This window comes from Ureibacillus thermosphaericus, assembly GCF_012396605.1.
Lineage (GTDB): Bacteria > Bacillota > Bacilli > Bacillales_A > Planococcaceae > Ureibacillus > Ureibacillus thermosphaericus.
In genome coordinates this window covers 57672-115342 of sequence record NZ_JAAXPW010000003.1, presented here as the reverse complement: position 1 = coordinate 115342, position 57671 = coordinate 57672, and the positions used below count along the sequence as shown (strand labels likewise).

Here is a 57671-nt window from a genome sequence, read left to right as displayed (position 1 = left end):
TCAAAAAGATTTCTGTAAAACGTGCGGAACAATTAAAGTCATTAGGCATAGACAAGGGAAGCCGTGTTGCGGTTCTTGGAGAAAACGATTCAAGTTTGATTTTTATTATGTACGGATGTATGCATTTACAATGTGAAATGGTGTTATTAAACCGTAAGCTAACTACTAATGAATTGGCTTATCAAATCAATGATGCACAAGTCTCAATGGTATTAGTCAATGACAATGATCTGTCATTACTGCCTGAAGATGTGAACTACTTGCGATTCTCTGAAATCGAAAATAGCGATTGTAAGCCAATTGAAATAAGCCGTGAATGGCCGCTGCAACAGACGATTTCCATTATGTATACGAGCGGCACGACAGGTTTTCCAAAAGGCGTGCGTCAAACGGTAGAAAACCATCAATCAAGTGCCGTTGCTTCAGTTTTGAATATCGGTTTATCCGAAAAAGATGTTTGGCTTTGTGCTGTACCTCTTTTTCATATTAGTGGATTTTCGATATTAGTTCGTTCTCTATTATACGGCAACGAAGTAAAGCTCTATCGAAAATTTGATCATGTACAAATTGCAGAGGATATTGTTTTCGGTAGGGTGACAAATGTTTCAGTGGTAGCTGTGATGCTTGAGCGAATTTTACATATCCTTGAGGAACGAAATCAGAAGGCATCTCCATCATTTAAGTTGATATTGGCAGGAGGTGGCCCTATTCCGAAAGATTATTTAATTCGTGCAGAACAGCGGGGATTGAAAGTATTGCAAACTTATGGGATGACGGAAACTTCCTCTCAAACAGCGACATTACCTGCGGAAGATGCTTTGCGGAAAATCGGTTCGGCTGGTAAACCATTATTTTTCAATCAGATTAAAATATTAGGAGCAGACGGTCCTTATCAAGAAGGGGAAATTTGTATCCGCGGCCCACATGTGACGCCAGGATATATTGGACGTTACGAAGTGAAACCATCGACGGAAGACGGATGGTTACATACTGGTGATATAGGTTATGTAGATAACGAAGGATATTTATATGTCGTTGATCGCCGTTCAGACCTAATCATTTCCGGTGGAGAGAACATTTATCCAGCAGAAGTGGAAAACGTGTTAATGGGGCATCCTGCAATCAAAGAAGCGGGTGTTTGTGGAGTGGAGGATGCAACATGGGGACAAGTTCCAGTTGCTTTCATTGTATTGAAAAAAGATGTTTCACCTGATGAAATTAAAGAATATTGTTTACAACATTTAGCGAAGTATAAAGTACCAAAAGAAGTCTATGTGGTTGATGCATTACCAAGAAATGCTTCCAATAAATTGTTGCGTCGAAAATTAAAAGAATTGTTATCTTAATCTCCATGAGTAGTACAAGCTGGTTTGTACTACTTTTTTAATAGTGATGATTTGATAAGTTATCTATTCCATGCATTATGTACCTAATTTAAGGAAAAATAAGAGCGAATCGAAAGCTGCAGCCTTCTGAATCGCTCCCTTAGGATTAATAATTTAAAGCTTTTTCCAGCGTTTTTAAATTTTTCTTCATTAAAGTAAAGTAATCTTCATTGTTTTGAATATCTTCTTCTGTTAATACACTGAGGTTATGTAATATTAGTGATTCAGCACCAATTTCTTGTTGAATGACAGATGCTAGTTTTGATGATACATTTTGTTCGAATAATATATATTTTATTTGATGTTTTTTAGCAAGAGCAACAATTTCCGCAAGTTCCTTCTGGGATGGTTCGCTTTGTGAATTTAATCCAGCAACGGGGATTTGTGTTAACCCGTAATTTCCTGCGATATATCCAAAGGCTGCATGGGACACAAAAAATGTTTTGGATGAAGCATGACTTGCTAAGTCTTTATATTGTTGATCTAATTCATCGAGACGTTTTACTAATTGCTCATAGTTTGTATTGAACGTATTTTCTTGTTCTGGAAGAAGGTTGACAAGTTCATTTTTAATCGTCAATGCTATATCTTTAGAGATCGTAGGAGAGAGCCAAACATGTGGATCGACCTCTCCATGGTGGTGGTCGTGTTCATGTTCATGTTCATGTTCCTCGTGGGAATGTCCAACAGAAGTTTGTAGTTTTTGTTCATCAATTTTTTCTGCGACTGGAACAAATTTTACGTGTTCATTTGCCAATGATTTTTTCGCATTTTCCACAAAACTTTCTAAACCTAATCCAATATAGAAAAATACGTCTGCATCTGCTAAAGCGATCATATCCTTTTGTGTTGGTTCAAAAGTGTGCTCATTTGCTCCAGGAGGATAGATAGAAGAAACATTCACATAATCTCCACCGATTTGTTTTGCAAAATATTGTAGTGGGTATACAGTAGTATATATATTAATTTCGTTATTCTTTTCTTGATTCGATTCATTATTGGTGCAGGCAGTTAAAAGCAGCGTCATCGCTAGTAATGAGAGGAAAATCAAATTTCTCATTATATTTCTCCTTTTCATCAAATAGTAATGATTACGATTTATGTAATTTTCACGAAATCAATAATACCATGAACAAGTGAATAAATACAATAAGAAAAACCTTCGAAATTAATTTTTTTTCGAAGGCCACTTTTCAGGTACGGGATCAAAACCCCCAGGATGAAAAGGATGACATTTTAAAATGCGGATTGTAGTAAGAATAAAGCCTTTAATAGCACCGTGCTTTTCAAATGCTTCAAGTCCATATTGAGAACAAGTCGGATAAAATCGGCAGGTTGGTGGTGTGAGTGGAGAAATAAATTTTCTATAAAATTGAATAAGCCAAATAAAAGGATATTTCATTGTTCGAATTTCTCATTCCTTACTTTACTTATTTAAAATCGACCTTTTCTTTTCATATGTATAAAGAAACCGATAGCACCAATCATTATGATGAAATACATAACGCCTACTAATATTAAGATACCAGACATATTCAATATCATCACCTCTACCTATATACTAACATAATTATTCTTCTGATTGTTGAATACAAGGTGAACATAATATTTGGATAAATTCAATAAAAAATATCATACTATATATGAACTGTTTTCTGAGATTTCATGCAATTGTAAAATTATAAAAACAATGTTTTTAGTATAATTAAAAAAGAAAGAAAAATCTGTAAAATGAGGTGAAATGATGTCAAACGATAAATTAATTGCCCAATTAAATGAATTAGTTTCAACATACTCAGTATTATATACTAAACTTCATAATTACCATTGGTATGTAACAGGTCCAAGCTTCTTTACATTACATGAAAAATTTGAAGAATTATACAATGAAATTACGGCAAACTTAGATGAAGTAGCAGAGCGTATTCTAACAAAAGGCGGAAAGCCAGTTGCAACATTAAAAGAGCATTTAGAATTATCAAGAGTACAAGAAGCTTCAGGTTCAGAAAAATCAGAGGAAATGGTTCAAACAATAATTGATGACTTCCAATCCACTATGAAGCTGATTAAAGAAGCAATGGAAGAGGCGGCAAATCAAGGCGATGATCGTACAGAAGATATGTTGAACGCAACTTTCCAAAGTCTAGAAAAACATACATGGATGTTATCAGCGTTTTTAGGTAAATAACGGAATGTCTATCCTCAAGAGTTCAATGATAGAACTTTTGAGGATTTTTTATCCTTTTGAATAGCCCTAATTATATTTCACCATAATGAATATAAGGAGGGTGATTACTATCGAAAAGACAACGCTGTATGTGAACGTCTTAAACCAATCTTATAATTACATTCCTACTGGCGAACCTTGTGAGTTTAAGATTGAATTGGATCCGGATAAAGTGTTTATATTTAAAAAGCTATTTAATCAGTTAAACTCTTTAGAATTTGATAATGCAGTAAGAGCTCATTTACCATATCTTCCATACCATCTTGATGAAGAGAATGATGAAATTGATAATCGATTGAAAAAAATTTATGCTTTAATTCATGAGTTTGGCGATGAAAAAATAAAAGAATTTGTGGAACAATTGCCCTATTTCAATAATTGAATAGAACACATCCCTTCGCTACACTAAATGTATAGGAGTTGAAGGGATGTTTACTTTTTATGATTTAAACAATAATAAAGTCGAACTAAGTTTTGAAGGTCCTCCGTTTCCACTTGAGCCGAAGCATGTCCTGGTGCTTGTACAAAAAGATGGAAAATGGCTTTGTACAATCAATCAAAAACGGGGTGTGGAATTTCCTGGAGGTAAAGTGGAATTGGGAGAAACAATAGAACAAGCAGCTAAGCGGGAAGTTTATGAAGAAACGCTCGTACATATTACGGATTTGAAATTATTTGCCCATTATACTGTTTATGAAAAAATCCCATTTTGTAAAGCCGTATTTGTTGCAAAGGTGGCTCGAATCGAACCTTTTGTTCAACAATACGAAACGGTCGGGCGACTTTTTTTAACAACGGAGGAAGTATTACAACATCCATATGCAAGTTTTTATATGAAGGATGAAGGGATGAAAAAAATTTTGCAGGAAGTGAAACAACTTGAAAAAGAATGGTAGCATTGAATTAATTAGAAAATATCCTTCTCCTAATCCAAATGTAGAGCTTGAGGAAATCGTTTATTGGTCGGAAGGGCTTCGAGTGAAAGGATTGCTTGCTAGACCTATTGGAGATGGTTCATATGAAGCATTATTATATTTGCGTGGTGGATTGCAGTCGGTAGGAATGGTAAGGCCAGCTAGAATTGCGCAATTTGCCTCAAATGGGTTTATTGTATTTGCACCGTATTATCGTGGAAATCGAGGTGGAGAAGGTCGCGATGAATTTGGGGGCGATGACCGACTTGATGCACTGCATAGCATCCAATTATTAAAAGAAATTGCCAATAATGATTCGGTACACCTTTTTGGTTTTTCAAGGGGAGGATTAATGGCTTTATGGATGGGGATTTTGAGTAAAGATATTCGGTCAATCGTCACTTGGTCGGGTGTAGCTGATTTGGCGGATTTGTACGAAGAACGGGTTGATTTAAGACGTACGCTAAAGAGACTTATCGGTGGATCTCCAACAAAATATCCGGAAATTTATGAAGAACGCTCACCAATTTATGAAGTGGACCGCATTCATGCACCGGTACTTATTATCCACGGTACTGAAGATTCCAATGTTAGGATCGAACAGTCCTATAAGCTTGAAAAGGCGCTTAAGGAATCAGGAAAAGAATTTGAAACGTGGTATATGGCCAATTTGGCACACCATTTTCCACCCCATATCAATAGAGAAACGGTCCGTTCTATTTGCAATTGGATGAAAGAAAAAGGAAAGAAGCGATGATTTCAATTCACTCTTTTCCCTTTAATTATTGAAACACTTAGAACCGTTTTTCATTAAAGATTTATAAAAAAGCCCATCAAAATTAAATGGCCTGATCAAAAAGTGTAATATTTTTTGATCAGGCTCAAATTCTTTATGATGATTATATTTTCCCTGCGTTGGTCACATCTGACGCGACTCCTTGTCGAAATTAATCTGCGAAGAATGCATGAGCATCAGTCGTAAAGAGAGGCGCCTCAATGACTTATTAGGCGCCTCTTTAATCTTAATATGAGTTTAGAATGGATGGAACGTTGATATTAAACCAATGGTCCACCTTTTTTCAAAATATCTTCTGATACGTTGTTAAATTTCTTGAAGTTTTCTTTGAATAAATCAGCTAAATAACGAGCTTTTTGATCGTAAGCTTCTTTATCTTTCCAAGCTTCACGAGGATCTAGCACTTCGCTTGGAACCCCTTCAATTGCAGTTGGGATGTGTAATCCGAAAATACCATCTTGTTTTGTTTCAACATCGTTTAATTTACCGCTGATAGCAGCACGTACCATTGCGCGAGTATATGAAAGCTTCATGCGGCTACCTACACCGTATTCGCCACCAGTCCAACCAGTGTTCACTAAGAATACTTGAACGTTGTGTTCATCGATTTTCTCACCTAACATTTCAGCATATTTTGTTGCTGGAAGTGGTAAGAAAGGAGAACCGAAGCATGTAGAGAATACTGGTTCAGGTGAAGTAACGCCGCGTTCAGTACCAGCCAATTTAGAAGTGAATCCGCTTAAGAAGTGGTACATTGCTTGTTCCTTCGTTAATTTACTGATTGGAGGAAGCACTCCAAAAGCATCAGCAGTTAAGAAAATAATTGTTTTCGGATGACCAGCAATAGAAGGCATTACAATATTATCAATGTAATGAATTGGATACGCTGCACGTGTATTTTCTGTTAGGCTATTATCATCGTAATCAGGAATACGTGATTCTGAATCGATTACAACGTTTTCTAACACTGTACCAAAACGAATGGCATTATAAATTTCTGGCTCTTTCTCAGCTGATAAATTAATTGTTTTAGCGTAGCAGCCGCCTTCAATGTTGAACACACCGTTGTCAGACCAACCATGTTCATCATCACCGATTAATTTACGATCACTGTCAGCAGAAAGAGTTGTTTTTCCAGTACCAGATAAACCAAAGAATAACGCTACGTCACCATCTTCTCCAACGTTAGCAGAGCAATGCATTGAAAGAATTCCTTTTTCAGGTAACAAGTAGTTCATGATACTGAAAATAGATTTTTTCATTTCACCAGCATATTCCGTACCACCGATTAAAATAATTTTCTTTTCGAATGATACGATAATAAATGCTTCAGAGTTTGTTCCGTCAACAGCTGGATTCGCTTTGAAACCAGGTGCAGAAATAATTGTGAAATCAGCTGTATGAGAAGCTAATTCTTCTTTTGTTGGACGGATGAATAATTGATGACAGAAAAGATTGTGCCAAGCATATTCATTTACTACTTGAATAGATAATTGAGATTCTTTATCTGCTCCAGCAAAGCCTTTAAATACAAATAACTCGTCTTTTTCTTTTAAGTAATTTAATACTTTTATATACAAGTTATCAAACACTTCAGCAGAGATTGGCTGATTTACACTACCCCAATCAATTTTATCTTTAATGCTTTCTTCTTCGACAATAAATTTATCTTTTGGAGAACGGCCTGTATATTTACCTGTCTCAGCAACAATTGCACCATCAATTGTTAATTTGGCTTCTCCACGAGTTACCGCCTTTTCAACTAATTGAGGCACTGACAATTGAGTGTTTATATTTCCACCTTTTAATAATTCCTTCAGCTCATTTGCAATTTCTACTGAATTCATCGATTAAATACCATCCTTTTTTTATTTTTAGGAAAATTAATTGTTGGTTATATAATACAGAAATTAGTATAACACATTAGATGAAATAATCTATACTAATTCTTAAAATTATTTATGAAAATTTTTTGCTTGTAACAAGAGTACCTACTTATAAGTAAATTATAGAATACCGGGTTATGTCAAATTTGAGAAAAAGGAAAAAATATTTGACATTGTATAGTATATTACGTAACATGTTGGTTGAACGGATACTCTTATCCAGAGCTGGTGGAGGGTTAAGGCCCTATGAAACCCGGCAACCTGCATTACTATAATAATGCGTGGTGCTAACCTGATGCAAGGGGTTCCCTTGAACGATAAGAGTGAAAGGTAGAATGTTTAGTTCCTTTCCTCATGCATGTGGATAGGAACTTTTTTTATTCAAGCACAAATGTCGTACTCATTCAACCTATAAAACCTATAAAAAGATAAAAATTTCTTAAAGCCTTTCATCATCTTCGCACTGTTCCTTACGGGCGAATGTTGCTAAGGCAAAATGGATAATGAGTACCGTATCATAGCAGAGATTCGTCTCGTAAATTTAGGAGGAAATTTAATGTCAAATCGTCGACTGTTTACATCAGAAAGCGTAACAGAAGGTCATCCAGATAAAATTTGTGACCAAATATCCGATGCAATATTGGATGCGATACTAGAAGAAGATCCAAATGCAAGGGTTGCTTGTGAAACAATTGTTACAACTGGATTAGTGCTTGTAACCGGAGAAATTACTACGACAACTTATGTCGATATTCAAAGTATTGTTCGGGACACTGTCGCAGAAATTGGATATACGCGTGGGAAATTTGGATTTGATGCAGAAAACTTGGCGGTGCTCACTGCAATCGGTGAACAATCACCAGATATTGCAGAAGGTGTAGACCAAGCCTTAGAAGCACGAGAAGGATATATGACTGATGAGGATATCGAAGCGATTGGTGCTGGAGACCAAGGATTAATGTTTGGATTTGCTTGCAATGAAACTCCAGAACTGATGCCTCTACCGATTAGTTTAGCTCATCGACTTGCAAGAAGATTATCAGAAGTTCGGAAATCAAAAGAGATTCCGTATTTACGACCAGATGGTAAAACACAAGTTACTGTAGAATATGATGAAAATAATGTACCTCGTCGCATTGATACAATCGTCATTTCTACTCAGCATGATGAAGGAGTTACTCTTGATCAAATTAAAGTAGATATGATGGAAAAAGTTATTAAGGAAATTGTTCCAATAGAGTTGATTGATGATGATACTAAATACTTCATTAACCCAACTGGCCGCTTCGTAATTGGTGGACCAAAAGGAGATGCGGGTCTAACTGGCCGCAAAATTATTGTGGATACTTATGGTGGATATGCTCGTCATGGTGGAGGAGCATTTTCTGGAAAAGACCCTACAAAAGTGGACCGTTCTGCTGCCTATGCTGCGCGTTATGTAGCAAAAAACATCGTAGCATCTGGTCTTGCTGATCGAGTAGAAGTTCAATTAGCTTATGCAATTGGTGTTGCACGTCCTGTATCCATTTCAATTGATACTTTTGGAACAGGTAAAGTAAGTGAGGGCAAATTAGTTGAGTGGGTCAAAGAACTATTTGATTTACGACCTGCGGGTATCATTAAAATGCTAGATTTGCGTCGTCCAATTTATAAACAAACTGCTGCATATGGTCATTTTGGTCGCACGGATATCGATTTGCCTTGGGAAAGAACAGATGTGGCCCAATTATTAAGAGAGAAGGCAGGATTATAATTATTTTATAAAAATGCAGGCAAATATGAACGCCTGCATTTTTATTTTTCAATGTAAATTTAATATTGTATAAATAATAATAACTTGAATTTTATTTCTTTAATGACTGATAATATTTTCCTTTTTCAACATATTCTTGAATAATGCGATCCATATCTTTACGATCTTCTTCTGTTACTTGACGGACGACTTTAGCAGGATTGCCCATAGCGACAGAATTTGGAGGGATTTTTTTACCAGGAGGTACTAAACTTCCAGCTGCAACGAGTGCTCCTTCTCCGATTTCAGCACCATCTAATATGATGGATCCCATGCCAATTAAAGCGCGTTTACGTACAATACAACTGTGTAAGGTAGCCTGATGACCAACGATGACTTCATCCTCTATGATTAGAGGGTTATTGGGACTTTGATGTAAACAACTTAAATCTTGGATGCTACAACGTTTTCCAATAATCGTTGGTGCAACATCTCCGCGAATCACAGTTCCAAACCAAATTGACGTATCTTCGCCAATTGTAACATCTCCAGTAATCGTTACATGGTCTGCTATAAATACAGAAGGATCGATATTAGGTTCTTTATCTTTATAAGGATAAATCATCGCAAAGCTCCTCATTTCTAAAGTATTATTATGTATATTATCCTAGCAAATAAGAAAATATTTGAAAATAGAACAAAACTAACTTGTAATGACAGAAGTATTAGTGGATTTAGGAGGAACGCTATGTGGAAGTGGGAAACTAAAGAGCAACCGAAAGCTGTTATAGTAATAATACATAGCGCTTTTGAAAACCACCGTTGGTATGCATGGTTAATAGAAAAATTGATGACGGAAGGTTATCATGTCGTGATGGGCGATTTACCAGGGCATGAAGAAGGGTCAAAATTTACGAGGGTTCATGATGAATTAATTGACGAATACTTACTTTTCATTAAACAGCTCATGAAAAGCGCTCTTCAATATCATTTACCAGTATTTATCATTGGACATGGCTTGGGCGGAACCCTTGCAATTCAATTTTTAAGGTCAACGAAGATGGAATGCGCTGGACTAGTATTAACTGCTCCGTGGTTACAGTTGCATAAACATTCCAATTTACTTACAAGTGCACTAGCAAGCATGAACATAGCACCAAGCAAAAAAGTGTCGATGGAGTTTGATAGACGATTATTTACTCGAAATTCTGATGGTTTTCTAGAGATGGAGGATGACGTACCATATCATTCCAATGTTACCGTTCGATGGTATCGAGACATTCAACAATTAATGAAAAATTTGATGACTCAGGATAAGACATTGTCATTGCCCATTTTGCTCATTACCCCTAATCAAGATAAAGTGGCGGATTCAGAAACGGCGAGAAAGTGGTTATTATTGCAAAAAACAAGTGAATTTCAATATAAAGACTGGCCCCATAGTTATCACAATATTTTTCATGATTATGAAAGGGAAGAAGTATTTCTATACATGAGAGATTTTATGAATAATGTTCTACGATCTATAGGATATATAGTTTAATTGAATTATATTGAAATTGGAGGAATGTTCGATATGGACATTCCTTTTTTAATATAAAATTAATAATTTTTTTAAAAAAATGATATCAAAAATATTGATTGTTTTCATAAGTTTTTGTAATATAAAAAATATTCATGATACATAAATTTAAAGGGGTGTGTGTATGTTAGAAAATTTCTTAAACTGGATTAGCGGCATCCTTTGGGGGCCAATCATGATTTATGGGATTTTAATCGTAGGACTAGTGTTCTCGATTATGACCCGATTTGCTCAAATTAGAAAAATTAAAGAAATGTTTGTTTTAATGTTTACTGGAGAGAAATCAGAAGCTGGTGTTTCTTCTTTCCAAGCATTAACGATAGCGCTTTCAGGACGCGTCGGTACCGGAAATATTATTGGTACGGCCAGCGCTATTGCATTCGGTGGTCCAGGTGCGGTATTCTGGATGTGGATTACAGCATTTATTGGAGCATCAACTGCATATGTAGAATCAACATTAGCGCAAATCTATAAAACTAAAAAACAAGGGGTTTATCGTGGTGGACCAGCTTATTACATGGAAAAGGGGACTGGTAAACGCTGGTTCGGAGTAATGTTTGCGATTGCAGCCATTTTAGCGATGGCGATCTTGATGCCTGGAGTTCAATCTAATGCCATTTCCAGTGCAATGAACAATGCATTTAACATTTCACCTTGGATGACAGGATTAGCTATCATTGCTTTATTAGGATTTGTTATTATTGGTGGGGTAAAACGTATTGCAAACGCAGCACAAATTATCGTGCCATTTATGGCGGTTGCATACCTTTTAGTAGCAATTGTCGTAATTATCATGAACATTTCAGAAGTGCCTGCAGTGTTCGGATTAATTATTCGAAGCGCATTTAGTGTAGATGCAACATTCGGTGGTATGATTGGTGCAGCCATTGCATGGGGGGTAAAACGTGCTATTTACTCCAATGAAGCAGGACAAGGTTCAGGTCCACATGCTGCAGCAGCTGCGGAAGTATCCCATCCAGCGAAGCAAGGTCTAGTGCAAGCAGCATCTATTTATATTGATACGTTACTTGTATGTTCCGCAACAGCGTTAATGATTTTATTCATGGGCACTTACAATACGAATGTAAATAATGCTGAAGGAGAATTAATTGTTGAACATGTACCAGGGCATAACTATACAGAATTTACTCAGCTTGCTGTTACTGGAGCATTCCCTGGATTAGATAATTTCGGTGCTGCATTTGTAGCCTTTGCTTTATTCTTCTTTGCATTCACAACATTAATGGCTTACTACTATATTGCAGAAACGAATGTTGCTTATTTATTCTCCGGACGCACAGAAGGAACTGTTACTTGGATTCTAAAAATTGTAATGCTTGCTTCCGTATTTTACGGTTCAGTAAGAACTTCAGATTTAGCTTGGCTACTAGGGGATATCGGACTTGGTTTAATGGTATGGACAAATGTTATAGGGATTATTGTATTAGCGAAGCCTTCCTTCATAGCTTTAAAAGATTATGAGGAACAAAGAAAAGCTGGAAAAGATCCTGTATTTGATCCTATTAAATTAGGAATTAAAAATGCAGATTTCTGGGTAGAGCGTAATAAATCTCAAAATCAACAAGAAAATAAAGAAAAATAGAAATATAAAAACTGCCGACTTATTTTAAGTCTGGCAGTTTTTTCATTTTCTCCAAAGCAATGATAAACGGAGGGTCGTTTTTTTGATTAATGAATTCATAGCGAAGAACGTGAACATATTTTTGAGGAAGAGATTTTACAAATTCAATCACCGCATCTCTTTCCTCTTTCCCACCTTCGTGACCATGGTAAATCACTAAAACTATTATGCCACCAATCTTTAAAAGTGATAGTAATTGTTCAATTGCAGAAATAGTTGTTTCTCCTTTGGTGATAATGTCATGATTTCCACCAGGTAAGTAGCCTAAATTAAAGATAGCCCCCGCTACTTCTTCTTGGACATATTTAGACAGTTGTTCGTGTCCATCTAAAATGACACGGGCTCTATGTTCTAATCCGTTTTCTTTTAATCGTTGAATTGTTACATCTACTGCTTGTTGTTGAATATCAAAGGCATAGACAAAACCTGTCTCTCCTACAAGATTAGCTAGAAATAATGTATCGTGGCCGTTTCCAGCGGTTGCATCAACGGCGATATCACCTTCATTAATTACAGATGATAATAAAGTTTTTGCGTAAGGTAAAACCCGTACTAGCATTATTTGTTCACTTCCGCCTTATAATATTTTCCTTGCCAGGAGTTTCTACGTTCTAATTCAGCATCAATGCCGTTTAACACTTCCCATTTGTTCACGCTCCACATTGGTCCAATCATTAACTCTATCGGTCCATCACCGGTAATGCGATGGATGATCATGTTTGGCGGAAGAATTTCTAATTGGTCTGCTACAAGTTTGATATACTCTTCTCTTTCAAGGAATTGCAACATGCCTTTTTCATATTGTTTTACCATCGGTGTTCCTTTTAATAAATGCAAGAGATGAATTTTGATGCCTTGAACATCTAACTTAGCCACTTCACGTGCCGTTTCCATCATCATATCGTAATCTTCTAATGGTAAACCGTTAATGATGTGGGTACAAACACGTATATTATGTTTGCGAAGTTTCTCGACTCCTTCAACATATGTAGCATAATCATGAGCTCGATTGATTAAATTTGCTGTTCTTTCATGTATCGTTTGCAGTCCCATTTCAACCCATAAAAATGTTCTTTCATTTAATTCTGCCAAATATTCTACGACGTCATCTGGTAGACAATCGGGGCGAGTAGCGATGCTTAAACCCATTACCCCTTCACAATTTAGTGCAGCTTCAAATTTCTCTTTTAAAACAGGTAGAGGTGCGTGAGTATTTGTATATGCTTGGAAATAGGCCATTGTTTTACCGTCTTTCCATTTATTCTGCATTTTTGCTTTAATTTTTTCGAATTGGACCGGAATTGGGTCAACTCGATTACCGGCAAAATCCCCACTGCCGGCAGCGCTGCAGAAAGTGCAACCTCCATATGCCACTGTTCCGTCTCGATTCGGACAATCAAAGCCTGCATCTAATGCTACTTTATATACTTTATGGCCAAACTTATCACGCAAATATCGATTCCATGTATAATAACGTTTCCCATCGGAAGGGAATGGAAATTGTTGCTCTGTCAATTGTTTCACTCCTTACTGGTATTCACGAAAACAGTTGCATTTTGTTGGGTTAGATGTTGATTGATGAGCGGAATACCATTACACATTATAACATTGAAGAGGAAGCGTTGTAATCTTATTAATATTGCTTATATTGTTTATATTAAAATTTACAATATTGGTTATAATAGGTAATATTATATCGATTAGAAAAAAAGGGGAGTTTAGGGTTGATATTTCAAATAATGGGGATAGGAAATGCTATTGGATTCATCATGTTCTTTTTTATTTATCTTCTAAGCATGATACTGGGTTTTTTCAAGCATTCCGCATTTTTTGCTCTAGCCATTATCGGATTTGGGGGAGCGGTTTATTACGTTGTTCGAATTGTTTCAAATATACTGAAGGAAATAAAGAAAAGAAATACAGAATAACTGGTGAAAAACTAGCCATATGAGGAAATTTAGTCTAAAATAATATACATTAAGATTTGTATTCATAGGGCTTGTATAATTTCTATATTTCCATTAAAATGAATTCATTGAAAATATGTACGACTAGGAGAAGGAATAGTAGATTTTGACGCTTTAACAGAGAGCTAGCGGTTGGTGGGAGCTAGTAAGCAGACAAATCGAACTCGCCTTTGAGTCTGTTTTAGTGAAAAGTAGTAGCTAAAACCGTTCACCGCGTTAAGGGTATGAGCTGAGTGCATGTGTCACTAATTTGGGTGGTACCGCGGGAGTAACATGCTCTCGTCCCTTCTCTTTGGGTTGGGGCGAGTTTTTTTATTTTTTTAAAAATTCCGTTAATTCTACCACTTTTAGGATAATATACGGATAGGCAATTTATTGTTTCACGTATGTAGTAAAAAAGGTTGCAATAAATTAGGTCAAGGAGGAAGTACCCGTGAGTTACAATCATCGAGAAATTGAGAAGAAATGGCAGACGTATTGGGCGCAAAATAAAACCTTTAAAACATTAAACGATAATTCGAAACCTAAATTTTACGCATTGGACATGTTCCCTTATCCATCTGGATCAGGTTTGCATGTAGGTCACCCAGAAGGCTATACAGCGACAGATATATTATCTCGTTATAAACGCATGCAAGGTTATGATGTCCTTCATCCAATGGGATGGGATGCGTTTGGACTCCCTGCTGAGCAATATGCATTAGATACAGGTAACGATCCTGCCGAGTTCACTCAACAAAATATCGAGAACTTCAAACGTCAAATTCAAGAATTAGGATTTTCATATGACTGGGATCGGGAAATCAATACAACAGATCCAGAATATTATAAATGGACACAATGGATTTTTATTCAATTATATAAACATGGATTAGCATACATTGATGAGGTACCTGTAAACTGGTGTCCAGCTCTTGGTACTGTGCTTGCCAATGAAGAAGTTATTGATGGTAAATCAGAACGCGGAGGGCATCCGGTAATACGTAAACCAATGAAACAGTGGATGCTAAAAATTACAGCATACGCTGACCGCTTATTGGAAGATTTAGATGAGTTGGATTGGCCTGAAAGCATTAAAGAAATGCAACGAAATTGGATTGGCCGTTCAGAAGGTGCTGAAGTTACATTTACTGTACAAGGTACTGACAAACAATTCCGTGTGTTCACAACACGTCCTGACACATTGTTCGGAGCGACATATTGTGTTCTTGCACCGGAACATGATTTAGTAAAAGAAATTACGACTCCTGAACAAAAAGAACAAGTGGATGCTTATATTGAACAAGTACAATCTAAATCTGATTTAGAACGTACAGATTTAGCAAAAGAAAAAACAGGTGTATTTACTGGTGCATATGCCATTAACCCTGTTAACGGAAAAGCTATTCCAATTTGGATTGCGGACTATGTGCTTTCTTCATATGGAACAGGTGCTATTATGGCAGTACCTGCACACGACGAGAGAGACTATGAATTTGCGAAAAAGTTCAATTTACCAATCATTCCTGTTTTAGAAGGCGGAAATATAGAAGAAGAAGCGTTTACTGGAGATGGACCACATATCAACTCCGATTTCCTAAATGGTTTAGGAAAAGAAGATGCAATTAAGAAAGCCATCGAGTGGTTGGAAGAAAAAGGCGTAGGAGAAAGAAAAGTATCTTATCGTCTGCGTGATTGGTTATTTAGCCGTCAACGTTATTGGGGCGAGCCAATTCCGATTATCCATTGGGAAGATGGCACAATGACAACAGTACCTGAGGAAGAGTTACCTCTCCGCTTGCCTAAAACAAACGATATTCGCCCAAGTGGTACAGGAGAATCTCCACTAGCAAATATTGAAGATTGGGTAAATGTAGTAGATCCGAAAACAGGTAAGAAAGGTCGTCGTGAAACTAATACAATGCCTCAATGGGCAGGATCCAGCTGGTATTTCTTGCGCTATATCGACCCAAATAACAAAGAAAAACTTGCAGATGAAGAGCTTTTAAAACGCTGGTTGCCAGTAGATATTTACATTGGTGGTGCGGAACATGCTGTTCTTCACTTGCTATACGCTCGCTTCTGGCATAAATTCTTATACGATATTGGCGTTGTTCCAACGAAAGAACCTTTCCAAAAATTATTCAACCAAGGAATGATTTTAGGAGAAAATAATGAAAAAATGTCTAAATCAAGAGGTAACGTTGTAAACCCTGACGACATTGTGCGAAGCCATGGTGCAGACACGTTGAGACTTTATGAAATGTTCATGGGTCCTCTAGATGCTTCTGTTGCATGGTCTACGAAGGGGCTAGATGGAGCAAGACGTTTCTTAGATCGAATTTGGAGACTATTTGTAAACGAAGATGGGACACTTTCTAATAAAATTCAAGAGTCCGATGATAAAACGTTGGAAAAAGTTTATCATCAAACAGTAAAGAAAGTGTCTGAAGACTACGATCACTTACATTTCAATACAGCAATTTCTCAACTAATGGTGTTCATCAATGAATGTTATAAAGTAGAAGTAGTACCAAAAGAGTATGCAGAAGGCTTTGTAAAAATGCTTTCTCCAATTGCACCACATATTGGTGAAGAACTTTGGTCAATTTTAGGCCATGAGGATACAATTACATATGAACCTTGGCCAACTTATGATGAATCAAAACTCGTTGATGATGAAGTAGAAATTGTAGTTCAAGTTAACGGGAAAGTCCGCTCAAAAGTGAAAGTAGCGAAAGATGCATCAAAAGAACAATTAGAAGAAATTGCAAAAGAAGACGAAAAAGTGAAAGAACTTGTTGAAGGAAAAGAAATTGTTAAAGTGATTACCATTCCAGGAAAACTTGTCAATATTGTTGTGAAATAAAAAGCATTTGTTGAAAACAATGGCTCAAAAGTAAGAAACCTTTTGAGTCATTGTTATTTTTTATGTAAATAATTCTTACTAAATTTATAGAATTATAAAAAATTCTATTGACTTATTAAGTTTGTGACCTTATTATTTATACCAAATTACTATGGATTAAAGTGCTGACTAGAAAACTAGAGGCCGTAATATTCTCCGGATGAACATAAAGACACGAGTACTTGTGTTCAAGGGGATATTATGGTCTTTTTGTTAATGCATGTTTTTATATTGGTTCTAATTGGTTTGGCTGTTTTGAAAAAACTGATTCATTATGCTTAATTTAGAAAAAAGTATTGAAATGGTATAGGGTATTTCGTAATATATAAAAAACATAAAACTTAGTTGTTTTATAAGAATTCAAGGTTTTTAGTATTCATGATTATCATTGTATATTTCAGGAAAAACGTGAGGGAACAAAATGGGAAAAGTATATATTGTAGGGGCTGGTCCTGGCAGTGTCGATTTAATAACGGTAAAAGGTTTGAGATGTATTCAACAAGCAGATGTTATTTTGTACGACCGTCTTGTATCAAAAGAGTTGCTTACTTATGCGAAACCAAACGCTGAACTAATCTTTGTCGGAAAGTTACCAAAATTACATAATGTCATACAAGAAAGAATAAACCAATTGCTTGTACACCATGCAAAAAGAGGGAAAATTGTTACAAGGTTGAAAGGTGGAGACCCTTTCGTATTTGGGCGTGGGGCAGAAGAAGCAGAGGTCTTGAGGGAAGCGGGCATTCCGTTTGAAATTGTGCCAGGCATTACCTCTGGTATTGCTGCACCTGCATATGCTGGAATTCCTGTAACTCATAGAGATTTTGGTTCGACCTTTGCAATTATTACTGGTCATATGAGAGAGGGAAAAGACGAAGGAATTGATTGGAAAGGTTTATCAGAATCAGTCGATACGTTAGCAATTTATATGGGTATTGGTAATTTGCCATACATTACAGAGCAATTGTTGAAATATAAGCGAAATCCAACTATTCCTGTAGCTTTAATTGAATGGGGAACTACGAGCCATCAAAGAGTTGTTACGGGTACGTTAGAAACGATTGTAAGCATCGCTAGTGAAGAGAAAATAAAAAATCCTTCAATGATTATAGTAGGAGAAGTTGTGAAAATGCGTGAAAAGATTGCGTGGTTTGAAGAATGTCAGTCGACTTTACGTGAAACTGTGTAAACAGGAGGGATGAAATTGCAAGCATTGTTGTATGTTGCTCATGGTAGCCGAGTAAAAGAGGGTGTAAAAGAAGCGATTCAGTTTATTGAAACAGTAAAATCCTATATCGATGTTGGCATTCAAGAATATTGTTTTTTAGAACTGGCAGAACCATCGATTTTAAAAGGAATAGAGCAATGTGTTTCGAAAGGAGCAACATGCATTACAGTAATCCCACTATTATTGCTTTCTGCAAATCATGCAAAAATCGATATTCCATCTGAAATCGAACAAGCAAAAAGACGATATCCTTTTGTTGCCTTTACGATTGGAAAGCCTCTCGGCGTTCATGAAAAGCTTATTCATAGTTTACACAGCCGAGTAATGGAACAAAGTCCAGTAGACCCAAAGGAAACGGAGATTTTGTTGATTGGGAGGGGAAGCAGTGATCCAAGTGTACAGAAGGAACTAGGAGAAATTGCAAAACTCCTTCAACAAACATACGAATATGCAAAAGTTGATATTTGCTTTTTGTATGGTAACGGACCATCCTTCGACGAAAAATTAATGAAATTAAATGAAAGCAAAAATCGGGTATTCATAATTCCTTATTTATTATTTACAGGGTTATTAAAATTAGGCATTGAGAAAAGGGTAGCGAAACAAGGATTTTTGAAAGAACAAGTGGTGTTGTGTGAATGTTTAGGTTATGACGACAATGTGCGTCAAGTTTTCATTGAGAGAATTGAAGAATCACTATATTCATTTGTAGGGAGTGATTGAAATGGATAAAAAACAACAAAATTTTGAGAAGGCAATGGAAAGTATTAAAAAAATGATTAGCACAATGAATTACGGTTCAATCACTTTAATTGTTCAAGATAATTTTATTATTCAAATCGAAAAAAACGAAAAGATTCGATTGAAGTAAGAAAAGAATTTATTTTATCGAGGTGTGCAGAGTGTTAGAAGTCATCAATAGTCCATTTAATGAAAAACAAGTAAAGCAGTTAAATGAAGTGTTAGCAACGTTAACTCCCCAACAAAAAATTTGGTTAACTGGATATTTAACTGCAAGTGCGAACATTGGCGTTATAGAAGCTCCTAGAGAAATGACTCAACAAGCCGTTGCATCTTCCCCAATTCAAAAACATGTGACAATCCTTTATGCCAGTCAGACTGGAAACGCACAAAAACTTGCAGAAAAGTTTGGCGACCAGCTTCAACAGATAGGTTTAGAAGTTTCGGTTTCATCAATGAGTGATTATAAAACGAATGCATTGAAAAAAGCTCAATATTTACTGATTGTAGCAAGTACCCACGGCGAAGGAGAGCCACCAGATAACGCGATTGCTTTCCACAGCTTTTTACATGGAAAACGAGCGCCAAAATTAGATCATGTACAATACGCTGTACTTGCATTAGGCGACTCTAGCTATGAATATTTCTGTCAAACTGGTAAAGATTTTGATATTCAGCTAGAAAAACTAGGGGCAAAACGCCTAGTGGATCGGGTTGATTGTGATGTTGATTATGCAGAACAAGCAGAAAAGTGGTTTGGAGAAGTAAAGGAGAAATTGCATAGTGAATTTACACAATTCACTCCTTCTGAACAAGAAGCAGCAGCGACTGTATTACAAGAAGAGACGGAATATTCTCGCAAAAATCCTTTTGTTGCAGAAATCATTGAAAAGATTAATTTAAACGGGCAAGGTTCCAATAAAGAAACAATCCATCTGGAACTTTCTCTTGAAAATTCAGGAATTGCTTTTGAACCAGGGGATTGTTTAGCTATCATCCCGATTAACAATCAAACACTTGTGAACTCTTTAATTTCTGCATTAGGATTTGAGGCAAGCACAAAAGTCGATGTGGATGGAACATCTGTTACACTTGAAGAAGCGTTATTAAAGACATTTGAAATAACACTTTTAACAAAGCCGTTGATGAATAAAATCGCAGAGTATACGGAAAATAAAGATTTCCATGCATTAATCGAAAATCAGGAAACTTTAAAACAATTTATGAATGGTCGAGATTTATTAGATGTTGTGGAACAATTTGGACCATTTAATTGGGATGCCCAAGGTTTCATCAACTGTTTGCGTAAAATTCCTGCCCGACAATATTCCATTTCAAGCAGCTTATTAGCATATCCTGAAGAAGCCCATGTCACAATCGGTGTTGTTCGTTATGAAGTAGATGGTAGAGAAAGACTAGGTGTTTGCTCGACATATGTTGCCGATCAATTAGAAGTGGGAGATCAAGTACAAGTATATGTTCAGAAAAATCCAAACTTTAAACTTGTAGATGATGATACACCTATCATTATGATTGGTCCAGGAACAGGTGTAGCTCCTTTTCGCGCATTTGTTCAAGAGCGAGAAGAGCGCGGTGCTAGTGGAGAAAACTGGTTGTTCTTTGGAGATCAACATTTCGTAACAGATTTCCTATATCAAAGGGAATGGTTAAACTGGCTTAAATCTGGAGTGTTGACGAAACTTGATGTTGCTTTTTCTCGAGATCAAGAGGAAAAAGTATATGTACAACATAAAATGCTTAAGCATGCAAAAGAATTGTATGCATGGTTAGAAAAAGGGGCAGCTGTTTACGTCTGCGGTGATAAAAACATGGCAAAAGATGTGCAAGAGACGTTGCTCCGAATTATTCAACAGGAAGGCAACAAGTCGGAAGAAGATGCAATGGAATATTTAGAAGAATTGCGTAAGCAAAAACGTTATCAGCGGGATGTTTACTAAGGAGGAAGCAAACGTGACAAAAAAAATTGTGTTACCACCCCAAGAGGGAAAACCTAGTGATGTAGAGGAGATTAAGCAAGCAAGTAACTATTTGCGTGGAACATTGGCTGAATCTTTTCAAGATGAAGTTACATCCGGTATTCCTGATTGGGATAATCGATTATTAAAATTCCATGGAAGTTATTTGCAAGATGACAGGGATCAAAGGGTAGAAAGGGAACGTAAAAAATTAGAGCCGGCATACCAATTTATGGTGCGTTTGCGTATGCCAGCTGGAGTTGCAAAAACAAATCAATGGATAAAATTAGATGAACTGGCTGATAAATATGGAAACGGTTCAATCAAAATTACAACACGACAAACAATCCAATTCCATGGAATTTTAAAATGGAATATGAAAAAACATTTACAAGAGTTAAATAGTATTTTGCTTGATACAATTGCTGCATGTGGAGACGTAAATCGCAACGTCATGTGTAATGCAAATCCTTATCAATCTAAACTGCATCAAGAAGTATCTGATTACGCAGCAAAAATCAGCCAACATTTATTGCCTCGAACAAACGCTTATTATGAAATCTGGTTAGATCATGAAAAAGTTGTAGATACGCATGAGGAACAAGAACCTATTTACGGTGCTCTTTATTTACCACGTAAATTTAAAATTGGTATCGCTGTTCCACCTGCTAATGATGTAGATGTCTTTTCTCAAGATATCGGCTTAATTGCCATTGTTGAAAATGATGAATTGGTTGGTTTCAATGTGGCAATCGGTGGAGGAATGGGAATGACTCATGGGGATACAAACACTTATCCTCAGTTAGCGAGAATTATAGGATATGTTTCGAAAGATAAAATCGTTGATGTTTGTGAAAAAATTATGACTGTACAGCGAGACTACGGTAATCGTTCAGTACGTAAATATGCTCGCTTCAAATACACCATCGATCGACTTGGTTTAGAAAATGTGAAGAAAGAAATCGAAAAACGATTAGGATATGAATTTGAAGAAGCTCGTGACTTCCGTTTTGAACACACGGGCGATCGTTATGGTTGGGTTAAAGGGGAAGATGGTAAATATCATTTCACATTATTTATTCAAAATGGCCGTGTCCGCGATTTTGAAAATTATCCATTAAAAACCGCATTACGAGAAATTGCTGAAATTCATAAAGGTGAGTTTCGCTTTACAGGAAATCAAAATTTAGTCATTGCCAATGTAAGCCCAAGATCGAAAAAAAACATTGATAAAATCATTGAAAAATATCAATTAACGGAAAGTGACAATTACTCAGCTCTACGCAGAAATTCGATCGCTTGTGTTGCATTGCCAACTTGCGGATTGGCGATGGCTGAGTCTGAGCGGTATTTACCTACCCTTATTCAAAAAATTGAACCAATTTTAAAAGAATACGGCTTATTTGATCAAGATATTGTGATTCGGATGTCTGGCTGTCCGAATGGTTGTTCTAGAGCAGCTATGGCTGAAATTGGATTCATCGGAAAAGGTCCTGGAAAATACAATTTACATTTAGGAGGAAGTTTCCAAGGTACTCGACTTGCTAAATTGTATAAAGAAAATATAGGAGAAGAAGAAATATTAGCTACTTTAAGGCCGATTTTTGAACATTATGCAAATGAGCGGCTTGAAGGAGAGTATTTCGGAGATTTCGTCATCCGTGCTGGATATGTAGATGCAGTTACGGATGGAAGAGAATTCCATAAAGAGAAAACAAACGCATAAACATATTTTTCATTTCATTCTTCTGCCATGTCGAAAAGGGAATTAAGTAAAAAATTCTCTCCTGTTCGATAAGACATGGCAGAAGCAATGAAATTTATTTTCCTGCATTCATTCCTGCAATACGTCCTGTTACAAGAGCACTTGTAATATTATAGCCTCCCGTATAACCATGAATATCTAAAATTTCACCACAAAAATATAATCCCTTCTTTTTCTTCGAGGCCATCGTTTTAGGATCAATTTCCTTAATGGACACACCACCACCAGTAACAAATGCTTTTTCTAAAGGCAGCGTACCATGGACATCCATTGTAAACGATACAAGCTCATGAGCTAATTTTCGTATATGTTCTTGTGAAATTTCTGCGCAAGATTTTGAAGCATCGATATTTGCTCTTTCAAGTAAAAATAATAGCCATCTCTCAGGAGCTAACGGTTTTAATAAATTTTTTATCGATTTTTTCGGTTCCTTTTTTAGAAGTTGATTTAAGTATTGGAAACAAGTTTCTTCATTATAGTTGGTTAAGATTTGTATACGAATTTGAACAGGTGCACCACTATTTTTCTTTAATTCTTTCACAACAAATTGGCTACACCGCAATATGGCTGGTCCACTTATCCCAAAGTGAGTAAAGAGCATGTCCATTTGATGAGTAATAATGGGTTTTCCTTTTTTATTTAATACGGAAACCGCTACATCTCTTAATGATAAACCTTGCAAGTCCCGAGATTGAATAAAAGGCTCCTTCGATATAATCGGCACCTCTGTCGGGAATAATTCTGTAACTGTATGACCTGCTCGTTCTGCCCAAGGATATCCATCTCCAGTCGAACCAGTTTGAGGAACCGCTTTGCCGCCAACTGCCACGATTACTGTTTTTGAACGAATTTCAGAACCATCTTGTAGACGAACCCCTAAAACTTTTTCATCATCCATTAATATTTTGCTGACAGAAGTTTGTAATCGTATTTCTACGTTCAAGCGTTTTAATTCACGCGTCAAGGCATCAACCACATCTTGTGCTCGGTTGGAGACAGGAAACATGCGCCCGTGATCTTCTTCCTTAAGCGGTACACCTAATCTTTCAAAAAATTGTATGATATCTTCGTTGTTAAAAATGGAAAAGGCGCTATAAAGAAAACGACCATTTCCCGGTATATGTTTAATGATTTCCTCAACAGGTAATTGGTTGGTAACATTGCAGCGACCGCCGCCTGAAATCGCAAGTTTTTTTCCAAGTTTATTTCCTTTTTCAATTAGCAATACTTTTTTCTTTTGTTCACCAGCCGCTATAGCAGCCATTAAACCGGATGGACCGCCTCCGATTACAATACAGTCGTACATAAGAAAATCTCTCTTTCATTTAGATTTTTTCATTTCATATTATACACGCTGGATGGATGAAAATATAAATCTTTTGGAATTGTAAAAAGGAATAGCATTTGGAAAAAATATAAGTAGCAAGTCCATATAGAAAAATTATCTAGAAATTGTCTAGCTTTGTCGAGTTTAGTACAATTGAGAAGATTCATTGAATCTTAAGTAGAATCGTTTTATAATCATAATTCGGTATGATTACGGAGCAATTTCTGATAAAATAATTTTGTTATGCAGAAAGTTGAGGCGAAAAGTAATGTGTGGATTTATTGGATATATACATGGAACGGAGAAAATAGACCATCACCAAACAATTGAAAAAATGATGGATACAATTATACATCGTGGACCAGACAGCGGAGGCATACATATTGATGAAAAAGTTTCCCTAGGATTTCGTCGTCTAAGCATCATCGATTTAACTGATGCAGCAAATCAGCCTCTCTATAGTGAGGATGGAAGCATCGTTTTGGTTTTTAACGGGGAAATTTATAATTTCCAACAATTGCGGGAAGAGCTAATTAATAAAGGCTATCAATTTAAAACAAAGTCAGACAGCGAAGTACTGATTTATAGTTACATGGAATATGGTGAAGAGTTTGTAAAACAACTGCGCGGTATGTTTGCCTTTTGTATTTGGGATAAAAACCGCAATCAAATGATGATAGCCCGCGATGGTTTTGGAATTAAGCCGTTATATTATACAAAAAATACAAAAGATAATACGTTCATTTTCGGATCTGAAATTAAATCATTTTTGCCCCATCCTTCATTTATTAAAGAATTAAATAAAGATGCTTTACGTCCGTACTTAACATTCCAATATTCATCTATGGACGAAACGTTCTTTAAAGGAGTTTATAAATTACGACCTGCCCACTACATGATTATTAAAGAGGGCAAAATCGTAAAAATGGAAAAATATTGGGATAAAAAATACCATGCGAAAGATGGCACGTTGGAACATTATGTTGAAGAAATCCAAAAAACAGTGAAAGAATCAGTTGAGGCTCACAAAATAAGTGATGTGAAAGTTGGTTCCTTTTTATCTGGAGGGATTGATTCCAGTTACGTAACTTCATTATTGCGCCCAAATACATCTTTCTCTGTTGGATTTAAAAATTACGAAAAAATGTTCAACGAAACGGATCATGCAAAAGAATTATCCGATATTCTCAATATCGAAAATAAACGCACATATGTATCTGCTGATGATGTATTTGAAAAACTGCCTACCATTCAATGGCATATGGATGAACCACAATCCAACCCTTCATCTGTACCGCTTTATTTCCTTTGTGAATTAGCGAGTAAAGATGTAACGGTTGTTTTATCTGGGGAAGGAGCAGACGAGATTTTTGGAGGTTATGAATGGTACCAACCTTCGAAGCGAATGGAAACCTATGAAAAAATTCCGTTCGGCTTAAGAAAAATCATTGGAGCTATTGCAAAGAAACTTCCGAAAAATAAATATACGAACTTCTTAATAAAAGGTGGACAAACAATCGAAGAACGCTTCATTGGGGAAGCAGTTGTGTGGGATGAAGAAGATGCCTTAAACGTATTAAAACCAGCTTATCGTACTGGCCCTAGTGTTCATTCAATAACAAAACCGATTTACGATGAAGTACCATATGAAGATGACGTAACGAAAATGCAATATTTAGATTTAAATCTTTGGTTGCCGGGAGATATTTTACTGAAAGCAGATAAGATGAGTATGGCTCATTCTTTGGAACTGCGTGTACCGTTTTTAGATAAAAAAGTGATGGAATTAGCAAAAAACATTCCTACAAATTATCGTGTGAATGAAAAAGATACAAAATTTGCATTAAGACTTGCTGCTTTAAAAGAGCTTCCTGAAGAATGGGCAAAGCGTCCAAAGCTCGGTTTCCCTGTTCCAATTCGCCATTGGCTTCGAGAAGAGAAGTATTATAATATGGTCAAAGAAGCTTTTCAATCTGATTATGCGAAGGAATTTTTTGATACGAATCAATTAATGAAATATTTAGATGAGCATTACCATAATAAAGCAAATCGCGCAAGATACATTTGGACAGTATATGTTTTCCTTGTGTGGTATAAGCGTTTCTTTATTGATGAGAAATAAAAATGAATCGTTCATGAGTTTGTTTCGTACCGGTTTTCTCTGTATCTGGGGAACCGGTGCGATTCTTTCAATGTTATAGATTTTATAGTTTCTGATAAAGGACTATCTCAAAAGAATATGAGGTAGTGCTTATTTTTTGATGTAAAATTATATACTATGATTATTTACTTGAATTAAAAAGAACTAATAAACTGCATAAACGTTAAAAATACATAATAATGAATGTGATGATTATAAAAAATCCTTTATAGAATGGATGAATTTGATGTCCTCTTTAATGAAAGGTACAGCTATATTAACAATTGGCATGTTTTTATCGAAAGTACTTGGATTAATCTATGTATTCCCTTTTTATGCAATTGTCGGAGAAGAAAACGTTATCCTCTACCAATATGCTTATATTCCATATACCATCATGCTGTCTGTGGCTATTTCAGGCGCACCAGTTGCAGTATCAAAGTTTGTAGCTAAGTATAATACGATAGGTGATTATGAAGCGGGACGGAAGTTGTTAAAATCTGGACTGCTCACAATGATGGTCACAGGATTTTTGACATTTTTATTATTAAACTTACTTGCATCACCGATTGCAGAAATTGTCATACGAAGTGAAGAGCAAGTTTTCACAGTGGAACAAGTGGCTTCAGTGATTCGATGGGTTAGTTTTGCTTTAATTGTCGTTCCATTTATGAGCTTGTGGCGTGGCTTTTTCCAAGGATATGGAATTATGGAGCCGACAGCATACTCACAACTAGTGGAACAAATTGTGCGTATTCTATTCTTACTTTGTGCTTCATTCATTGTGATGATCCTTTTAAAAGGGAAAGCTGAAACAGCTATTGCATTATCAGTATTTGCTGCCTTTATCGGTGCAATAGGAGGACTTTTCGTATTAATTTATTATTGGAAAAAATATCGACCTCAAATGAATGAGCTTAGAAGTCAAAGCAGCAGAAACTCTGACATTAAATTAACTGAAATTTATATGGAAGTGATACGCTATTCCATACCAATGATTTTCGTCGGAATCGCCAACCCTCTTTTTCAATTAGTCGATATGTTGACATTTAATAATGCAATGAAAAACATTGGGATGTCAGAAGTATCTGATCTATATTTAAGTATGATTAACTTTACAACTCACAAAGTAGTTATTATTCCCGTAATGCTAGCAACTAGCTTATCTTTAGCACTGGTACCAACGATTGCAAAATATTTCAACAGTGGTGAATTTCAATTATTGAAAGGGGCAATGGATAAGTCTTATCAAATATTATTTTTCATCACATTGCCTGCAGTAATTGGAATTGCATTATTATCTCATGAAATTTACTTCCTTTTGTATGCTCAAAGTGAAATGGGAGCGAAAGTGCTTGCTCACTATGCTCCAGTAGCGATTTTATTTGCTTTATTCCAAGTAACAGCCGCACTTTTACAAGGCATTGACTTTCAAAAGTGGATTGTTTTCAGCTTGTTAACAGGTATTCTTATAAAGTTAGTGCTGAATACGCCGCTTATTGAAGCAATGCAAGCGGATGGAGCAATTCTTTCGACAGCAATTGGTTATTCAGTTTCGATTGCCATAAACTTCATCGTATTAAAGAAAGTATTAAATTATCAATCGAAAATCGTATTAAGACGCACTTTGCTCATCGTTATCTTAACAGCTGTGATGGCTGCTTGTGTGTTGTTGGCGCATAAAGGATTAGTATGGTTATTTGGACCAGTTGATAGTAAATTGTCCAGTTTAATTGTGGCATCCATTTGTGTCGCGATTGGCGTATATGTTTATGCATTTATAAGCTTTAAAACAGGGTTAGCTCAAAAATTATTAGGAGAGCGAATTTCTCGTATAGCAGGGAAATTCGGGTTAAAGTAGGTGTAGAAAATTATGCGTTTAGATAAAATACTTGCCAATTCTGGATTTGGCTCTCGAAAAGAAGTAAAGCAGTTGTTGAAAAAAGAGCATGTGACAGTTGATGGGAAAGTTGTGAAAGATCCTGCCATGCACGTAAACCCAATGAGTCAAGAAATCTTTGTGCTCGGAGAAAAATTAGATTATAAAGAATTCATTTATTTAATGTTGAATAAGCCAAAAGGTGTTATTTCGGCAACGGAAGATCTTCGAGAAAAGACCGTGATTGACTTATTAAGCCCAATCGATCGACACTATCAACCTTTTCCTGTTGGTAGATTAGATAAAGACACTGTAGGATTATTGTTGTTAACGAATGATGGAAATTTAGCCCATCAGCTGTTATCACCGAAAAAACATGTGCCGAAAACCTACTATGCAAAAATTGATGGCATCGTAACGGAAGAAGATATTTTGGCCTTCAAAGAAGGAGTCGTGTTGGATGATGGCACGGTCACAACACCGGGAGAATTGACTATTTTAAAGTCCGGAGATACTTCTGAAATCGAATTAACGATCTACGAAGGTAAATTTCATCAAGTAAAGAGGATGTTTGAAGCTGTCAATAAAAAAGTGATATTTTTAAAACGTTTATCAATGGGGAACTTAACATTGGATTCTAATTTAAAATACGGGGAATATCGTGAGCTAACAGAAGAAGAAATAAAATCAATAAGAGAGTATGTGAATAAAAAAGAGTGACCCCGACGTAAGGTCACTCGTTAATTTTCTGTATGCAATAAAATATAGCATATATTGTATTTCTATCTCTATGAAGTTAATTTTACTTTTTTCTTCGTCGTTGTCCATTTGCCTCTACTTGGACTTTCTACCAAGTTGTTAAAGGCTAACACATTCAAATCTCTTTGAATGGTGCGAGGAGTGATGTTAAACTCTTCAACTAAATCCTGTGTAGTTACTGTTCCATTCTCCCGAATGTACAAGTACACGTCTTTAATGCGAGTTAGCATTCTATTTGTAGCGGGTTTCATATTCATGAACCACTCCTTCATCTTAATTCACATGGCAAAGACCAGCGGACGACTAACAAATGAATGAGAGGTCTAAATTTCTGCCCTAGACATCCCCTTTTCAGAATTTTTTGTCAAAAAATACATTTGACAGAATCATTATAGCAATAAACTATTAATTTTTCCACAATTCAAAACGATATAAAGATAATTTTTGTGTTTTATTATTCAAAGAATACGTTAATATAAAGGGTTTTATACCTTTTTAATTTTTTTTTGAAACTCCTTAATTATTAATCAAAGAGGTGAAATACATGAACTTTTTGACATTAGCAGAACAAAGAAAAAACGAATTGATTGAAGGACTGCAGCAAATTATTCGAATTAAAAGTGTATTGGATGAAGAGAATAAAACAGAAGATGCACCATTTGGAAATGGACCTAAGAAGGCGTTAGAGTGGCTACTTTCGAAAGCTTCAAAAGAAGGATTTAAAGTGAAAAATGTAGATCATTATGCAGGACACATTGAAATGGGAGAGGGAAAAGAAATTCTCGGTATTCTTTGTCATGTAGATGTTGTTCCAGCTGGTGATAATTGGACTTATCCACCATTTGAAGGGATCGTAAAAGACGGAAAGTTGTATGGCCGTGGTGCCATTGATGATAAAGGACCGACAATGGCGGCATATCTTGCTATGAAAATGGTGAAAGATGCCGGTATCCCACTGTCCAAACGGGTTCGCTTAATTATAGGTACTGATGAAGAATCAGGATTCCGGTGTGTTGAACATTACTTCAAAAAAGAAGAAATGCCTGATATAGGTTTTGTTCCAGATGCAGACTTTCCTCTCATCAATGCTGAAAAGGGAATTGCTGTAATTCAGTTTTCTCAAACGAGTCCTTTGTCTCATAATGAGCAACTCGTTTCCTTTAAATCAGGTGATCGACATAATATGGTTCCTGATTTTGCAAAAGCGATAGTAAAAAATGTTTCATCTGATTTTGAAAAAGAATTCTATGAATATTTTAAACAATTTAATGAAGAAGCATCTTTCACTAGAGAGGGAGAACAGGTTATAATAGCGGTAACAGGAAAATCTGCCCACGCAATGGAACCTGAAAAAGGAATAAATGCTGCAGTTTTGCTTGCGAAATTTTTAAAACAACATTTATCAACCGACGCAAGTAAAGCATTTGTTTCTTTTATTGTCGATGCTTTTAGTGATGTATATGGGAAAGCTCTAGGTTTCGATTATATAGACGAAATGTCAGGACCAACAACATTGAATGCTGGAGTAGTTTCTTTTGATTCAGAAAGAGGAGGAAATATACTCGTCAGCATGCGTTATTCTGTCACTTATCCATATGAAGAAAAAATTCGAGAAGCCACAGAGCGTTTATCGAAATATCCTTTTAATTTAACAGTAATATCAAATTCAAGCCCTCATTACATTCCTGAAGATGATGAATTGATTCAAACATTGTTAAAAGTTTATCGACGATATACTGGCGATGAATCTAAACCACTATCAACCGGTGGCGGAACTTATGCAAGAGTGTTGAAAAAAGGGGTGGCATTCGGCAGTTTATTTCCTGGAGAACCTGATGTGGCTCATCAAAAAGATGAGTATGTTGTCATTGACAACTTAGTGAAGTCTGCTGCAATATATGCAGAAGCAATTATTGAATTAGCAGCGAAAAAATGAAGGATGTGGGAAAATGGGATACACTTTATGGAATGACCAAATTGTGAAAGATGAAGAAGTCAAAATTGATAAAGAAGATCGCGGTTATCAATTCGGTGATGGCGTATATGAAGTTGTGAAAGTATATAACGGTGAAATGTTTACTGTAAATGAACATATTGACCGATTATATGCATCAGCTGAAAAAATACGAATTACGATTCCATATACAAAGGATAAATTTCATCAATTGCTACATGAATTAGTGGAAAAAAATGAATTAAACACTGGGCATATTTATTTTCAAGTTACTCGCGGAACTTCGCCTCGTGCGCATCAATTCCCTGAGAATACTGTAAAACCAGTAATCATTGGTTATACGAAAGAAAATCCACGACCATTAGAAAATCTTGAAAAAGGTGTAAAAGCTACCTTTGTGGAAGATATCCGTTGGTTACGATGTGATATTAAATCATTGAACTTGCTTGGTGCAGTATTAGCAAAACAAGAAGCTCATGAAAAAGGCTGCTATGAAGCGATTCTACATCGAAATAATACAGTAACAGAAGGCTCTTCTTCAAATGTATTTGGAATAAAAGATGGTATATTGTATACGCATCCTGCAAACAATATGATTTTAAAAGGAATCACTCGCGACGTTGTCATAGCTTGTGCAAATGAAATTAATATGCCTGTAAAAGAAATTCCATTTACAACTCATGAAGCATTGAAAATGGATGAATTATTTGTAACAAGTACAACTTCTGAAATTACGCCGGTTATTGAAATAGATGGTAAGTTGATTCGAGATGGAAAAGTTGGAGAATGGACTCGTAAATTACAAAAACAATTTGAAACAAAAATTCCAAAACCGCTTCATATATAATCTGAATTGAGAATAGTTTGGTTTTGCTTTTAAACCACTAAAACAAAAGTATCCTCATACTTTGAGGGTACTTTTTTCATTTTTAAATGTGAGCGTTACTATGAATTTTTAAAGTAGTCATGTAAAATGAATTCGAGAGAGTATGTAGGAGAGTGTTTTCATTGGCTCAACTAATTAAACTACAGGATTATATTTCGAGATATCAAATTGATTTAACAAGATATCCAACACAATATGTCAGATTAAAAAGAACCCAATGGGAAAAGGTAAAACAACAATGGCTAACTGGAGAAGAACCATTATCTTGGGAACACATTGAAGAAGAAGAACAATCGAACCGCTTCTCCTTTATAAAAAAATGGTTCAATCAAAAGCGAATAAAAGAACAAGAGGATATTGAATCTGTTGATGTCTCCCATGAAGCGATGCCGGATGAAGAAGGAGAAGTTGATGAAGAGTCCACTTTGTACTTTGAGCCACATATCGTTTATCATCCAGATAGTATTGAAGAGTTAAAACGTATGTTTCTTGATCAATTTTTCCATTTTCAAATAAAATGGGCGAGTTCAACGCTATTAGAAAAATCATATGTCGATCCTCGTTTTTTTAGAGACAGTTTTTTAAGAACAGTTCTTCAGCGTTTGCCTGATAATTATTTAGTATTTTACTATCCTGTTATTAAAATTAAAAAAGCGCCGATAGAACTAGATGTCATTATCTTAACACCGACCGAATGTTTATGTATCACGCTTGTGGAAGAAGAAGAGTCTGCTGTATATGTTGGTGACGGAGAACGATTCTGGACGAAAAAAGTAGGAAAAAGAAGTGAAAAAATGTTGAATCCGTTCATTCAATTAAATCGAATGGAAGCAATTGTGTCACAACTATTTAATAAGCATCAGGTAGATTTTCCGATTCGAAAAATATTGCTATCACGGAATGGCTATTTTGATTATTCGCTGACGCCTTTTAACGTTCAAATCATTGATAAGCGTGGGTATACAACGTGGTTACAGCAATTAAAATATTCTCCATCTCCTTTGAAAAAAATGCAATTACAAGCGGCACATGCGATTTTGAATAATGTGGAGACAACTTCACATAGCCGCGATATTTTGAATCCTCAAAATTTGGAGCAGTAAAATAAACAACTACTTATTCGTTGATATACATAAAGAAGAAAGTGTAATAAATAAGAGTATCTCTATTCCTGGAAAAATTAATTTCTTTATGAACGGTTGTAATTGTTACATAATAATTTATTCTATAAATAGAAACAGTTATTTTTAAAAAGCATAGTTTGCATACGTAAAATGAATGAACAACATAGAAAGTAGGGTATAAAGTGAGATTACGTAATAAACCATGGGCGCGAGAATTTATTCAACAACATCCTGAAATGGTGATTCCGAATCCCGAAGAATATAAAGGGAAGTGGAATGAGCTTTTTGGAAATGATCGTCCGCTGCATATTGAAGTCGGTTCTGGAAGAGGGCAATTTATTGTTGGCATGGCTCAAGCCAATCCAGAAATTAATTATATTGGAATCGAATTATTTGATAAAGTTATTGTAAAAGCATTACAAAAAGCGTTGGAAGCAGGTTCGCCTCCCAATTTGCGATTATTGAGAGTGAACGCTGAAGAATTGGAGAAAATTTTTCAAAAAAATGAGGTACATCGCGTTTACTTGAATTTCTCTGATCCTTGGCCAAAGAAACGGCATGCAAAACGTAGATTGACTCATGAAAAGTTTTTGAAAATCTATGAGTCGATTTTGATAGATGAAGGTGAAATCCACTTTAAAACAGATAACCGAGGGCTTTTTGAATATTCATTGGTATCAATGTCCCAATATGGCATGAAGTTGAAAGATGTTTCTTTAGATTTACATGCAAATGAACCAGAAGATAATATACGAACTGAGTATGAAGAAAAGTTTTCTTCATTAGGTCAGCCGATTTATCGATTAGAAGCTCAGTTTGTAAAGAAATAATTTTGATGATCTATTGAAACTTCCCTCACTATTTTTTGATAAATTCCAATTGAAGTTTCAATTGATTTCATAGACATTTTCATATTTTAGGGGGAGAAATGGATGGACAAACTACATTTTCACGATATGACATTGACATGGTTAGATGGTGGCGTAACGTCACTAGACGGGGGTGCCATGTTTGGGGTTGTTCCAAAACCACTATGGTCAAGAAAATACCCAGTAAACGAAAAAAATCAAATCGAACTAGCATGTGAACCAATTCTCATTCAATATAATGGAAAAAATTATATGATTGACAGCGGAATTGGAAATAAATTAAATGAAAAGCAAATCCGCAACTATGGTGTAACGGAACAGTCAAATATTGAAGAGAGCTTACAAAAATTAGGTATGACAGTTGAAGATATTGATGGAATCTTGATGACCCATATGCACTTTGATCATGCCAGTGGATTGACGAAATATGAAGGGGACCGATTGGTTTCCACTTTCCCAAAAGCCAAAATTTATGTTTCCCAAATTGAATGGGATGAAATGCGCAATCCGAATATTCGTTCAAAAGCAACGTACTGGGCGGAAAATTGGGAGCCAATTCAAGACCAAGTTGTTACTTTTACTGACTTTATTGAAGTTGCACCAGGAATTGAAATGATTCATACAGGCGGCCATAGTGACGGACATGCCATTGTGAAATTGAAGCAAAAAGGCGAAACGTTAATTCATATGGCGGACATTATGCCAACTCATGCCCATCAAAACCCTCTATGGGTAATGGCATATGATGATTATCCAATGACAAGCATTTTTGCTAAAGAGAAGCTATTAAAAGAAGCTTATACGAATGGATATAAATTTATTTTTTATCACGATGCGTATTATCGTATGGTACAGTGGGATGAATCAGGGAAAGACATAATTGATTCATTGAAAAGAAGTAAAGAAGCGAAAATTCAATTTTAAATAAAAAAGATGGGGTATCCCATCTTTTTTATTTAAAAGCATTGACTATGCTTTCTTTAGTTCAACGATTACTCCTGAACGAGCATCCGCTGCAAATTCAAAGTTTTCCACTTCACCATCTAATACTCTTGAAATACCGCCTCGATAAACAGGGATTGTCATAACCCCGTTATGATAATTTTCAGGCTTCATATAAATCCATGAACCATCGATAGGGCTTTCTTTTCTAAATTCATCTTTAATATTTTCCAATACTTGATTTGCATTCATAAACGGTTGTATACGTTCTGAAGCTTCTTTTATAATGACTGCCGCAGCTAAACCTGTTGTTACACCTAACATAAAATCACGTAAATTCATTAACTTTTCCCTCCTAATTTCCATTTTATCATGAAATCATTTTTTCAGTCTTCTGAAAGCAGGATAAATCATTTTATTGAATATATACTCTTTTCTATAAATAACTTAGATTTCCCTTTTTTAAGGATCCAATTAAATAAATCTTTTCGTTTAGAACAAACCTTTCTTAATTTCCAACGTTTTCAATTGATTATGTTAAAATAGAACGAGTAAATAATGAGGGAGTGTTCCGAATGAATGAAGAGACTTTACAATTATTTAAAACATTGACGGAACTTCCAGGGGCACCTGGAAATGAGCATTCAGTGCGAGCATTTATGCGTTCAGAACTCGAAAAATATGCAGACGAAATTGTACAAGATAATTTAGGTGGAATTTTTGGCTTGCGCAAGTCGGAAGAAAAGGATGCGCCCAAAATTTTAGTAGCGGGTCATATGGATGAGGTAGCTTTTATGGTAACGAGCATTACCGACCGTGGAATGATTCGCTTTCAAACGTTAGGGGGCTGGAATAGTCAAGTATTGTTTGCGCAGCGAGTGATAATTTATACAAATGAACGAGAAATACCCGGAGTGATTGCATCTACTCCACCTCATTTATTGACAGAAGAACAACGTAAGAAACCAACGGATATAAAAGATATGCTCATTGATGTCGGAGCTGACAGTAAAGAAGATGCCATTAACATGGGGATACGTCCTGGACAATCCATTTTACCAGTTTGTCCATTTACAGTAATGGCCAATCCGAAAAAAATAATGGCAAAGGCTTGGGATAATCGATATGGTTGCGGACTAGCCATCGAACTTTTAAAGGAATTAAAAGATGAAAAAATGGTGAATCATCTTTATTCTGGTGCCAATGTCATGGAAGAAGTAGGGCTACGAGGTGCACAAGTATCCTCTTACATGATTCAACCTGATTTATTTTTTGCATTAGATGCCTCTGCTGCAAATGATATGACAAGTGAAAAGGAATTCGGCCAGTTAGGTAAAGGCGTATTATTGAGAATATACGACCCGACGATGGTAACTCATCGCACATTGCGAGAATTTATATTAGACACTGCAGAATCCAACCAAATTCCATATCAATATTTTGTATCACATGGTGGTACAGATGCTGGAAAAGTTCATACGATGAACGGCGGCGTTCCAAGTGCGGTTATTGGCATTTGTTCTCGCTATATTCATACATCTGCATCCATAATTCATGTTGACGATTATTTAGCTGTGAAAGAACTATTAGTTAAGCTAATTCGAGCATTAGATCGTACGACTGTTGATACAATTCTTCAAAATCCTTAAAAAGATTTCTTTATGTTCTATATAATTGGGGAATTTGTCCAAATGAATTTCTATTGGTTGATATGAGCGAAAGGCGGTGGTGTTCCTGCCCTTTCGCTTCCCCATGTAGCGAAAATCAACAGTTTGTTGTTTCTGTAACATACCTGTAAAAACAATGTAATGAATTTCTATGAAATAACTAGAACATAATAAAGTAAAGAGAAATGAGGGTGCAACATGAAAGTAGCAATTGGAACACATAACCGTGCAAAAGTAAAAGCGGTGCAAAACGTAGTGAATACATATTTTGATGATATTGAATTTCTAGAAGTGGATGTTCCTTCAAATGTTTCATCCCAACCATTTTCTGATGAAGAAACCCGACAAGGCGCTATTAACCGTGCTTTAAATACGTTAGAAGCAACTGGGGCAGAATTGAATTTTGGTCTTGAAGGCGGAGTTCGTGAAATAGATGGAATCATGTATTGTTGCAATTGGGGTGCACTGGCATTAAAAAATGGTCAAGTTTTGACTGCAGCTGGAGCACAATTTATGTTGCCTGAAGAAATTGCAAAAAAACTACGCGCGGGAAAAGAGTTAGGTCCTATTATGGATGAGTATACGAATGAAAAAGATACGCGCCATCATAAAGGAGCAATTGGCGTATTAACAGCGAATTTGGTTGATCGTAAGGAAATGTTTGAACATATCGTTACATTATTGATTGGACAATATTTTTTTTTAAAAAAGGAGAAATAATGATAAAATTTTCCTATTTTTTATCTATTATTCTAAAATTAGACTTTAAGATTGCACTCTATTCGATATCCTACTAAAATGTAGTATGGGTAAAGGAAGTGAAATGAAAAATGAAAAAATGGTTACTATTAACCATTAGCTGTATATCGTTGCTTGGATTAGCCGGTTGTGGAAAATCCGTAGAAGAGCAAATCAATATAGGTGTAGCTAGTGCACAAACAGTATTTGAAGAATCGCCAAGAGAACCAAATAAAAAGATTGGACAAATCGAGTTATACTTGCCATCAGGATATAGCATAAAAGAAACAGATGATGAAAACAATTACATACTATCAAAAGGAAAAGATAAATATATTTTATTTGTGAATGTTAATGAAAAAGAAGATAGTCAGCTTCACTATGACTTATTGAAAAATAATTCAACGAAAAAAATAGTAAAAGAGCAACCAGTTGAACTAGATGGTGCTTTTGGATTTACAATGGTACTGGAACATGATGAAGGGCAATTCGAACTGATTGCTAGTAGCGGTGGTGTAAAAGTTTCTACGATATCCAATAATAAGCATATGGATAATAAGTTAGTAGAAATGATGTTAATTGCTCGTTCAGTAGAAGTACTGTACTAAAATTCATTCTAATCGACTGTCCAATGTTTCTTCTGATACAATAAATGTATGAAAATTAAAACGGTTCACTGAAGTGAGCCGTTTATTTGTGCACATAAGGAAGTGATTTTAGTGAAACCTGAGCAGCTTGTAGAAGAGTTAAAAAGACGATTAGGTATTGAAAGGTTTAATTACTCGTACAATCGCAAAGATAATAAACTACGTTTAGATCATAAAAATCTTGGAAAAGGAATGGATATTAATCTTCCTGAGATTATCGCAAAATATAATGAGAGAAAAGAACAAGCGTTAGAAGATGTAGTCTATACGATTGAACAGACTTTTATTGCGATGGAAAAAGAGCAAGCTGAAGAAATACATCAATTATCTAACATATTCCCGATTATTCGTTCCACTTCTTTCCCATTGAAATCGAAAGAGGGGCATCCCTTCATTACGTCAGATCACACGGCAGAAACCCGCATTTTTTATGCTTTGGATTTAGGTACAACTTATCGATTAATTGATGAGTCAATGCTTTCGAAATTAAATGCTACTGGTGAACAAATCCGGGAAATAGCCCGCTTTTCAGTAAAAAAGTTGTCAACGAATGTAAAAAAAGATGAAGTAGCAGGAAACATATTTTATTTTGTTAATGAAAACGATGGCTATGATGCGAGCCGCATATTAAATGAAACCTTTTTAAAAGAGATGAGGGAAAAAATTAAAGGAGATATGACAATTTCCGTTCCTCATCAAGACGTGCTAATCATTGGGGATATTCGAAATGAAACAGGTTATGATGTGCTAGCCCAAATGACGATGCATTTCTTTTCAATTGGCCGTGTACCAATTACATCACTATCCTTCGTATATGATAATGGAGAGCTGACGCCGATTTTCATATTAGCAAAAAATCGAATAAAAAAGGAGACGAAAGATCAATGATTGTAGCGTACAATAAAGAACATGTTGGCGATGTTTTATTAGTTCAACTTACAACTGAGGAAGTTGTAACCCCATCAGTAGAGCGAGTAGGGGATGTAGCTCTTATCAAAGAAAAAACAACTGGTGAAGTGAAAGGGTTTAATTTATTTAATGCAAGTAAATATGTTGAATTGAATGTGAATGGTAATGTGGAAGTAACAGAGGAGCTTGTTCAAAAAATCCAATCTGCATTAAATAAAAATAATGTTGAGGTAACTATAAACGTTGACTTGTCACCAAAATTTGTTGTCGGATATGTGGAAGAGAAGGAAAAACATCCAAATGCAGATAAGCTTAGTGTTTGTAAAGTCAATGTAGGGGATGAAGTATTACAAATCGTTTGTGGAGCACCAAATGTTGAAGCAGGTCAAAAAGTGGTAGTTGCCAAAATTGGCGCGGTTATGCCTTCAGGAATGGTAATTAAACCTTCTCAATTACGTGGTGTAGATTCTTATGGCATGATTTGTTCAGCTAGAGAATTAGCAATTCCAAATGCTCCTCAAGAAAAAGGTATATTAGTTTTAGAAGAGGACGCTGAAATTGGTTCAGCATTTCAAATCCCTTCTACACTCTAAACATGGTTAGGACAATTTGTCCTAGCCTTTTTTAATTGAATGTTATTGTAATGTAAAGAATCTGCAATAAAACTTATGGTATTCTTTAGTGGCGAATACATAGTTCAAATGCATGAATTCGCTTACCAATACATATATGAAAGATGTAATTCTATAAAGAATGTAGCTTCATTACCGATTATTATCATATAATTATAAAAGGTATGATGTTAGAAAGAGTGATGATCGATGAATTGGCTCAAACGTACATTGAATAAGTTGTTATTTAAAGACGAAGTTGAAGATGAATATGACTATTATGAAGAAGATGAGTGGCAAGAACCTATATACGAAAAGAAAGAACAAAATCGAGCGAAATTTCGATTTCCATTAATCCCTGACGAAGAATTACAAGCGTCGGACCAGACCCCTCATCAACCAAAGTCTTATAATGATTTTATTTCAAATATCGAACCTCAACATCATAAAAATTCACTTGTATATGATGTGGAAGTGTCAAGAATCCATGAACTGTTAGAAATGCGAAAACAAAATAAGAAAAAAACAACAAGTGTCAGTTATGATATTACGTCCCGACGTAATGAGCGTTTAATTGAGAAAACAATTAAAAGAGAACCTATACAAAAGGAACAACCAATTGTAAAAGAAAAAAGTCAACCACAACCAAGCCGAAAAAGATTTATTCCTACCGATGTACCTTCACCGGTGTATGGATTTCAGAAACGTAAGCCAATAAATGCTTTGTATACTAATACACAAGAACAAACTGAACAGAAATTTGAGATGAATGCTGAAAAAGAAATTTCTCTTGAACAGTCGAAAGAAATAATTATAGCATCAGAAGAAGTAGCGAGCACTACTGTTGTTGAAGAGATTGACAAAAAGCTAGAACAAGTGAAGGAAGAAGTAGAACAATTCATCCATCAATCAAAAGAAGGATTTTCGATTACAATTGAAGAGGCAAGAAAGACAAAAGAATATGATGAAGAAAAATTAGTTCAGAATGATGGAGATGTACATCTAATAGTTGATAAAGAGAAAGAATTTTCTAATGAACCTCTAATCCTTACAGAACCAATAACAGAAGAAGCTCATATAATTGAAAATAATCATGGAAAAACGATAGAAGCAACTGACGATATAGAATCAGTTGCAACGAGTGAGGTTAACAAACAATTTGCATTAGGGTATAGAGAGAATGTGGAACCAACTGTTGAAAGTTCTTTACTTCAAGCGAATACGTTATTAGAAGCAGAACATGATGAAGACTTACAAGAGCAAATCGAGAAGGAACAAAATGAACCGTTGAACCTTCATGAAGATATTGCTTGTGAAACGGGTGAACAAATAGAGGAAACACAACATACTGTCGATAAAGATGAATTCAATTCGATAAATGAAGTAGAGAGCATAAATCATTCCAATTTCCAAAATGAATATGAAACAAGCGATTCGTTGAAAGAGGATGAAGCAAATGGTCTTCAACAAATCTCTGAATCGCTCCGTTTAGAATCGGTATTGAACGAAGCACAACTTTTCAACAATCAAAATAGAATTGAAGATTTATTAAATGTACAAAAGGAAGTAGAAGAACCACTTTCCGATGATATTCAAATGGAGTTATCTAATAATAGTGAGATAAATGAGCCGGCTTTAGAAGAAGAACTCTCAAATGAATCGCATCCAATTACACAAGAACAACCTAAGAAAAAACCAATACCATTTAATGTCATCATGTTAAAGTCTGATAAAGAAAAATTAGCAAAAAAACAGCAAGTGCAAAAAAAGGAGACAAACGACTTAAAGGAATCCCAACCAATTGAAATTCCTGAACAATTGGAGAAAAATCAAATTGAATATAAATATATGAAGCCGCCTTTAGAATATTTGGCACCACCGGAAGAATCGACAGAAGATCGGGAATGGATGGAACGTCAGGCGGAAACGCTTGTGGAAGCACTTTCTTATTTCCAAGTCAATGCGAATGTTGAATCCATTATGCAAGGGCCAGCTGTTACGCAGTTTGAAATCACAGTAAGTCATGGGACGAAAGTAAGCAAGATTCGAAATCTTGCAGATGATTTAAAGCTTGCTTTAGCTGCGAAAGATATACGCATACAGGCACCGATTCCAGGGAAAAACACCATTGGAATTGAAATTCCAAACCGCATTTCACGTGCAGTTCGACTATCTGAAGTCGTAAATAGTGAAAGTTTCTTACAATCGGAATCGCCTCTTGAAGCAGCCCTTGGATTAGATTTAACTGGTAAACCAGTAACGATTGACTTGCGTAAAATGCCTCATGGATTGATTGCTGGCGCAACTGGTTCGGGAAAGTCTGTGTGCATTAATTCTATCTTAGTTAGCCTGTTATTAAAGGCAGAACCAAGTGAATTGAAATTAATGTTAATCGATCCGAAAGTGGTGGAACTTGCACCGTTTAATCACATTCCGCATCTCGTCAGTCCAGTCATTACGGATGTGAAAGCAGCAACCGCAGCACTGAAGTGGGCGGTAGATGAGATGGAACGAAGATATCAACTGTTTGCCCATGCAGGTGTAAGAGACTTACCTCGATATAACAAACTTGTTGAACAAGAGGGGAAAAATAGTTTAAAACTGCCATATATATTAATCGTTATCGACGAGTTAGCCGATTTAATGATGATGGCTCCACAAGATGTGGAAGAATCCATTTGCCGAATTGCTCAAAAAGCGAGGGCTTGTGGAATTCATTTAATCGTTGCCACACAAAGACCGTCCGTTGATGTCATAACAGGATTAATAAAATCAAATATCCCAACTCGTATTGCTTTCTCTGTATCTTCCCAAATCGACTCAAGAACAATTTTGGACAGTCAAGGAGCGGAACGCTTACTTGGCCGAGGCGATATGCTTTATTTAGGAAACGGGATGACAGACCCTATTCGATTGCAAGGTACTTATGTTACGGATGATGAGATTGAAGAAATTATCGAGCATGTGAAAGAGCAAGGAGAGCCTGAGTATCTCTTTGAACAAGAAGAATTGCTTAAAAAAGTAGAGATGATTGAAGAACAAGATGAATTGTTCGAAGACGTTTGCCGCTTTGTGTATGAACAGGGTTCCGCATCAACATCTTCCATTCAGAGAAAATATCACATCGGATACAACCGAGCTGCCCGCTTAATTGAAATGCTTGAAAGTTACGGATTTGTATCTGAACAAAAAGGAAGTAAACCTAGGGAAGTGTATATTACAGAATCAGATTTAGCGGAATTATTCGATTGATTTCCCAAAGCGCATCCGTATGAAAAAGAGGGGCCCGCCCCCTCTCAATTTTTTTCAAGACAAATGAAAAATAAATGCTATAATGTAATAGGTTTTTGATTAACTAAAAATGTATAAACTAGACATATATATAATATTTATTCATTAGGGTCAATCCCTGGGAGGTTTTTTGAACATGACAATTTATCATTTTACAGGAATAAAAGGTTCGGGAATGAGTTCACTAGCTCAAATATTGTTTGACTCCGGTGAATCGGTACAAGGATCGGATGTAGAAACATATTATTTTACCGAACAACCTTTAAGAGAAAGAAATATTAAAATATTAAAATTTGATTCAGATAATATTCAACCCGGAATGACTGTCATTGCAGGGAATGCTTTTTCTGATAGTCATCCTGAAATCGTACGAGCAAATGAATTAGGCGTTGAAGTTATTCGTTATCATAAATTTCTGGGTGAGTATATAAAGAAATTTACATCAATAGCGATTACAGGTGCCCATGGAAAAACATCGACCACCGGCCTAACAAGCCATGTGATAGGTGGATTTAAGCCAACATCTTATTTAATTGGTGACGGTACTGGATCAGGTAAAAAAGATGCATCTTATTTTGTTATGGAAGCTTGTGAGTATCGACGACATTTTCTAGCTTACCATCCGGACTATGCAGTGATGACCAATATCGATTTTGATCATCCAGATTATTTCTCTGGAATCGATGATGTATTTTCGGCATTCCAAGAATTAGCGTTACAAGTTAAAAAAGCCATTATCGCTTGTGGTGATGATCATTATTTACAAAAAATTCGTGCTAACGTACCGGTGATTTATTATGGATTGGGAGAACGGAATGATGTCATAGCAAAAAATATTGAAAAATCAACAGAAGGTACGAGTTTTGAAGTATATATTCGCAATGAATATTATGATCGATTTTTCATTCCATTGTATGGAGACCATGCAATTTTAAATTCATTGGCAGTCATTGCGTTATGTCATTATGAAGGAATCCCTGCAAACGTAATAAAAGAAAGAATAAAAACATTCAAAGGAGTAAAAAGACGTTTTACTGAGACGATAATTGGCAATAATGTTCTTGTTGATGATTATGCACACCATCCGACAGAAATTAATGCAACGATTCAATCAGCAAGACAAAAATATCCTGATCGAGAAATTGTGGCAATTTTCCAACCACACACATTCAGCCGAACAGAAGCTTTTTTACAACAATTTGCTGATAGTTTAAAAAATGCGGATTCGGTTTATCTTTGTGAAATATTCAGTTCAGCTCGTGAACAAAATGGCAGACTAACGATTGAAGATTTAGCTGCCATTATTGATGGTAGTGAAATACTTCACGCTGAAACAATTGATAAATTAAATAAACATCAAAATGCAGTTTTCCTATTTATGGGAGCAGGTGATGTTAATAAGTTCCAAAAGGCATTTGAATCAATACTGCAAATGGGTGCATAGTTCCTTTCAAGATGATACGAAAATTTTTCATATATCAAAAAAGGAGCTAATTCAATGCTCCTTTTTTTAGCAGAAGAAGGAATAATAAAAATTTTGTCGAATTATATAAACAACTCATCATTCTAGGAGGTCTTCAACATGGAAGTGATACTATATATTTCAGCACTTGTAGCAGCAATCGCTTTCTTAGTTCTTTGCATAAGCATTGGTGCGACATTATTCTCATTAAAAGGAATATTAAAAAGTATTGCAGGTACCATTGCAGGTATTGAAAAACAAATGGAAGGCATTACCCGTGAAACGACTTCTCTATTAGAAAAAACTAATACGTTAGCTGCTGATATTACAGAAAAATCAGAAAAGCTGAATTCTGTAGTAGATGCAGTTAAAAATATAGGCGTATCAGTAAACAATTTAAATAACTCGATTAATCAAATTACTGAATCCATTTCGAGAGAAGTAAGTAAAAATGAAGAAAAAATTGCTCAAGTAGTTCAATGGAGCAATGTGGCAATGGATATAGCAGAAAAATGGAAACAGCGAAAAGCCCAACAAGAAGTGGTGGAGGTAGTGGATAATACGAGTACGACGAAATATAAACGCCGTAAAAAGTAGATAAAGGGGGAAAATGTATGTCAGGGGAAAAACCAAATTATAACGAAGTAAAAAAACAACAGTTACCTCAAGAATCCCTAGTCCATGAAACTAGAGAGGAGGAAACAATCAATATGAAAGATTTCGTAATCGGTGCATTAGTTGGAGGAATTGTAGGAGCTGCTGTAGGATTACTACTTGCTCCAAAAACAGGAAAAGATTTGCGAAGTGATGTTGCGCAACAAGCAGTTAATATTCGACAAAAAGGGCTTGTTCTTTCATCAACAGCTAAAGAAAAAACTGTTCAACTTTCAAGTCAAATTAAAGAGCAGTCATCTCAATTAGTAGATAAAGTTAAAGCAAAAAAAGTAAAATCGCCACAAGTGATTGATGATGGTACGGTTTCTTATGAGGAAAATTTAAATGATGTTTATGATGGGATGGATATTTCAGAAGTTGCTAGACCTTCATCTATCTAAGCGGAAAAAAGCAAATTGAGAAAACGATGAGTTTTCTCAATTTGCTTTTTTAATTTAGATTAAAATTTAGCATTCTTCCAGCCGTTATCCCATAGCTGGTTGTTCAATTAATTGAATTTCTAAAATATCGCCACCAAAAATTTCTGTGTCAAAAGAACTTGGATTTCCGTTTCTAAGAATAATGAATTGTCCTCTAAAATCAGGAGGCATTTGCCAGTTGGAGAATTTAAAAACGTCTTGGAAAACCCAAGGGCTACCATTTTTATTCACCAATTGTAAAGAAGCACCGTTATACACAATTGTAGTTGGCTGTACGACTACACCATTCATGAGAACTTCATATTTTGTTTTTTTCAATTGTAATGGTTCATTTTGAAAAGTTACTGTAATAGAGTCTTCTAATGCAATATCTAATTGATCTAACACGACTCGAACAGTTGGCATCGTCGTTGGGGTTTGTATCGTTAATACATCCCCATCTTGAATTGGGTACGTTAATTTGGCAGGTTTGCCATTCAATAAGAATGTGCCACTGTACTTTTGTAAATATACCGGTTGACCGTCAACTTTAACTAAAAACGTTTGGAATTGGATGACATCATGTCGGTTAATATGCTCTAAAAAGTCTTGTACTGTTTCAATAGGTTCAAAGATAATTTGGTCTCGGTCTTTTATAGGAGTATCGAGGGATGCTCTTTCTCCGTTTAATTTTACAATTGGTTCAACAAAATATGTTTGTTCGTTGAAATTGATTTTTTTGGTGGATGCTTGGTCAATAATATCACGAATTGTAGCATGAGCATCTTTACCATCTTCTCCAGGGATGATAGTAATTTCATCCCCATCTTGAATTTTTGATTTAGTTGAAGCTTCTTGACCATTCACCAATATCGTTGCAGGATTTCCGTGTTCACCAGGAATGAAAATATCCCGGTCGTTGATGGTAATGGATATGCCTTGTCCTGGTTTACCATATAAATGTTTTGCACTTATCTTCGCAGCTAAAAAAGCATCGCTTACCGTCATTTCTTTCGTTTCAAATAGTCGAACAACCTGATCGTTCACTTTAACTGACATATATTGTATAGGAGATTTTTTAGCCGCAATCGCAATACCGATTGGAGTTACAAGATCAGGTCTTACTTCAATGGTTTCATCTTTTATTAAGTTCTGAATGGCACTAATATCCCGAACGGCTACACGATTTGCTGGCAATTGTAAGATTTTACAAAGTTCTTCAGGTAGTTTAGGTGTTAAACTTCCCCCTCCAATAAGCATAACAGCTTTTGGTGGAATTTGGTTATTTAATCGCAATATTTCATTTCCGATGGCAGTTGCCAATTGTTTTATGGATGGCTCAATCGATTGAACGATTTCCGCGCTTGGGATTTCTTGTTCAAATCCTAATATATCCTGAATCGTAATCATTTCTTCTGTATGTAATTTACGTTTAATAGATTCTGCGACAGGGAAGTCGAGTAAATATTGATCGCACAAACTTTCAGTAATTTCATCACCAGCTGTTGGAACCATCCCATAGGCCACAATTGTGTTATTATTTGTAATTGCGATATCCGATGTACCAGCACCTATATCGACTAACGCTACGTTTAATCGACGCATTGTTGGAGGAATTAAGACATTAATTGCTGCAATTGGTTCGAGGGTTAATGCCTCCATTTCCAAATCTGCTCTTTTTAATGCAGCAAATAGCGATTCAATTACTACTCGTGGTAAAAATGTTGCAATCACTTCAACTGTCGCTTCATTTCCCTGCTGATCCAAAAGACTCCCAATTTCTTGCCCATCAAGCTTGTAGTAAAGTACAGAATAACCAACACAATAATAATGATTTTTTTCATCTTTTTCATGTTTCTGAATAAGTTGAACTTGCGCTTGTTGTACAGCTTGTAATTCAAGTCTATTGATATCTTCTTGTGTAAAAATTGGCCGATTTTTAATATTAATTGTCACAAGAGCTTGTTCAGTTTTTAGTGCACGCCCTGCTGCAGCAACGTTCACTTTTGTTAAAGGACCGTGTTTTTTTTCTAATTCTGACTTCAATTCTTTTATTAATTCTGCCACGTATAAAACATTATGTATTTGGCCATCAATCATTGCCCGCTCTTTATGTTCTTTCATGAGTATATCCACAACACGGTACTGGTGATTTTCCTCTTCTAAAATAATTCCTACGACCGACCGGGTTCCGATATCTAAAGCAAATATTTTGGAACTCAATGCAACCGCTTCCTTTCTATTATTATCTTCATATACTTTAACGAGTTGAAGCGTTAAATTAAAAACGTGACATTCTGAATTTTCTTGATTATAATATGGATATTATCTTAAAATGTAACATACATTTCAGTCTTCTGAAAGTGTTGTATTTAAGTGGAGGAGGAGAATTAGGGAATGAGTGAAAAAAGATTAGAAGCACTTCGACAACAAATTGACGAACTAAATTTAGAGATTCTTCGTTTGATTAACGAACGTGCTGAAATTGTAAATGAAATTGGTAAAATTAAAGAAAAACAAGGCGTTACACGATATGACCCGTTACGTGAACGTCATATGTTAGATTTACTGAAAAAGCATAATAAAGGTCCGTTAAATCAAATGACGGTTGATTATATCTTTAAAACAATTTTTAAAACGGCTTTGAAACAATTAGAATCAGATACGAAAAAAGAATTGCTTGTGTCACGTAAGAAAAAACCAGAAGATACAGTGATTGAAATTAATAATGAAAAAATTGGAGTTGGCGAGCCAACATTCATCTTCGGTCCATGTTCAGTAGAATCATATGAACAAACAGCACAAGTAGCCGCTTCAATTAAAGCTAAAGGATTAAAGTTCATCCGAGGGGGTGCTTACAAACCTCGTACTTCTCCATATGACTTCCAAGGATTAGGCTTAGAAGGTTTAAAAATTTTAAAACGCATTTCTGAAGAATATGGATTAGCGGTAGTGACTGAGATTGTCACACCTGCTCATATTGAAGAAGCTTTGGATTATGTTGATGTCATTCAAATCGGTGCCCGAAACATGCAAAACTTTGAATTGCTAAAAGCAGTTGGTGAAACGAACAAACCAGTATTATTAAAACGTGGATTAGCTGCTACAATCGATGAATTTGTGCACGCAGCAGAATATATCATGTCTAAAGGTAATGAAAATATCATGCTATGTGAACGTGGAATTCGCACTTATGAAAAAGCAACACGTAACACATTAGATATTTCTGCAGTACCTATTTTAAAACAAGAAACTCACTTACCAGTATTTGTTGACGTTACACATTCAACAGGACGCCGTGATTTATTATTACCATGTGCGAAAGCTGCAATTGCTATTGGTGCAGACGGTGTTATGGCGGAAGTGCATCCAGATCCATCTGTAGCATTATCCGATTCACAACAACAAATGGATTTACAACAATTTGACCAATTCTTTGAAGAGCTTCAAAAATTCATGAAACAATATGAATATAAAGCTTAATGTTTTATACTATCCAATCACTAAGATTGGGTAGTTTTTTCTTACTCGAATATTTGGTGATAATTTACTAGTATTATATCTAAAATATTATATTTTTTTGAACTTTTGCTTTGTATTGAAAAAATTAAGCAAAATATCGTATTATGAAGACAATAATAAAATGAAAAAGGAGGGAAAACCTTTGACTGTTACAATTTATGATGTTGCACGGGAAGCGAATGTTTCAATGGCAACAGTGTCACGAGTAGTAAATGGTAATCAAAATGTTAAGCCTTCTACTCGTAAAAAAGTGCTTGAAGTGATTGAACGTCTTGAATATCGTCCTAATGCGGTAGCAAGGGGACTTGCGAGCAAAAAAACTACAACAGTAGGAGTTATTATACCTGATATTTCAAACAATATATATGCTGAAGCAGCTCGAGGGATTGAAGATATTGCAACGATGTATCGCTACAATATTATTTTGGCCAACTCTGACCAAAATGAAGACAAAGAGTTGTCACTGCTTGACACAATGTTAGGAAAACAAGTTGATGGAATTGTAATGATGAGCGACGCAGTTACACCGAAATTACTTCAGTCAATGGAAAATTCCCCTGTACCGATTGTTCTTGCAGGTTCAATTGATGAATCTCAAAAGTTACCTTCAGTTAATATCGATTATTTCCAAGCAACTTATGAAGCGGTAAATATGTTAATTACGAATGGACATAAACGTATTGCATTCGTTAGCGGACCGTTAAGTTATACAATCAACGTCAAATATAAGCTAGAAGCTTATAAAAAAGCATTGAAAGATGCTGGATTAGATGTGGATGAATCGTTAATTGTTGCTGAAGACAGCACGTATGACGGTGGAGTGGAAGCATGGAAAGAGTTAAACCAAATCGAAAATCCGCCGACTGCCTATTTTGCTGGAAGTGATGAATTAGCAATTGGAATTATTCATGCTGCACAAGATCACGGTATAAAAGTACCGGAAGATATTGAGGTCATTAGTTTTGAAAATTCGAAATTAGCTCGTATGGTAAGACCACAATTAACAAGTGTGGCATTACCTTTATATGAAATCGGTGCAGTATCAATGAGATTATTAACGAAATTCTTGAATAAAGAAAAAGTAGAAGATCAAAATGTTATTTTGCCTTATCGAATTGAAAAACGTGATTCAGTGAAAGAAAAATCAAAAAAATAAAAGAGTGTAGACAAAGTCTCAAATGATTTTGTCTACACTTTTTCTTATATGAATGCTATTTTTTCTCACTTCTGATGATATTTAATGCTTTTATGAGCATTTGTGCATTTTTTTCTTCTATTTCTGCTTTCCTTGGAATCGGTTCAAATAATGGATTTGGGTCTTCCCACGTTGGAATGAGCGGCACCGGCGCCTCTTTTTGCCATTTGTTTAACCAATCTTCAGGCAGTTTTCCTGTTGGAATGGGGTAATCATTCATCTCTAGCCAAATCAGTGACCATGCCCGTGGCACAACTCGCCACATGTCATAACCGCCGCCACCAACGGCAATCCATCGTCCATCACAATATTCATGAGCCAATTCATGAGCGAGTTTCGGAATCTCTCGGTATATTTTCATGGAGGCATATAAATGAGTTAAAGGATCAAAATAATGGGCATCTGCGCCATTTTGGGTAAAAAGTACATCGGGTTTAAAATATTCAATGACTTCCCTTAAAGCTTTTTCGTACACCATTAAAAAACTATTATCCTCAGTAAAGGCTTCAAGAGGAAAGTTAAATGAAGTTCCATAACCTTGTCCATTTCCTCTTTCACTGATATTTCCCGTACCTGGAAATAAATATCTGCCTGTCTCGTGAATGGAAAATGTGCAAACGCTAGGATCATCATAAAATGTCCATTGTACACCGTCACCATGATGAGCATCTGTGTCTACATAAAGAACGCGAGCTTGATATTTTTCTTGTATGTAACGGATTGCAATCGAACTATCGTTGTATATACAAAAGCCACTTGCTCTTCCACGAAAACCATGATGCAAACCACCACCGAGATTTAAAGCATGTTTACTTTTTCCTTGCATTACATAATCTACCGCTTGCAATGTACCGCCGACAAGCAAACTACTTGCTTCATGCATGTTCGGAAATATCGGGGTATCTTCTGTTCCAATGCCGTATGGTTCTGCTTGTTCTGCTGTTATGAGGCCATGTCCTGCTTTTTTTACGATGTCGATATATTTTGGATCATGGACCAGTTCAAGTTCTTCATCAGTTGCTACTCTTGCTGGAATGATATCATCATCTGATAAGGCGTCAATGTTTTTTAGTAAATCAATAGTTAACAGTAACCGCTTATGGTTAAATGGATGGCTGTCAGAAAACTTGTAGCTTAATTGTTCTGGTGAGTATACAAATACTGCATTTTTCATAGATTCACCCCTGGCACATTAGGCCATAATACTTCAAAGCCGTTGTTTCGTAAATCAGTAATAATTGATAAAGGATTCATCATTCGAATGCGAATTGAAATGATGCGGCTATCATTGTTTTCTGTATCAGGAAATACTAAAATGCTTAACACATTTGCATGATGTTTTTTTATAAGTGTTAGGACATCTGCTAATGTTCCAACTTTATCTTTTAACCGAATATCAATTTTCGATGAAGGCTGATGTGCACCTGTTAATTCAATATAAGCATACAGTAAATCCGAAGATGTAACGATACCTACAAGCTTCCCTCCAGAAACTATAGGTAGGCAACTAATTTTTGATTCGTAAAATGTAATCGCTACATCCTCAACAAAATCAAGTGGATGACCAACGATGACATCTTTTACCATAAATTTTTCAATAGGTGTATCATAAATAGTCGGATTATTTTCTTCTTTAAGACAAGAAGGTAATGCATTTTTGACGTCGTGTGATGTAATGAGACCAACGACATTTTCTTCATCATCTACAATGGGAATGTGGCGGATACTTTTTTCTCTCATCAATTTAAGGGCATCATTTAATGTATCTTTTGGTGTAAGCGCATACACATCTCTTTTCATGATTTGTTCGACAATCATACTTATCCTCCTAAATTAATACATGTATCGATATTTAAATCGAAGTCTGTCAAATCGTTCGATGGATTCTTGATTCACTCGCTTGCCTATACGAACCATTAGACAATTGGCTGGATGAGATGTTATTTCTGGATCATCGGTCGCACAATATTCAAAGCCAACTGTTTTCATTAAATTTTCCATCATATTTCGATATTGCCATACATTTAGTCCTGTGCCTTTTAAATCCCAATGCCAATAATATTCTGTAGTAATAACTAAGTAATCTTCCATTTCATCTCCCATAAAGGAAACTTCTAATAGTTTTTTTCCTACCCCAGCTCCTCGATAGGATGGTATTACTTCAATTGCTCCCAATTCTAGCATATTTTCAATCTTATCCTCTGACCATCTCTCAAGTGGATCAGGATAAAGATATGTGACATAGCCGATGACGATATTTTCATTGCGAGCGATAATAATTCTACCTTCTATTAATTTAGCTATCTCGATTAATGCCCTTTTTTGTTCCTGAGGAGGACGAAAAGAAGTTAAATTTTCATGAAATTCATATTGTTCGAGTGTTTCTGGCGGTATGGGCCCTTCGACGATGACGGTGCCATGAGGCGTTTTCAACTGCGCATTGTAATAATTTTTTATATGTTGCAATCAGCATCACCTCCGTTTTTCTATTATTAACATTATATGATAAATTCTGTGCATTAACGCAGAAATTTGTGAAAAATAAACAAATTAACTAAATGTTAAAAATATTTTGCTAATTATAATAATTCGTTGTAAAATGTAAAATATCAAAAAAGAAAGGGGATATTTCATGGGGATGAAAACGACTGAGAAATTAGCAGTTGTTCACGGGGATTATCATCTAAAAAACTATGATGAAACATATGCTAATTTCGATTGGAAGGAAGTAGAGAAAGCATTTAGTTGGTATACGACGGGGAAACTAAATGCTGCTTACGAAGCAATCGATCGTCATGCAGAATCAGATCGAAAAAACAAAGTAGCTCTTTACTTTAATAACGGGGAACGTAAAGAAGCCTACTCATTCTATGATATGAAGCGCATGACGAACAAGGCTGCCAACGTGTTAAAAGAGTATGCAAACCTTGAAAAAGGGGATCGATTGTTTATCTTTATGCCGAGATCTCCAGAATTGTATTTTTCTTTGCTTGGTGCTTTGAAGTTGGGGGTAATTGTAGGTCCGCTCTTTGAAGCATTTATGGAGGGAGCGGTATATGACAGATTATCAAATAGTGAAGCAAAGGCACTTGTTACAACTCCAGAATTATTAAATCGAGTGCCGTTAGATGAATTACCACATTTAGAAAAAGTATTTCTTGTTGGGGAACAAGTAGAAGAAAATGAAAAAATCGTTGATTTTAATAAAAGATTAGATGAAGCATCCAGTCATTTCGATATTGTTTGGGTAGATCGAGAAGATGGAATGCTTTTACATTATACATCTGGATCAACGGGGGCACCAAAAGGAGTATTGCATGTGCATAATGCAATGATTCAACAATATCAAACTGCTCGTTGGGTATTAGATTTGCATGAAGATGATATTTATTGGTGTACAGCAGATCCAGGATGGGTGACAGGGACAGCCTATGGTATTTTTGGTCCATGGTTGAATGGTGTAACAAACGTAATCATCGGAGGAAGATTTAGTCCTGAAAAATGGTATGAAGCTATCGAAGAATATGGTGTTACTGTCTGGTATAGTGCACCAACAGCATTCAGAATGTTAATGGGTGCAGGTACAAGCGTGTTAAAACAATATGATTTATCTTCATTACGACACGTGCTTTCTGTAGGAGAACCATTAAATCCAGAAGTCATTCGTTGGGGTATGAGTGAATTAGGTCATCGTATTCACGATACTTGGTGGATGACAGAAACAGGTGGGCACATGATTTGTAACTATCCAAGCATGGAAATCAAACCAGGTTCCATGGGAAAACCAATTCCAGGTGTATACGCTACTATTGTTGATGATGAAGGAAATGAGCTACCACCATATACGATGGGGAACTTAGCGATTCGAAAAGGATGGCCTGCCATGATGAGAGCCATTTGGAAAAATCCTGAGCGTTATGAACAATATTTCTTAAATGGAGAATGGTATGTTTCAGGAGATTCAGCATATAAAGATGAAGATGGATATTTCTGGTTCCAAGGTCGTGTCGATGATGTAATTATGACAGCTGGCGAGCGAGTTGGACCATTTGAAGTAGAAAGCAAATTGCTAGAACATCCAGATGTTATTGAAGCGGGTGTTATAGGAAAGCCAGATCCAGTTCGCGGTGAAATCATTAAAGCCTTTATAGCACTACGACCTGGAGTTGAACCGACAGAAGAATTAAAAGAAGAAATTCGTCAATTTGTCAAAACTGGTTTAGCTGCACATGCAGCACCGAGGGAAATTGAATTTAAAGATAAACTTCCGAAAACTCGAAGCGGTAAAATCATGCGCCGCGTATTAAAAGCTTGGGAGTTAAATCTTCCAACGGGTGACTTATCGACGATGGAAGATGATTAATTGATTCAATGAATTGCTAGAACACATCATGTGATTTGTTGAGCAAGGTAATATTTATGCATCCACCGAAGGATAATTCATTTATCAATAAATGATTATCCTTCGTTTTTTGTTATATAGAATTTTTCGAAAATATATAAACATACATTTGACTTTATATTTATACAGGTTTATACTATACATTATCTTACAGAAGAGGTGAGAATGATGAAGGTGGCAATCATTGGAGCTACTGGATATGGTGGATTAGAACTGATTCGGTTTTTACATAATCATCCTGAAGTAGAACGGATGGACTTGTTTACTTCTTCTGAAGAAGGAGTTATATTTTCGTCTAAATTTGGTCATTTATTGAATATTCAAGATGTCCCTTTACAAAAAATAGATTATGAGACTTTGATGAAATATGATGTTGTCTTTGCAAGTACACCTAGTGGAGTGACGAGCAAACTTTTACCTCCGCTTGTAGGAAGAGGACCAAAATTAATCGATTTATCTGGAGATTATCGATTAAAAAATCTACAAGACTATGAAAAATGGTATAAGAAAGAACCGGCTCCACCGGAAATTATAGAAAAAAGCGTATATGGTTTAACAGAATGGAATGAAAAGAACATTAAGGAGGCTGCTTTTATAGCAAATCCAGGCTGTTATCCGACTGCGGTACTCTTATCAATCCTTCCGCTAATTAAGAATGGTTTAATTGATCCTTCCTTCTTAGTGATAGACGCAAAAAGTGGAGTATCAGGTGCTGGAAATAAACCAACAAAAATGACGCATTTTAGTGAAACGAATGAAAACTTATCAATTTATAAGATAAATGAACATCAACATATTCCGGAAATAGAGCAAGCCATTGAAATGTTTACGAACGTTAAAGCAACCATTACATTTAATACGCATTTAGTGCCGATGACGAGGGGAATTTTAGCGACTTCCTACGCACCGGTGACAAATGGAGTAACTACAAAAGATTTATCGGAATGTTTACTAGAAACGTATAAAAAACATCCGTTTATTCGTGTGATTACCGATGCCGATACAATTGGAACTAGTCGAGTAAAAGGTTCGAACTATTGCGATGTGTTTGCAAAAGTAGATGAACGGACAAATCGGGCTACCATCATTGGTGTAATTGACAATTTAGTTAAGGGGGCTGCAGGGCAGGCAATTCAAAATATGAATGTTCAAATGAATCTGCCGCAAACGACTGGTTTAAATGTCGTACCATTATTTATTTAATTTTGTGTTTGGGAGAAATGGAGGAGAAAAAATGGAATCTATAGTAGAGATGAAGCTATCAAGTAAAAATATTGTATCACCGAAAGGATTTAAAGCTGCTGGAATCCATTGTGGACTTAAACATAAGAAAAAGGATTTAGCACTTTTATATAGTGAAGTACCAGCGAGTGTTGCAGGCGTATTTACAACAAACAAAGTGCAAGCTGCACCGATTAAAGTAACGAAAGAAGTTGTTTATGAAACGAAAAAAATGCAGGCGGTAATTGTCAACTCTGGTAATGCCAATGCTTGCACAGGAAAACAAGGGTTGCTTGATGCTTATGAAATGCAAAAATTAGCTGCAGAAAAATTAGGTATCGATCCTGAATTAGTGGGAGTTTCTTCTACTGGAGTTATCGGTGAGATGCTGAAGATGGATTGCATCCGTGATGGTGTGAAAAAAATTGAGATAGGAAATACACTGGAAAATGGCATCGATTTTGCACAAGCAATTTTAACGACAGATACGGTCATGAAAAACACGACTTATTCCACAACTATCGATGGAAAAGAAGTCGTAATTTCAGGTACAGCAAAAGGTTCTGGAATGATTGAACCAAATATGGCGACGATGCTTGGATTTATTACAACAGATGCGAATATCGAATCCGATGTATTACAAAAAGCGTTATCAGAAATTACAGATTTAACTTTTAACTGTATTACAGTTGATGGAGATACTTCAACTAACGATATGGTATTGGTGTTGGCGAATGGTTTAGCAGGGAATAACCCATTAACACCGGAACACCCAGACTGGAACAATTTTTATAAAACTTTACAAATGGTTGCAGAAGATTTGGCAAAAGCAATTGCACGAGATGGAGAAGGTGCGACAAAACTGATTGAGGTAGAAGTAGATGGGGCCGTTTCAGATGAAGAAGCACGGAAAATTGCAAAAACGGTTGTAGGCTCTCCATTAGTGAAAACGGCGGTATTTGGTTGTGACGCCAATTGGGGACGCATTATTGCGGCTGTTGGTTATAGTGGAGCAACAGTTGACCCAGACAAAATTATGATAAAAATTGGTGATAAAAAAATGGTGGAAAATGGTGAACCCGTTCCATTTAATGAAGAAGAACTAATAAAAATTTTAAAGGCAAATGAAATAAAAATTTATGTTTCATTAAGTCAAGGAGAAGGACACGGGTTTGCATGGGGGTGCGATTTATCTTATGACTATGTACAAATCAATGCAAGCTACCGTTCGTAAACGAATTGTCATTAAATTAGGTGGAAGTACATTAGAAGGCTTAAATGAGGCCTTCTTTTCCAATTTTAAAACATTACAAGAAGAAGGTTATGATATCATCATTACCCACGGCGGAGGTCCGGCCATTAACCGCGAATTGGAAAAAAGGAAAGTTTCATCGCATAAAATAAATGGTATTCGAGTAACAAATAGAGAGGCAATGGAAGTTGTTCAGTCGACTTTAATTGGCCAAGTGAATCCGAAACTCGTTTACGATTTAAATCGAGCAGGCATTCAAGCAATCGGTATAAACGGATTTGATATGAATCTTCTCCAGTGTGAATTACTAGACTATGAAACTTATGGATATGTGGGAGAAATAAAGCATATAAATACAGATATTATCGATATCCTTACCACAAAGAAAGTGGTGCCGGTCATTAGTTGCATCGGCGTTTCCGAAGAAGGACAAGGATTAAATATTAACGGTGATACAGTAGCTAGCGAAATTGCGTTGGCAGTAGGTGCTGAACGTTTACTGCTTGTTACAGATGTAGCTGGAATTCGCATTGGTGGAAAGTATCAAAAAGAAGTTACACCTGAACTCATTTATCGGTGGATTGAAGAAGGCGAAATTACAGGGGGGATGATACCAAAAGTAGAGGGAGCGATTCGAGTATTAAAAGCAGGCATCCCGAAAGTAGAAATCGTTGATGATACGTTAACAGGGACAACAATAATCAGTAAGGAGTTAGTAAAATGAGTGCACTTTTTAATACTTACGCAAGAAGACCCATTGCTCTTGTTGAGGGGAAAGGGACCATCGTCAAAGATCAAAATGGCAAAGAATATTTAGATTTTACAAGCGGAATTGCTGTATTATCATTGGGTCATGCTCATCCGGAACTTGTCAAAACAATTCAGGAACAAAGCGAGAAAATTTGGCATACTAGCAATTTATATCAAATACCGGGTCAGGAAAAACTAGCGCAATCACTCGTAAAGGATACACACTTTTCATACGCATTTTTCTGTAATAGCGGAGCAGAAGCAAATGAAGCGGCTATTAAGCTCGCACGTAAACATACTGGAAAACACCATATTATTACCTT

Annotated in this window: 52 protein-coding genes, 1 riboswitch and 1 other annotated feature (2 of these 54 cut by a window edge); of the genes, 39 read left to right on the top strand and 13 right to left on the bottom strand. The window is 35.8% G+C overall.

Annotated features, from left to right (window positions below; all coding sequences use genetic code 11):
- Positions 1–1346: the 3' portion of an o-succinylbenzoate--CoA ligase gene (locus tag HF990_RS02740; protein WP_168411938.1), read on the top strand. 91 nt of this gene lie to the left of the window's left edge; 1346 of the gene's 1437 nt are visible here — the last part of the coding sequence; its start codon lies beyond the left edge, outside the window; it ends in the stop codon at positions 1344–1346.
- A gap of 145 nt (positions 1347–1491) precedes the next feature.
- Here HF990_RS02740 and HF990_RS02735 read toward each other — a convergent pair whose 3' ends face one another.
- Positions 1492–2445, bottom strand: coding sequence for a metal ABC transporter solute-binding protein, Zn/Mn family (locus HF990_RS02735; protein ID WP_016837035.1), 954 nt, complete (start codon positions 2443–2445; stop codon positions 1492–1494).
- 108 nt (positions 2446–2553) lie between these two features.
- Complete coding sequence (gene yidD, locus HF990_RS02730; protein WP_096551638.1) at positions 2554–2787, bottom strand: membrane protein insertion efficiency factor YidD; 234 nt, start codon at positions 2785–2787, stop codon at positions 2554–2556.
- Between the two features lie 342 nt (positions 2788–3129).
- On the opposite strand from yidD, the gene HF990_RS02725 reads away from it, so the two are divergent.
- The 4 genes from HF990_RS02725 (at position 3130) to HF990_RS02710 (ending at position 5283) form a co-directional block, all read left to right on the top strand.
- Positions 3130–3573: a Dps family protein gene (locus HF990_RS02725; protein WP_168411937.1), complete on the top strand. Its 444-nt coding sequence runs from the start codon at positions 3130–3132 to the stop codon at positions 3571–3573.
- 100 nt (positions 3574–3673) lie between these two features.
- The gene (locus HF990_RS02720) at positions 3674–3994 is read left to right on the top strand and encodes a hypothetical protein (protein ID WP_016837038.1); all 321 of its coding nucleotides are present in this window, start codon (positions 3674–3676) and stop codon (positions 3992–3994) included.
- A 46-nt stretch (positions 3995–4040) separates the two neighbouring features.
- Positions 4041–4508: an NUDIX domain-containing protein gene (locus HF990_RS02715; RefSeq protein ID WP_016837039.1), complete on the top strand. Its 468-nt coding sequence runs from the start codon at positions 4041–4043 to the stop codon at positions 4506–4508.
- The gene (locus HF990_RS02710; protein ID WP_016837040.1) at positions 4492–5283 is read left to right on the top strand and encodes an alpha/beta hydrolase family protein; all 792 of its coding nucleotides are present in this window, start codon (positions 4492–4494) and stop codon (positions 5281–5283) included. Before HF990_RS02715 ends, HF990_RS02710 begins: the two co-directional genes overlap by 17 nt.
- 299 nt (positions 5284–5582) lie before the next feature.
- Here HF990_RS02710 and pckA read toward each other — a convergent pair whose 3' ends face one another.
- The gene (gene pckA / locus HF990_RS02705) at positions 5583–7169 is read right to left on the bottom strand and encodes a phosphoenolpyruvate carboxykinase (ATP) (protein WP_016837041.1); all 1587 of its coding nucleotides are present in this window, start codon (positions 7167–7169) and stop codon (positions 5583–5585) included.
- A 251-nt stretch (positions 7170–7420) separates the two neighbouring features.
- A riboswitch (SAM riboswitch) is annotated at positions 7421–7532 on the top strand.
- 232 nt (positions 7533–7764) lie between these two features.
- Between pckA and metK the strand changes: the two genes are divergently transcribed.
- A complete protein-coding gene (metK, locus tag HF990_RS02700; RefSeq protein ID WP_016837042.1) occupies positions 7765–8961 on the top strand; it encodes a methionine adenosyltransferase in 1197 nt (398 codons plus the stop codon).
- Positions 8962–9052: 91 nt separating this feature from the next.
- On the opposite strand, the gene HF990_RS02695 is transcribed toward metK, so the two are convergent.
- Positions 9053–9565, bottom strand: a complete 513-nt coding sequence (locus HF990_RS02695) for a gamma carbonic anhydrase (RefSeq protein ID WP_016837043.1) — start codon at positions 9563–9565, stop codon at positions 9053–9055.
- Positions 9566–9688: 123 nt separating this feature from the next.
- On the opposite strand from HF990_RS02695, the gene HF990_RS02690 reads away from it, so the two are divergent.
- Positions 9689–10483, top strand: a complete 795-nt coding sequence (locus HF990_RS02690; protein WP_016837044.1) for an alpha/beta hydrolase — start codon at positions 9689–9691, stop codon at positions 10481–10483.
- A 163-nt stretch (positions 10484–10646) separates the two neighbouring features.
- Entirely contained in the window at positions 10647–12125 is a 1479-nt protein-coding gene (locus HF990_RS02685; protein ID WP_016837045.1) for an alanine/glycine:cation symporter family protein, read from the top strand.
- A 19-nt stretch (positions 12126–12144) separates the two neighbouring features.
- Here HF990_RS02685 and HF990_RS02680 read toward each other — a convergent pair whose 3' ends face one another.
- Together HF990_RS02680 and HF990_RS02675 are read right to left on the bottom strand one after the other, a co-directional pair.
- Entirely contained in the window at positions 12145–12726 is a 582-nt protein-coding gene (locus HF990_RS02680; protein WP_168411943.1) for a class I SAM-dependent methyltransferase, read from the bottom strand.
- Entirely contained in the window at positions 12723–13679 is a 957-nt protein-coding gene (locus tag HF990_RS02675; RefSeq protein WP_168411936.1) for a TIGR01212 family radical SAM protein, read from the bottom strand. Before HF990_RS02675 ends, HF990_RS02680 begins: the two co-directional genes overlap by 4 nt.
- A 209-nt stretch (positions 13680–13888) precedes the next feature.
- On the opposite strand from HF990_RS02675, the gene HF990_RS02670 reads away from it, so the two are divergent.
- The 7 genes from HF990_RS02670 (at position 13889) to cysI (ending at position 22689) form a co-directional block, all read left to right on the top strand.
- Positions 13889–14092: a hypothetical protein gene (locus HF990_RS02670; RefSeq protein WP_016837048.1), complete on the top strand. Its 204-nt coding sequence runs from the start codon at positions 13889–13891 to the stop codon at positions 14090–14092.
- A gap of 116 nt (positions 14093–14208) precedes the next feature.
- Positions 14209–14421, top strand: a binding site (T-box leader).
- A gap of 143 nt (positions 14422–14564) precedes the next feature.
- Positions 14565–16979 carry a leucine--tRNA ligase gene (gene leuS, locus HF990_RS02665; protein ID WP_016837049.1) on the top strand — a complete coding sequence of 805 codons (2415 nt, stop codon included), beginning with the start codon at positions 14565–14567 and terminating at the stop codon, positions 16977–16979.
- Positions 16980–17439: 460 nt separating this feature from the next.
- Positions 17440–18207, top strand: a complete 768-nt coding sequence (gene cobA / locus HF990_RS02660) for a uroporphyrinogen-III C-methyltransferase (protein WP_016837050.1) — start codon at positions 17440–17442, stop codon at positions 18205–18207.
- A 15-nt stretch (positions 18208–18222) separates the two neighbouring features.
- Entirely contained in the window at positions 18223–18969 is a 747-nt protein-coding gene (locus HF990_RS02655) for a sirohydrochlorin chelatase (RefSeq protein ID WP_168411935.1), read from the top strand.
- 34 nt (positions 18970–19003) lie between these two features.
- Entirely contained in the window at positions 19004–19117 is a 114-nt protein-coding gene (locus HF990_RS02650; protein WP_408056479.1) for a DUF2292 domain-containing protein, read from the top strand.
- A gap of 31 nt (positions 19118–19148) precedes the next feature.
- Complete coding sequence (locus tag HF990_RS02645) at positions 19149–20945, top strand: assimilatory sulfite reductase (NADPH) flavoprotein subunit (protein ID WP_016837053.1); 1797 nt, start codon at positions 19149–19151, stop codon at positions 20943–20945.
- Between the two features lie 13 nt (positions 20946–20958).
- The gene (gene cysI / locus HF990_RS02640) at positions 20959–22689 is read left to right on the top strand and encodes an assimilatory sulfite reductase (NADPH) hemoprotein subunit (RefSeq protein WP_311733626.1); all 1731 of its coding nucleotides are present in this window, start codon (positions 20959–20961) and stop codon (positions 22687–22689) included.
- 94 nt (positions 22690–22783) lie between these two features.
- Here cysI and HF990_RS02635 read toward each other — a convergent pair whose 3' ends face one another.
- Positions 22784–24034, bottom strand: coding sequence for a BaiN/RdsA family NAD(P)/FAD-dependent oxidoreductase (locus HF990_RS02635; protein WP_168411933.1), 1251 nt, complete (start codon positions 24032–24034; stop codon positions 22784–22786).
- A gap of 289 nt (positions 24035–24323) precedes the next feature.
- Here HF990_RS02635 and asnB point away from each other — a divergent pair, with 289 nt between their 5' ends.
- From asnB to HF990_RS02620, 3 genes are all read left to right on the top strand, one after another.
- A complete protein-coding gene (gene asnB / locus HF990_RS02630; protein WP_168411932.1) occupies positions 24324–26177 on the top strand; it encodes an asparagine synthase (glutamine-hydrolyzing) in 1854 nt (617 codons plus the stop codon).
- 265 nt (positions 26178–26442) lie between these two features.
- Complete coding sequence (locus HF990_RS02625) at positions 26443–28056, top strand: putative polysaccharide biosynthesis protein (RefSeq protein ID WP_016837057.1); 1614 nt, start codon at positions 26443–26445, stop codon at positions 28054–28056.
- A gap of 12 nt (positions 28057–28068) precedes the next feature.
- On the top strand, positions 28069–28794 hold the full coding sequence (locus tag HF990_RS02620) for a pseudouridine synthase (protein WP_016837058.1): 726 nt from the start codon (positions 28069–28071) through the stop codon (positions 28792–28794).
- A gap of 68 nt (positions 28795–28862) precedes the next feature.
- On the opposite strand, the gene HF990_RS02615 is transcribed toward HF990_RS02620, so the two are convergent.
- Positions 28863–29084 carry a DeoR family transcriptional regulator gene (locus HF990_RS02615; protein WP_026018962.1) on the bottom strand — a complete coding sequence of 74 codons (222 nt, stop codon included), beginning with the start codon at positions 29082–29084 and terminating at the stop codon, positions 28863–28865.
- Positions 29085–29377: 293 nt separating this feature from the next.
- Here HF990_RS02615 and pepV point away from each other — a divergent pair, with 293 nt between their 5' ends.
- From pepV to HF990_RS02590, 5 genes are all read left to right on the top strand, one after another.
- Positions 29378–30769 (top strand): dipeptidase PepV, encoded by a 1392-nt coding sequence (gene pepV, locus HF990_RS02610; protein ID WP_016837062.1) that lies wholly within the window; start codon positions 29378–29380, stop codon positions 30767–30769.
- A gap of 13 nt (positions 30770–30782) precedes the next feature.
- Positions 30783–31634, top strand: coding sequence for a D-amino-acid transaminase (gene dat, locus HF990_RS02605; protein WP_016837063.1), 852 nt, complete (start codon positions 30783–30785; stop codon positions 31632–31634).
- A 161-nt stretch (positions 31635–31795) separates the two neighbouring features.
- Complete coding sequence (locus HF990_RS02600) at positions 31796–32776, top strand: nuclease-related domain-containing protein (protein ID WP_168411931.1); 981 nt, start codon at positions 31796–31798, stop codon at positions 32774–32776.
- Between the two features lie 203 nt (positions 32777–32979).
- Positions 32980–33627, top strand: a complete 648-nt coding sequence (trmB, locus tag HF990_RS02595) for a tRNA (guanosine(46)-N7)-methyltransferase TrmB (protein ID WP_168411930.1) — start codon at positions 32980–32982, stop codon at positions 33625–33627.
- A 102-nt stretch (positions 33628–33729) separates the two neighbouring features.
- On the top strand, positions 33730–34590 hold the full coding sequence (locus HF990_RS02590) for a YtnP family quorum-quenching lactonase (protein WP_016837066.1): 861 nt from the start codon (positions 33730–33732) through the stop codon (positions 34588–34590).
- A 45-nt stretch (positions 34591–34635) separates the two neighbouring features.
- Here the strand turns inward: HF990_RS02590 and HF990_RS02585 are convergent, their stop codons facing one another.
- Positions 34636–34950, bottom strand: coding sequence for a hypothetical protein (locus tag HF990_RS02585; RefSeq protein ID WP_016837067.1), 315 nt, complete (start codon positions 34948–34950; stop codon positions 34636–34638).
- Positions 34951–35183: 233 nt separating this feature from the next.
- Between HF990_RS02585 and HF990_RS02580 the strand changes: the two genes are divergently transcribed.
- The 9 genes from HF990_RS02580 to HF990_RS02540 all read left to right on the top strand — a co-directional run bounded on the left by HF990_RS02580 (position 35184) and on the right by HF990_RS02540 (position 44988).
- Positions 35184–36257, top strand: a complete 1074-nt coding sequence (locus tag HF990_RS02580; protein WP_168411929.1) for a M42 family metallopeptidase — start codon at positions 35184–35186, stop codon at positions 36255–36257.
- 216 nt (positions 36258–36473) lie between these two features.
- A complete protein-coding gene (locus tag HF990_RS02575; protein ID WP_168411928.1) occupies positions 36474–36995 on the top strand; it encodes a DUF84 family protein in 522 nt (173 codons plus the stop codon).
- Positions 36996–37105: 110 nt separating this feature from the next.
- Positions 37106–37621: a hypothetical protein gene (locus HF990_RS02570; RefSeq protein ID WP_016837070.1), complete on the top strand. Its 516-nt coding sequence runs from the start codon at positions 37106–37108 to the stop codon at positions 37619–37621.
- A 111-nt stretch (positions 37622–37732) separates the two neighbouring features.
- The gene (locus tag HF990_RS02565) at positions 37733–38548 is read left to right on the top strand and encodes a DUF1444 domain-containing protein (RefSeq protein ID WP_016837071.1); all 816 of its coding nucleotides are present in this window, start codon (positions 37733–37735) and stop codon (positions 38546–38548) included.
- Positions 38545–39162 carry a YtpR family tRNA-binding protein gene (ytpR, locus tag HF990_RS02560; RefSeq protein ID WP_016837072.1) on the top strand — a complete coding sequence of 206 codons (618 nt, stop codon included), beginning with the start codon at positions 38545–38547 and terminating at the stop codon, positions 39160–39162. Before HF990_RS02565 ends, ytpR begins: the two co-directional genes overlap by 4 nt.
- A 228-nt stretch (positions 39163–39390) precedes the next feature.
- Positions 39391–42432: a DNA translocase FtsK gene (locus HF990_RS02555; RefSeq protein WP_168411927.1), complete on the top strand. Its 3042-nt coding sequence runs from the start codon at positions 39391–39393 to the stop codon at positions 42430–42432.
- A gap of 175 nt (positions 42433–42607) precedes the next feature.
- Positions 42608–43915 (top strand): UDP-N-acetylmuramate--L-alanine ligase, encoded by a 1308-nt coding sequence (gene murC / locus HF990_RS02550; protein WP_096551586.1) that lies wholly within the window; start codon positions 42608–42610, stop codon positions 43913–43915.
- A gap of 138 nt (positions 43916–44053) precedes the next feature.
- Complete coding sequence (locus HF990_RS02545; protein ID WP_016837075.1) at positions 44054–44530, top strand: DUF948 domain-containing protein; 477 nt, start codon at positions 44054–44056, stop codon at positions 44528–44530.
- A gap of 17 nt (positions 44531–44547) precedes the next feature.
- Positions 44548–44988: a YtxH domain-containing protein gene (locus tag HF990_RS02540; protein WP_016837076.1), complete on the top strand. Its 441-nt coding sequence runs from the start codon at positions 44548–44550 to the stop codon at positions 44986–44988.
- 84 nt (positions 44989–45072) lie between these two features.
- Here HF990_RS02540 and HF990_RS02535 read toward each other — a convergent pair whose 3' ends face one another.
- Positions 45073–47229, bottom strand: a complete 2157-nt coding sequence (locus HF990_RS02535) for a cell division protein FtsA (RefSeq protein ID WP_168411926.1) — start codon at positions 47227–47229, stop codon at positions 45073–45075.
- Between the two features lie 174 nt (positions 47230–47403).
- Between HF990_RS02535 and HF990_RS02530 the strand changes: the two genes are divergently transcribed.
- A complete protein-coding gene (locus tag HF990_RS02530) occupies positions 47404–48489 on the top strand; it encodes a bifunctional 3-deoxy-7-phosphoheptulonate synthase/chorismate mutase (protein ID WP_016837078.1) in 1086 nt (361 codons plus the stop codon).
- A 181-nt stretch (positions 48490–48670) separates the two neighbouring features.
- On the top strand, positions 48671–49684 hold the full coding sequence (gene ccpA, locus HF990_RS02525) for a catabolite control protein A (protein WP_016837079.1): 1014 nt from the start codon (positions 48671–48673) through the stop codon (positions 49682–49684).
- Between the two features lie 55 nt (positions 49685–49739).
- Here the strand turns inward: ccpA and HF990_RS02520 are convergent, their stop codons facing one another.
- The 3 genes from HF990_RS02520 to HF990_RS02510 are packed head-to-tail and all read right to left on the bottom strand — an operon-like array spanning position 49740 to position 52189.
- Positions 49740–50897 carry an acetoin utilization protein AcuC gene (locus HF990_RS02520; protein ID WP_016837080.1) on the bottom strand — a complete coding sequence of 386 codons (1158 nt, stop codon included), beginning with the start codon at positions 50895–50897 and terminating at the stop codon, positions 49740–49742.
- A complete protein-coding gene (locus HF990_RS02515; protein WP_016837081.1) occupies positions 50894–51541 on the bottom strand; it encodes a CBS and ACT domain-containing protein in 648 nt (215 codons plus the stop codon). The genes HF990_RS02520 and HF990_RS02515 overlap by 4 nt, the downstream gene beginning before the upstream one ends.
- 15 nt (positions 51542–51556) lie before the next feature.
- Positions 51557–52189: a GNAT family N-acetyltransferase gene (locus tag HF990_RS02510; RefSeq protein ID WP_016837082.1), complete on the bottom strand. Its 633-nt coding sequence runs from the start codon at positions 52187–52189 to the stop codon at positions 51557–51559.
- Positions 52190–52355: 166 nt separating this feature from the next.
- Between HF990_RS02510 and acsA the strand changes: the two genes are divergently transcribed.
- The 5 genes from acsA to HF990_RS02485 all read left to right on the top strand — a co-directional run.
- Positions 52356–54086: an acetate--CoA ligase gene (acsA, locus tag HF990_RS02505; RefSeq protein ID WP_016837083.1), complete on the top strand. Its 1731-nt coding sequence runs from the start codon at positions 52356–52358 to the stop codon at positions 54084–54086.
- Between the two features lie 207 nt (positions 54087–54293).
- Complete coding sequence (gene argC, locus HF990_RS02500; RefSeq protein WP_016837084.1) at positions 54294–55328, top strand: N-acetyl-gamma-glutamyl-phosphate reductase; 1035 nt, start codon at positions 54294–54296, stop codon at positions 55326–55328.
- A gap of 31 nt (positions 55329–55359) precedes the next feature.
- Entirely contained in the window at positions 55360–56580 is a 1221-nt protein-coding gene (gene argJ / locus HF990_RS02495; RefSeq protein ID WP_168411925.1) for a bifunctional ornithine acetyltransferase/N-acetylglutamate synthase, read from the top strand.
- Positions 56543–57322 carry an acetylglutamate kinase gene (gene argB / locus HF990_RS02490; RefSeq protein WP_026018964.1) on the top strand — a complete coding sequence of 260 codons (780 nt, stop codon included), beginning with the start codon at positions 56543–56545 and terminating at the stop codon, positions 57320–57322. Before argJ ends, argB begins: the two co-directional genes overlap by 38 nt.
- A protein-coding gene (locus HF990_RS02485; RefSeq protein WP_016837087.1) for an acetylornithine transaminase crosses the window boundary here: on the top strand, positions 57319–57671 show its beginning. 778 nt of this gene lie beyond the right edge of the window; 353 of the gene's 1131 nt are visible here — the first part of the coding sequence; the start codon lies at positions 57319–57321; its stop codon lies beyond the right edge, outside the window. The genes argB and HF990_RS02485 overlap by 4 nt, the downstream gene beginning before the upstream one ends.

What these genes read in the sequence shown, in the direction of transcription:
- HF990_RS02735 (WP_016837035.1), bottom strand. Translation starts at nt 2,445, where the DNA reads ATGAGAAATTTGATTTTCCTCTCATTACTAGCGATGACGCTGCTTTTA.
- yidD (WP_096551638.1), bottom strand. Translation starts at nt 2,787, where the DNA reads ATGAAATATCCTTTTATTTGGCTTATTCAATTTTATAGAAAATTTATT.
- HF990_RS02725 (WP_168411937.1), top strand. Translation starts at nt 3,130, where the DNA reads ATGTCAAACGATAAATTAATTGCCCAATTAAATGAATTAGTTTCAACA.
- HF990_RS02715 (WP_016837039.1), top strand. Translation starts at nt 4,041, where the DNA reads ATGTTTACTTTTTATGATTTAAACAATAATAAAGTCGAACTAAGTTTT.
- pckA (WP_016837041.1), bottom strand. Translation starts at nt 7,169, where the DNA reads ATGAATTCAGTAGAAATTGCAAATGAGCTGAAGGAATTATTAAAAGGT.
- metK (WP_016837042.1), top strand. Translation starts at nt 7,765, where the DNA reads ATGTCAAATCGTCGACTGTTTACATCAGAAAGCGTAACAGAAGGTCAT.
- HF990_RS02695 (WP_016837043.1), bottom strand. Translation starts at nt 9,565, where the DNA reads ATGATTTATCCTTATAAAGATAAAGAACCTAATATCGATCCTTCTGTA.
- HF990_RS02690 (WP_016837044.1), top strand. Translation starts at nt 9,689, where the DNA reads ATGTGGAAGTGGGAAACTAAAGAGCAACCGAAAGCTGTTATAGTAATA.
- HF990_RS02685 (WP_016837045.1), top strand. Translation starts at nt 10,647, where the DNA reads ATGTTAGAAAATTTCTTAAACTGGATTAGCGGCATCCTTTGGGGGCCA.
- cobA (WP_016837050.1), top strand. Translation starts at nt 17,440, where the DNA reads ATGGGAAAAGTATATATTGTAGGGGCTGGTCCTGGCAGTGTCGATTTA.
- HF990_RS02650 (WP_408056479.1), top strand. Translation starts at nt 19,004, where the DNA reads ATGGAAAGTATTAAAAAAATGATTAGCACAATGAATTACGGTTCAATC.
- HF990_RS02635 (WP_168411933.1), bottom strand. Translation starts at nt 24,034, where the DNA reads ATGTACGACTGTATTGTAATCGGAGGCGGTCCATCCGGTTTAATGGCT.
- asnB (WP_168411932.1), top strand. Translation starts at nt 24,324, where the DNA reads ATGTGTGGATTTATTGGATATATACATGGAACGGAGAAAATAGACCAT.
- HF990_RS02625 (WP_016837057.1), top strand. Translation starts at nt 26,443, where the DNA reads ATGTCCTCTTTAATGAAAGGTACAGCTATATTAACAATTGGCATGTTT.
- HF990_RS02620 (WP_016837058.1), top strand. Translation starts at nt 28,069, where the DNA reads ATGCGTTTAGATAAAATACTTGCCAATTCTGGATTTGGCTCTCGAAAA.
- HF990_RS02615 (WP_026018962.1), bottom strand. Translation starts at nt 29,084, where the DNA reads ATGAAACCCGCTACAAATAGAATGCTAACTCGCATTAAAGACGTGTAC.
- pepV (WP_016837062.1), top strand. Translation starts at nt 29,378, where the DNA reads ATGAACTTTTTGACATTAGCAGAACAAAGAAAAAACGAATTGATTGAA.
- dat (WP_016837063.1), top strand. Translation starts at nt 30,783, where the DNA reads ATGGGATACACTTTATGGAATGACCAAATTGTGAAAGATGAAGAAGTC.
- HF990_RS02590 (WP_016837066.1), top strand. Translation starts at nt 33,730, where the DNA reads ATGGACAAACTACATTTTCACGATATGACATTGACATGGTTAGATGGT.
- HF990_RS02585 (WP_016837067.1), bottom strand. Translation starts at nt 34,950, where the DNA reads ATGAATTTACGTGATTTTATGTTAGGTGTAACAACAGGTTTAGCTGCG.
- HF990_RS02580 (WP_168411929.1), top strand. Translation starts at nt 35,184, where the DNA reads ATGAATGAAGAGACTTTACAATTATTTAAAACATTGACGGAACTTCCA.
- HF990_RS02575 (WP_168411928.1), top strand. Translation starts at nt 36,474, where the DNA reads ATGAAAGTAGCAATTGGAACACATAACCGTGCAAAAGTAAAAGCGGTG.
- HF990_RS02570 (WP_016837070.1), top strand. Translation starts at nt 37,106, where the DNA reads ATGAAAAAATGGTTACTATTAACCATTAGCTGTATATCGTTGCTTGGA.
- ytpR (WP_016837072.1), top strand. Translation starts at nt 38,545, where the DNA reads ATGATTGTAGCGTACAATAAAGAACATGTTGGCGATGTTTTATTAGTT.
- HF990_RS02555 (WP_168411927.1), top strand. Translation starts at nt 39,391, where the DNA reads ATGAATTGGCTCAAACGTACATTGAATAAGTTGTTATTTAAAGACGAA.
- murC (WP_096551586.1), top strand. Translation starts at nt 42,608, where the DNA reads ATGACAATTTATCATTTTACAGGAATAAAAGGTTCGGGAATGAGTTCA.
- HF990_RS02545 (WP_016837075.1), top strand. Translation starts at nt 44,054, where the DNA reads ATGGAAGTGATACTATATATTTCAGCACTTGTAGCAGCAATCGCTTTC.
- HF990_RS02540 (WP_016837076.1), top strand. Translation starts at nt 44,548, where the DNA reads ATGTCAGGGGAAAAACCAAATTATAACGAAGTAAAAAAACAACAGTTA.
- HF990_RS02530 (WP_016837078.1), top strand. Translation starts at nt 47,404, where the DNA reads ATGAGTGAAAAAAGATTAGAAGCACTTCGACAACAAATTGACGAACTA.
- HF990_RS02520 (WP_016837080.1), bottom strand. Translation starts at nt 50,897, where the DNA reads ATGAAAAATGCAGTATTTGTATACTCACCAGAACAATTAAGCTACAAG.
- HF990_RS02515 (WP_016837081.1), bottom strand. Translation starts at nt 51,541, where the DNA reads ATGATTGTCGAACAAATCATGAAAAGAGATGTGTATGCGCTTACACCA.
- acsA (WP_016837083.1), top strand. Translation starts at nt 52,356, where the DNA reads ATGGGGATGAAAACGACTGAGAAATTAGCAGTTGTTCACGGGGATTAT.
- argC (WP_016837084.1), top strand. Translation starts at nt 54,294, where the DNA reads ATGAAGGTGGCAATCATTGGAGCTACTGGATATGGTGGATTAGAACTG.
- argJ (WP_168411925.1), top strand. Translation starts at nt 55,360, where the DNA reads ATGGAATCTATAGTAGAGATGAAGCTATCAAGTAAAAATATTGTATCA.
- argB (WP_026018964.1), top strand. Translation starts at nt 56,543, where the DNA reads ATGACTATGTACAAATCAATGCAAGCTACCGTTCGTAAACGAATTGTC.